At 61.6% G+C, this 57261-nt stretch carries 50 protein-coding genes and 2 tRNA genes (1 of these 52 only partly in view); 36 read left to right on the forward strand and 16 right to left on the reverse strand.

Translation table 11 applies throughout. The features are described from left to right. Both AC1DS5_RS09505 and AC1DS5_RS09510 read right to left on the reverse strand, forming a co-directional pair. Positions 1-579, reverse strand: a 579-nt coding sequence (locus tag AC1DS5_RS09505) for a transporter substrate-binding domain-containing protein (RefSeq protein ID WP_477718009.1), incomplete at its 3' end; no start/stop codon positions are given. Positions 580-759: 180 nt separating this feature from the next. Next, a complete protein-coding gene (locus AC1DS5_RS09510) occupies positions 760-1659 on the reverse strand; it encodes a dienelactone hydrolase family protein (protein ID WP_477718010.1) in 900 nt (299 codons plus the stop codon). Positions 1660-1984: 325 nt separating this feature from the next. On the opposite strand from AC1DS5_RS09510, the gene AC1DS5_RS09515 reads away from it, so the two are divergent. Then, the gene (locus AC1DS5_RS09515; protein ID WP_477718011.1) at positions 1985-2797 is read left to right on the forward strand and encodes a PDDEXK family nuclease; all 813 of its coding nucleotides are present in this window, start codon (positions 1985-1987) and stop codon (positions 2795-2797) included. 74 nt (positions 2798-2871) lie between these two features. After that, positions 2872-3147: an HNH endonuclease gene (locus AC1DS5_RS09520; protein ID WP_477718012.1), complete on the forward strand. Its 276-nt coding sequence runs from the start codon at positions 2872-2874 to the stop codon at positions 3145-3147. 180 nt (positions 3148-3327) lie between these two features. Here the strand turns inward: AC1DS5_RS09520 and AC1DS5_RS09525 are convergent, their stop codons facing one another. From AC1DS5_RS09525 to mfd, 3 genes are read right to left on the reverse strand one after another with little or no spacing between them, the layout of a single operon-like run. Next, a complete protein-coding gene (locus AC1DS5_RS09525; protein WP_477718013.1) occupies positions 3328-5175 on the reverse strand; it encodes an ABC transporter ATP-binding protein in 1848 nt (615 codons plus the stop codon). A 15-nt stretch (positions 5176-5190) separates the two neighbouring features. Next, a complete protein-coding gene (serB, locus tag AC1DS5_RS09530; protein WP_477718014.1) occupies positions 5191-5901 on the reverse strand; it encodes a phosphoserine phosphatase SerB in 711 nt (236 codons plus the stop codon). Next, positions 5898-9386, reverse strand: a complete 3489-nt coding sequence (mfd, locus tag AC1DS5_RS09535; protein WP_477718015.1) for a transcription-repair coupling factor — start codon at positions 9384-9386, stop codon at positions 5898-5900. The genes serB and mfd overlap by 4 nt, the downstream gene beginning before the upstream one ends. 182 nt (positions 9387-9568) lie before the next feature. On the opposite strand from mfd, the gene ispD reads away from it, so the two are divergent. Both ispD and ispF read left to right on the forward strand, forming a co-directional pair. After that, positions 9569-10312 (forward strand): 2-C-methyl-D-erythritol 4-phosphate cytidylyltransferase, encoded by a 744-nt coding sequence (gene ispD / locus AC1DS5_RS09540; protein WP_477718016.1) that lies wholly within the window; start codon positions 9569-9571, stop codon positions 10310-10312. 162 nt (positions 10313-10474) lie between these two features. Further along, the gene (gene ispF, locus AC1DS5_RS09545) at positions 10475-10984 is read left to right on the forward strand and encodes a 2-C-methyl-D-erythritol 2,4-cyclodiphosphate synthase (protein WP_477718017.1); all 510 of its coding nucleotides are present in this window, start codon (positions 10475-10477) and stop codon (positions 10982-10984) included. 90 nt (positions 10985-11074) lie between these two features. Here ispF and AC1DS5_RS09550 read toward each other — a convergent pair whose 3' ends face one another. Both AC1DS5_RS09550 and ompR read right to left on the reverse strand, forming a co-directional pair. Continuing rightward, positions 11075-12454, reverse strand: a complete 1380-nt coding sequence (locus AC1DS5_RS09550) for a sensor histidine kinase (RefSeq protein WP_477718018.1) — start codon at positions 12452-12454, stop codon at positions 11075-11077. Positions 12455-12576: 122 nt separating this feature from the next. Further along, positions 12577-13314, reverse strand: coding sequence for an osmolarity response regulator transcription factor OmpR (ompR, locus tag AC1DS5_RS09555; RefSeq protein WP_011483627.1), 738 nt, complete (start codon positions 13312-13314; stop codon positions 12577-12579). A 374-nt stretch (positions 13315-13688) separates the two neighbouring features. Here ompR and AC1DS5_RS09560 point away from each other — a divergent pair, with 374 nt between their 5' ends. After that, entirely contained in the window at positions 13689-14396 is a 708-nt protein-coding gene (locus AC1DS5_RS09560; protein ID WP_477718019.1) for an SIMPL domain-containing protein, read from the forward strand. A 46-nt stretch (positions 14397-14442) separates the two neighbouring features. Here AC1DS5_RS09560 and AC1DS5_RS09565 read toward each other — a convergent pair whose 3' ends face one another. Then, the gene (locus AC1DS5_RS09565) at positions 14443-14886 is read right to left on the reverse strand and encodes a multidrug/biocide efflux PACE transporter (RefSeq protein WP_477718020.1); all 444 of its coding nucleotides are present in this window, start codon (positions 14884-14886) and stop codon (positions 14443-14445) included. 181 nt (positions 14887-15067) lie between these two features. Between AC1DS5_RS09565 and AC1DS5_RS09570 the strand changes: the two genes are divergently transcribed. Beyond that, positions 15068-15967: a LysR family transcriptional regulator gene (locus AC1DS5_RS09570; protein ID WP_477718021.1), complete on the forward strand. Its 900-nt coding sequence runs from the start codon at positions 15068-15070 to the stop codon at positions 15965-15967. A 104-nt stretch (positions 15968-16071) separates the two neighbouring features. Here AC1DS5_RS09570 and AC1DS5_RS09575 read toward each other — a convergent pair whose 3' ends face one another. Beyond that, positions 16072-16674 carry an outer membrane beta-barrel protein gene (locus AC1DS5_RS09575; RefSeq protein ID WP_477718022.1) on the reverse strand — a complete coding sequence of 201 codons (603 nt, stop codon included), beginning with the start codon at positions 16672-16674 and terminating at the stop codon, positions 16072-16074. Between the two features lie 263 nt (positions 16675-16937). Between AC1DS5_RS09575 and AC1DS5_RS09580 the strand changes: the two genes are divergently transcribed. The 3 genes from AC1DS5_RS09580 to AC1DS5_RS09590 all read left to right on the forward strand — a co-directional run bounded on the left by AC1DS5_RS09580 (position 16938) and on the right by AC1DS5_RS09590 (position 20012). Further along, positions 16938-17783, forward strand: a complete 846-nt coding sequence (locus AC1DS5_RS09580) for an N-formylglutamate amidohydrolase (protein ID WP_477718023.1) — start codon at positions 16938-16940, stop codon at positions 17781-17783. Between the two features lie 87 nt (positions 17784-17870). Further along, positions 17871-18917, forward strand: a complete 1047-nt coding sequence (locus AC1DS5_RS09585) for a histone deacetylase family protein (RefSeq protein WP_477718211.1) — start codon at positions 17871-17873, stop codon at positions 18915-18917. Next, a complete protein-coding gene (locus AC1DS5_RS09590) occupies positions 18918-20012 on the forward strand; it encodes an NAD(P)/FAD-dependent oxidoreductase (RefSeq protein ID WP_477718024.1) in 1095 nt (364 codons plus the stop codon). A 58-nt stretch (positions 20013-20070) separates the two neighbouring features. Here the strand turns inward: AC1DS5_RS09590 and AC1DS5_RS09595 are convergent, their stop codons facing one another. Next, positions 20071-20853: a 3-hydroxybutyrate dehydrogenase gene (locus AC1DS5_RS09595; RefSeq protein WP_477718025.1), complete on the reverse strand. Its 783-nt coding sequence runs from the start codon at positions 20851-20853 to the stop codon at positions 20071-20073. A gap of 152 nt (positions 20854-21005) precedes the next feature. Between AC1DS5_RS09595 and AC1DS5_RS09600 the strand changes: the two genes are divergently transcribed. From AC1DS5_RS09600 to rimO, 5 genes are all read left to right on the forward strand, one after another. Beyond that, positions 21006-21935, forward strand: coding sequence for an alpha/beta fold hydrolase (locus AC1DS5_RS09600; RefSeq protein WP_477718026.1), 930 nt, complete (start codon positions 21006-21008; stop codon positions 21933-21935). Between the two features lie 50 nt (positions 21936-21985). Continuing rightward, positions 21986-24256: a RelA/SpoT family protein gene (locus AC1DS5_RS09605; RefSeq protein WP_477718027.1), complete on the forward strand. Its 2271-nt coding sequence runs from the start codon at positions 21986-21988 to the stop codon at positions 24254-24256. 268 nt (positions 24257-24524) lie between these two features. Next, positions 24525-24601 (forward strand) — tRNA-Val (locus tag AC1DS5_RS09610). 213 nt (positions 24602-24814) lie between these two features. Further along, positions 24815-25372: a polyhydroxyalkanoate synthesis repressor PhaR gene (phaR, locus tag AC1DS5_RS09615; RefSeq protein WP_477718212.1), complete on the forward strand. Its 558-nt coding sequence runs from the start codon at positions 24815-24817 to the stop codon at positions 25370-25372. A gap of 86 nt (positions 25373-25458) precedes the next feature. Then, positions 25459-26868, forward strand: coding sequence for a 30S ribosomal protein S12 methylthiotransferase RimO (rimO, locus tag AC1DS5_RS09620; RefSeq protein WP_477718028.1), 1410 nt, complete (start codon positions 25459-25461; stop codon positions 26866-26868). Positions 26869-27088: 220 nt separating this feature from the next. Here the strand turns inward: rimO and AC1DS5_RS09625 are convergent. After that, positions 27089-27173, reverse strand: a tRNA-Leu gene (locus AC1DS5_RS09625). 368 nt (positions 27174-27541) lie between these two features. On the opposite strand from AC1DS5_RS09625, the gene rnr reads away from it, so the two are divergent. Then, complete coding sequence (gene rnr, locus AC1DS5_RS09630; protein WP_477718213.1) at positions 27542-29902, forward strand: ribonuclease R; 2361 nt, start codon at positions 27542-27544, stop codon at positions 29900-29902. Positions 29903-29953: 51 nt separating this feature from the next. Continuing rightward, the gene (locus AC1DS5_RS09635; RefSeq protein WP_477718029.1) at positions 29954-30523 is read left to right on the forward strand and encodes a YggT family protein; all 570 of its coding nucleotides are present in this window, start codon (positions 29954-29956) and stop codon (positions 30521-30523) included. Here the strand turns inward: AC1DS5_RS09635 and AC1DS5_RS09640 are convergent. From AC1DS5_RS09640 to AC1DS5_RS09650, 3 genes are all read right to left on the reverse strand, one after another. Next, positions 30520-32064 carry an NAD(P)H-hydrate dehydratase gene (locus AC1DS5_RS09640; RefSeq protein ID WP_477718030.1) on the reverse strand — a complete coding sequence of 515 codons (1545 nt, stop codon included), beginning with the start codon at positions 32062-32064 and terminating at the stop codon, positions 30520-30522. The genes AC1DS5_RS09635 and AC1DS5_RS09640 overlap by 4 nt on opposite strands. Positions 32065-32164: 100 nt before the next feature. After that, complete coding sequence (locus AC1DS5_RS09645) at positions 32165-33424, reverse strand: D-amino acid dehydrogenase (RefSeq protein ID WP_477718031.1); 1260 nt, start codon at positions 33422-33424, stop codon at positions 32165-32167. 127 nt (positions 33425-33551) lie between these two features. Then, positions 33552-34925, reverse strand: coding sequence for an amidase (locus tag AC1DS5_RS09650; protein WP_477718032.1), 1374 nt, complete (start codon positions 34923-34925; stop codon positions 33552-33554). Between the two features lie 185 nt (positions 34926-35110). Here AC1DS5_RS09650 and rpsB point away from each other — a divergent pair, with 185 nt between their 5' ends. The 20 genes from rpsB (at position 35111) to AC1DS5_RS09750 (ending at position 56069) form a co-directional block, all read left to right on the forward strand. Then, complete coding sequence (gene rpsB, locus AC1DS5_RS09655) at positions 35111-35863, forward strand: 30S ribosomal protein S2 (RefSeq protein ID WP_011483609.1); 753 nt, start codon at positions 35111-35113, stop codon at positions 35861-35863. Positions 35864-35987: 124 nt separating this feature from the next. Beyond that, positions 35988-36902, forward strand: a complete 915-nt coding sequence (gene tsf / locus AC1DS5_RS09660; RefSeq protein WP_477718033.1) for a translation elongation factor Ts — start codon at positions 35988-35990, stop codon at positions 36900-36902. Positions 36903-36964: 62 nt separating this feature from the next. Further along, a complete protein-coding gene (gene pyrH, locus AC1DS5_RS09665; protein ID WP_477718034.1) occupies positions 36965-37675 on the forward strand; it encodes a UMP kinase in 711 nt (236 codons plus the stop codon). A 76-nt stretch (positions 37676-37751) separates the two neighbouring features. Beyond that, complete coding sequence (gene frr, locus AC1DS5_RS09670; RefSeq protein ID WP_011483606.1) at positions 37752-38312, forward strand: ribosome recycling factor; 561 nt, start codon at positions 37752-37754, stop codon at positions 38310-38312. 27 nt (positions 38313-38339) lie between these two features. Then, complete coding sequence (uppS, locus tag AC1DS5_RS09675; protein WP_477718035.1) at positions 38340-39080, forward strand: polyprenyl diphosphate synthase; 741 nt, start codon at positions 38340-38342, stop codon at positions 39078-39080. Then, positions 39080-39928 carry a phosphatidate cytidylyltransferase gene (locus tag AC1DS5_RS09680; RefSeq protein WP_477718036.1) on the forward strand — a complete coding sequence of 283 codons (849 nt, stop codon included), beginning with the start codon at positions 39080-39082 and terminating at the stop codon, positions 39926-39928. The genes uppS and AC1DS5_RS09680 overlap by 1 nt, the downstream gene beginning before the upstream one ends. A gap of 9 nt (positions 39929-39937) precedes the next feature. Then, a complete protein-coding gene (ispC, locus tag AC1DS5_RS09685; RefSeq protein ID WP_477718037.1) occupies positions 39938-41125 on the forward strand; it encodes a 1-deoxy-D-xylulose-5-phosphate reductoisomerase in 1188 nt (395 codons plus the stop codon). A 1-nt stretch (position 41126) separates the two neighbouring features. After that, a complete protein-coding gene (gene rseP / locus AC1DS5_RS09690; RefSeq protein ID WP_477718038.1) occupies positions 41127-42503 on the forward strand; it encodes an RIP metalloprotease RseP in 1377 nt (458 codons plus the stop codon). Between the two features lie 31 nt (positions 42504-42534). After that, on the forward strand, positions 42535-44832 hold the full coding sequence (bamA, locus tag AC1DS5_RS09695; RefSeq protein WP_477718039.1) for an outer membrane protein assembly factor BamA: 2298 nt from the start codon (positions 42535-42537) through the stop codon (positions 44830-44832). Next, a complete protein-coding gene (locus tag AC1DS5_RS09700) occupies positions 44832-45338 on the forward strand; it encodes an OmpH/Skp family outer membrane protein (protein ID WP_477718040.1) in 507 nt (168 codons plus the stop codon). Before bamA ends, AC1DS5_RS09700 begins: the two co-directional genes overlap by 1 nt. A 50-nt stretch (positions 45339-45388) precedes the next feature. Continuing rightward, positions 45389-46444 carry a UDP-3-O-(3-hydroxymyristoyl)glucosamine N-acyltransferase gene (gene lpxD, locus AC1DS5_RS09705; protein WP_477718041.1) on the forward strand — a complete coding sequence of 352 codons (1056 nt, stop codon included), beginning with the start codon at positions 45389-45391 and terminating at the stop codon, positions 46442-46444. After that, positions 46441-46881 carry a 3-hydroxyacyl-ACP dehydratase FabZ gene (gene fabZ / locus AC1DS5_RS09710; RefSeq protein WP_477718042.1) on the forward strand — a complete coding sequence of 147 codons (441 nt, stop codon included), beginning with the start codon at positions 46441-46443 and terminating at the stop codon, positions 46879-46881. The genes lpxD and fabZ overlap by 4 nt, the downstream gene beginning before the upstream one ends. 16 nt (positions 46882-46897) lie before the next feature. Then, the gene (gene lpxA, locus AC1DS5_RS09715) at positions 46898-47710 is read left to right on the forward strand and encodes an acyl-ACP--UDP-N-acetylglucosamine O-acyltransferase (protein ID WP_477718043.1); all 813 of its coding nucleotides are present in this window, start codon (positions 46898-46900) and stop codon (positions 47708-47710) included. A gap of 10 nt (positions 47711-47720) precedes the next feature. Further along, positions 47721-48875 carry a lipid-A-disaccharide synthase gene (gene lpxB / locus AC1DS5_RS09720; RefSeq protein ID WP_477718044.1) on the forward strand — a complete coding sequence of 385 codons (1155 nt, stop codon included), beginning with the start codon at positions 47721-47723 and terminating at the stop codon, positions 48873-48875. After that, the gene (rnhB, locus tag AC1DS5_RS09725; RefSeq protein WP_477718045.1) at positions 48847-49464 is read left to right on the forward strand and encodes a ribonuclease HII; all 618 of its coding nucleotides are present in this window, start codon (positions 48847-48849) and stop codon (positions 49462-49464) included. Before lpxB ends, rnhB begins: the two co-directional genes overlap by 29 nt. Beyond that, positions 49461-50243 (forward strand): TrmH family RNA methyltransferase, encoded by a 783-nt coding sequence (locus AC1DS5_RS09730; RefSeq protein ID WP_477718046.1) that lies wholly within the window; start codon positions 49461-49463, stop codon positions 50241-50243. Before rnhB ends, AC1DS5_RS09730 begins: the two co-directional genes overlap by 4 nt. A 229-nt stretch (positions 50244-50472) precedes the next feature. Then, entirely contained in the window at positions 50473-51678 is a 1206-nt protein-coding gene (carA, locus tag AC1DS5_RS09735; RefSeq protein WP_477718047.1) for a glutamine-hydrolyzing carbamoyl-phosphate synthase small subunit, read from the forward strand. After that, positions 51671-54916, forward strand: coding sequence for a carbamoyl-phosphate synthase large subunit (gene carB, locus AC1DS5_RS09740; protein ID WP_477718048.1), 3246 nt, complete (start codon positions 51671-51673; stop codon positions 54914-54916). The genes carA and carB overlap by 8 nt, the downstream gene beginning before the upstream one ends. Positions 54917-55017: 101 nt before the next feature. Beyond that, on the forward strand, positions 55018-55494 hold the full coding sequence (greA, locus tag AC1DS5_RS09745; RefSeq protein ID WP_477718049.1) for a transcription elongation factor GreA: 477 nt from the start codon (positions 55018-55020) through the stop codon (positions 55492-55494). Positions 55495-55613: 119 nt separating this feature from the next. After that, positions 55614-56069 (forward strand): DUF4149 domain-containing protein, encoded by a 456-nt coding sequence (locus AC1DS5_RS09750; RefSeq protein ID WP_477718050.1) that lies wholly within the window; start codon positions 55614-55616, stop codon positions 56067-56069. Positions 56070-56303: 234 nt separating this feature from the next. Here AC1DS5_RS09750 and folD read toward each other — a convergent pair whose 3' ends face one another. Together folD and AC1DS5_RS09760 are read right to left on the reverse strand one after the other, a co-directional pair. Continuing rightward, positions 56304-57149, reverse strand: a complete 846-nt coding sequence (gene folD / locus AC1DS5_RS09755) for a bifunctional methylenetetrahydrofolate dehydrogenase/methenyltetrahydrofolate cyclohydrolase FolD (RefSeq protein ID WP_477718051.1) — start codon at positions 57147-57149, stop codon at positions 56304-56306. 99 nt (positions 57150-57248) lie between these two features. After that, positions 57249-57261 carry the end of a response regulator transcription factor gene (locus tag AC1DS5_RS09760; protein ID WP_477718052.1) on the reverse strand. 614 nt of this gene lie beyond the right edge of the window, so only the last 13 of its 627 coding nucleotides appear in the window; its start codon lies off the right edge, out of view; it ends in the stop codon at positions 57249-57251.

Here is a 57261-nt window from a genome sequence, read left to right on the forward strand (position 1 = left end):
GTGCTCCTGGGCGCGAAAGGCGATGACGCCGTTGTCGCCGATGGCCGCATCCAGGCCGTTGTTGGCCAGCTCGGAGATCACCACGGGGGTGCTCTCGAAGCGGCGGATGTCGGGGTTGGTCTTGCCGAACTCGCGCGAGGCCATGTCGTCGCCGGTGCTGCCGTTGACCACGCCGATCTTCTTGCCGGCCAGGTCTTTCAGGCTTTTGGCGGGGCTGTTGCTGTGCACGGCAATCAGCTGGCGCGCCTCGAAGTAGGGGCTGGTGAAGTCGTACGACTGCTTGCGCTTGTCGTTGATGGTGACGCCGGAGATCACGAGGTCGAGGTCGCCGTTGTTCAGGGCCGCGAAGATGCCGCTCCAGGGGGTGTTGACGATCTTGATTTTGAGGCCCGCCTTCTGGGCGATGGCCTTGATCATGTCCACGTCGTAGCCGACGATGTCCTTGCTCGGGCTTTCGTAGGCAAACGGCCGGTAGGTGGCGCTGGAGCCGACTACCAGTTCGGTGTTCTGGGCATGGGCGGCGCCCAGCGCGAGAGTGAACAGTCCGGCCGTAGCCACTATTTTTTGCAAGAGGTTCATGGGTAATTCCAAACAGGTGGGGTAGAAAACGCTTCAAGCGGCCCGCTGAGGGCCGCGAATCGAAAAGATACCAATGGTAACGCGTGCAAAGCCGGGGACACGCTCGTTGACGGTAATGGATGGGGCAGACGCACACCTGCCTGCATCCGGCACCGGCTGCAGGATCAGGATCAGGACCTGTCAGGCCCCGGGTGTTCTCAGGTATCTGTTGAAAAATTCCATCGTGCGCCCCCAGGCCAGCCGGGCCGCGGCGGCGTCGTAGCGCGGTGTCGTGTCATTGTTAAAACCGTGCTGGGTGCCGGCGTACTGATGGGCCGTGTAGGTCACGCCGGCAGCTTTCAGAGCAGTTTCATAGGCCGGCCAGGATGCGTTGGTCCGTTCGTCGATGCCGGCAAAGTGGATCAGCAGCGGCGCCTTGACCCTGGCGGCGGCTTCTGCCGGGGGATGGTTGCCATAAAAAGACACGGCAGCGTTGAGTTCAGGCAGGCGGGTCGCGAGCGTGTGGGCGAAGCCACCGCCAATGCAGAAGCCGACGACGCCCACTTTGCCCGAGCACTCTTCCCGGCCGCGCAGAAAAGTCGCGGCTGCGACAAAATCCTCCGTGACCTTTTGTTGGTCCAGCCGGCCAAAAAGCTCCCTGGCCTTGTCTTCGTCACCCGGGTAGCCGCCCAGCGGTGAGAGCGCGTCGGGTGCAAAGGCTACGAAATTGTCGAGTGCCAGGCGGCGGGCAATATCTTCGATGTGCGGGTTGAGTCCGCGGTTCTCATGAATCACGAGGACACCCGGCAGCTTGCCGGAGGCATTGGCCGGCTTGGCCAAATAACCCTTGCAGGTGCCCGACCCGGCCGTCGAGGGGTAGTCCAGCATGGCGGTCTTGAGCCGCCGGTCGTCTTTGGCTACCTGTTGCCCCGCGGCAAAGTTGGGACTCAAGGCCGCGAGCAGCGCGCCGGCTGTGATGCCAGCCGTGGCGAATTTTTGGGCACCTTCCAGAAAGCCGCGCCGGTCTATCGTGCCGTGCACATAGGCATCAAACAGAATCAGCAGTTCCTGGTCAAAATCCTGGGCAGTTTTACGTTCCATCGGAGTCTCCTGAAGAACTTCCAGCATATTGGTTTGCTGGAGGGTTGGCAAAAAGTGCCGGTCAAGCCCACAGCACGGATGGGCAAAGCAAGAATTGCCATTTGCTATTAAAAGTGTAGCTAATTAGCCGCGTATCCATTGAGGATGAGTCCTTTTCCTGGCCCAAATTGCTGGCAAAGCGGAAAATCCTGTTTAAATAGCGCCTTGGGACGGCCGCTGCAGAATTTGAACATCGCGCGTGGGCTGTGACTGACTGCTACTGACCGCTGTCGCCGCAGTTGTAGCACGCCCGTTCCGCTTGCGCAAAAAATGGGAGGACAACATCGTGAACCTGACGACATTTCTGATGACGTTGCTGGGCATTGCCGTGGGCATGCTGGCGGGCGCCTTGCTTTACGCCTGGCGGTTGCGGCGGGAAGCCAGCGAAAGGTTGCGCTTGCCTTCCACCTGGCCGCTCAAGGCGCGCGGGGTGGTGACGACCCAGGAGCAGAACGTCTGGACGTGGTTGCGCAGCACGTTTCCTGACCATATGGTGATGGTGAAGGTTCCGGTGCTGCGTTTTACCATTCCGCTCGAGAGGCGTGAGCGGGAAGGCGGCAAGGACCCGGGCGAGCGATGGCTGGAACTCCTCAACGGCGTTTATACGACCTTCACCGTCTGCACGACGGACGGCAAGGTGGTGGGGTGTGTGGATGTGCCGGGCAAGCGCGGCTTCAACCAGGCTGGCCGTGATATGAAGGATTCGCTGCTGTCGGATTGCGGCATACCTTTCATCATCGTTTACGCAACCCATCTGCCCAAGGGTGATGCATTGCGTGCCGCCTTCCTGGGGGAAATCCCGGGGCACGTGGGTCAGGAGGACCAGGACCACCAGGAGACTCGCGTCGGTGATACCCGCTTCCATGATGAACTGGATGCCTTTACCCAGCAGCGGGTCAAAACCGCCAAAGAGGCTGCTCTGCAAGAAATCAACAAGGACAGCCATCAGGGCGCACAGTCCGGCAAAAACAGCAACATCGGGTTTAGCGCCGATGGCGCAGGCACCATCCGGTCGCCCGACAATGCAGACCGGTTTGCCACGCAGTGGGATGACTCTTTCATCCAGCCGCTGGACACGCGGCCTGCCAAGCTTGAGTAAGGAAACACGTTAATGCTGGCGGCTCAGGCGCGGGTGGCCGGTTTCCCCGGTCATCCTCGCATGGAGGTCACGCTGTGAGCAGGCTGGGGCTGACCCGCGACAAGATCTACAAAACCGTGGCGCGGCAACTCCATGGCACGGTGCCTTGCTGGGTTTGCGGTGAGCACGTGACGCCCCAGGCGGCGACCCTGGAGCACATTCAACCCCTGAGTGCAGGTGGCAACAGCCATGTGGAGAATCTGGCCATCAGCCATGAGGTCTGCAATGGCCAGCGACATGCGGCGGGCACGGTTCCGGCCTCGGCCGGGTCTCCCGGGCGGGTACTCAGGCGGGCCGCCACGGAGCCTTGAGGAAGCCGTGAAGAGCGGCGAATACCGGTGAGCACCGGTGAATGCCCGGTAAGGCGAGGCAAAGCGGGGCAGGCCACCAATACCGCCGCCGTTCACATCGCTGTTCATGTCGCTGTTCACGCCGGTGCTGCTGTCCGTTTTGCTTGTTGCGACCAGTCCACCTAGCAAGCTGCCATGGCGCTACGCCGCAAGTTCAACTTCATCCGTCAAAAAGCCGCCGCTCTGGTGGGCCCACAGCCGCGCATACAGGCCGCCGCTCGCCAGCAGGGTGCGGTGGCTGCCTTCTTCCACAATGCGGCCCTGGTCCAGCACGATCAGCCGGTCCATGGCGGCAATCGTTGAGAGGCGGTGCGCAATCGCAATCACCGTTTTGCCCTGCATCAGGGTGTTCAGGCTGCTCTGGATGGCGATTTCCACCTCGGAGTCGAGCGCGCTGGTGGCCTCATCGAGCAGCAGGATAGGGGCGTCCTTGAGCATGACGCGTGCAATTGCAATGCGCTGGCGCTGCCCGCCCGAGAGCTTGACGCCGCGCTCACCCACGTGGGCGTCGTAGCCCTTGCGGCCATGCGGGTCTGTCAGGCTGGCAACAAAGCCGTCGGCTTCCGCGCGCCGGGCGGCTATCCGCATCTCCGCTTCGGTCGCGCCGGGACGGCTGTAGGTGATGTTGTCCCGTACCGAACGGTGCAGCAGCGAGGTGTCCTGCGTGACCATGCCGATGTGGCTGCGCAGGCTGTCCTGCGTTACGCCGGCAATGTCCTGCTCATCGATCAGCACGCGGCCGGCGTTGAGGTCGTGAAAACGCAGCAGCAGGTTGACCAGCGTGGATTTGCCCGCGCCGGAACGGCCAATGAGGCCGATTTTTTCGCCAGGCTTCACGGTCAAGGTGAGACCGTCAATGACGCGCGGCCCCTCGCCATAACGGAAGCCGACCTGCTCGAAGCGGACCTCGCCGCGCGGCACGTCGAGCACGGTGGCGTCTGGCCTGTCGACAATCGCGCGCGGCCGTGACAGGGTGTTGATGCCATCCTGCACCGTGCCCACGCTTTCAAACAGGCTGGTCATCTCCCACATGATCCAGTGCGACATGCCTTGCAGCCGCAGGGCCATGGCCGTGGCCGCCGCGACGGCGCCGGCACCGACCTGGCCCAGGCTCCAGAGCCACAGCGAGGTGCCCGCCATGCCGAGAATCAGGCCCATGCTCAGGGCATGGTTGACGATTTCAAATGCGCTGACCAGCCGCATCTGGCTGTAGCCGGTGTTCATGAACTCCTGCATGGCCGAGCGGGCGAAGGCGGCCTCGCGCTGGGTGTGCGAGAACAGCTTGACGGTGGTGATGTTGGTGTAGGCGTCGGTGATGCGGCCGGTCATCAGCGAGCGCGCATCGGCCTGTTGCTTGCCGATGTGGCCCAGCCGCGGCACAAAGAAGCAGAGCGACGCGATGTAGAGCGTCAGCCAGGCCAGGAAGGGGGCAATCAGCTTGATGTCGAAGGCAGCGGCCAGCACGGTCATGGTCGCCACATAGACCGCCATGGCCACCAGCACGTCGGCCAGCACAAACAGCGTGTCGCGCACAGCCAGCGCGGTCTGCATCACCTTGGTGGTCAGGCGTCCGGCGAACTCATCCTGGTAAAAAGCCATGCTCTGGCCCAGCATCAGCCGGTGAAAATTCCAGCGCAGGCGCATCGGGAAGTTGATGGCCACCGTCTGGTGCTTGACGATGGTCTGCAGCGCCACCAGCACAATGCTGCCCACCACAATCCACGCCAGCACGGTGAGGGTGGCGCCGTGGTCAAGCCACAAGCGTGCCGGTTCGGCCTTGCCCAGCCAGTCCACGATATGGCCCAGCATGGCAAACATCAGCGCTTCAAAGGCCGATATTGCGGCAGCCAGCAGGGCCAGCACCAGGATATAGCCGCGGGCGCCGCGGCTGCACGCCCAGATGAAGGCGATGAAGCCCTTGGGCAGCACGACCGGCTCGGCCTCCGGGTAGGCGTGCAGCAGCCTTTCGAATTTCCTGAACAGGGGCATGGCGGCGGTGCCGGCCTATTTCACGAGTTCCAGCAGCCGGTCCAGCCCGCCCTGGTTGATGGCAACCATGGCTTGCTCGCGCACCCTCGGCTTGGCGTGATAAGCCACCGACAAACCGGCTTCACCCATCATGGGCAGGTCGTTGGCGCCGTCGCCCATGGCAATGGCCTGCCGCGGGCTGATGCCCAGCTTGCCGCAGGTCTCGAGCAGCATCTTGCGCTTTTCCTCGCCGTCGCAAATATCGCCCCAGGGCTGGTCGACCATGCGGCCGGTCAGCAGGCCGTCCTTGATCTCGAGGACGTTGGAGCGGGTGTAGTCAATGCCCAGCTCGTCCCGGATGCGGTCGGTGAAAAAGGTGAAACCACCGCTCACCAGCAGCACCTTCAGGCCGGCATCCTTGCAGGCTTGCACCAGCCTGGCGGCGCCGGGGTTGAGTTTGAGGCGCGTACGGTAGACCTCGTCCATGCTGGCGGCGCTGACACCCTTGAGCAGGGCCACGCGCTGGCGAAGGCTTTCCTTGTAGTCGGTGATTTCACCGCGCATGGCCGCCTCGGTGATGGCCGCCACTTCTGCCTTGCGGCCGGCCGCGTCGGCAATTTCGTCCACGCATTCGATGTTGATCAACGTGGAGTCCATGTCGAAGGCAACCAGCTTGAAGTCGCCGAGTTTCAGATCGGGTATGGCGACGTTGACGACGAGGCCGGGGGAGATTTCAGCAGGATTCATGCGGTGGCAGTTTCTTTGGTGGGTTGTCCGAGTGAGCGCAGGATATCGCGCACCATTTGCGCGCGGTCTTTGGGGTTTTCCAGCCCGCGCTCTATGCGCAGCTTGTCGTTGCCGGCCAGTTTGATGTGCCGGTTTTTCTGGATGAGCTGCATGATGGCCATCGAGTCGATCGGCGGGTCCTTTTTGAATGTGATGTTGATCACACCCGGTGCCGCATCCACCTTGACCACGCCATACGGCCTGGCGATCACGCGCAGCCGGTGCACGTCGATCAGCGTCTGTGCCTGCGGTGGCAGCTTGCCGAAGCGGTCCACAATCTCTTCCAGCAGCGCGTCGATCTGGTCGGTGTTTTTGGCGGTGGCCAGCTTCTTGTAAAAACTCAGGCGCAGGTGCACATCGCCGCAATAGTCGTTGGGCAACAGTGCCGGAGCATGCAGGTTGATCTCGGTCGTCACGCTCAGGGGCGACAGCAGGTCCGGCTCGCGGCCGGCCTTGAGGGACGCCACGGCTTCGCTGAGCATCTCGTTGTACAGCTGAAAGCCTACCTCCATCATGTTGCCGCTCTGGCTTTCACCGAGTACCTCGCCGGTGCCGCGGATTTCCAGGTCATGCATGGCCAGGTAAAAGCCCGAGCCGAGTTCTTCCATCTGCTGGATCGCTTCAAGCCGCTGGCTGGCCTGCTTGGTCAGGCCTTCGATGTCCGGCACCATCAGGTAGGCATACGCCTGGTGGTGGCTGCGGCCGACGCGCCCGCGCAACTGATGCAACTGCGCCAGGCCGAACTTGTCGGCGCGGCTCATCACGATGGTGTTGGCACTGGGCACGTCAATACCGGTTTCGATGATGGTGGAGCACAGCAGCAGGTTGTAGCGCTGGGCCACGAAGTCCTTCATCACGCGTTCCAGCTCACGCTCGGGCATCTGTCCGTGGGCCACCGCAATGCGCGCTTCCGGCAGGACTTCCTCCAGCTTCTGGCGGCGGTTTTCAATCGTATCCACTTCATTGTGAAGAAAGTACACCTGCCCGCCGCGCTTGAGTTCGCGCAGCACGGCTTCGCGGATCACGCCGTTGTTTTCGCTGCGCACGAAGGTCTTGATCGCAAGCCGGCGCTGCGGCGCGGTGGCGATCACGCTCAGGTCGCGCAGGCCTTCCAGCGCCATGCCCAGCGTGCGCGGAATCGGTGTGGCGGTCAGCGTCAGCACATCGACTTCGGCCCGAATGGCCTTCATCTTTTCCTTGTGGCGCACGCCAAAGCGGTGCTCCTCATCGATGACCAGCAAGCCCAGCCGCTGGAACTTCACGTCCTGGCTGAGCAGCTTGTGGGTACCCACGACAATGTCGACACTGCCGTCGGCGAGACCCTTGATGGCCGCGGTGATTTCCCTGGCGGACCTGAAGCGGCTCATCTCGGCAACCTTCACCGGCCACTTGGCAAACCGGTCCACCAGCGTCTGGTAGTGCTGCTCGGCCAACAGGGTGGTGGGTGCCAGCAGGGCCACCTGCTTGCCGCCGGTGATCGCAATGAAGGCGGCGCGCAGGGCGACCTCGGTCTTGCCGAAGCCCACGTCGCCGCAAACCAGCCGGTCCATCGGGCGCGGGCTGATCATGTCCTGGATCACGGCATGTATGGCGGCGCGCTGGTCAGCGGTTTCTTCAAAGCCGAAGTCGTTGGAAAAGGCTTCATAGTCGCCCGGCGAATAGCGAAATGCATGGCCTTCGCGCGCCGCGCGGCGGGCATAAATGTTCAGCAGCTCGGCGGCGGAGTCGCGTATCTGTTCGGCCGCCTTGCGCTTGGCTTTTTCCCACTGGCCGCTGCCCAGCCGGTGCAGCGGCGCTTCTTCGGCGCTGACGCCGGTGTAGCGGCTGATCAGGTGCAGCTGGCTGACAGGCACGTACAGCGTGGCCTTGTCGGCATATTCCAGGTGCAGGAATTCCTGGAGCGAGGGCGTGCCGTCCGGATTTTTGTCCTGTCCCAGGTCCATGTTGATCAGCCCCCTGTAGCGGCCGATGCCGTGGGCGCTATGGACCACCGGGTCGCCGACATTCAGTTCGGAGAGGTCCTTGATCAGGGCTTCAACGTCGCTGACCTGTTCCTGCTTTTTGTTGCGCCTGCGGGTGGTGACACCGGCGGCAAACAGCTCGGTCTCGGTGACGAAGTCGATGCCTTCCTCGAGCCAGCTGAAGCCGATATTCAGCGCGGCCGTGGCGATGCCGAGTTTTTCGTCGCTGGCCTGGAAATCCTCGAGTGAGTCGAAGGCGGGCGGACTGACATTGCTGGCGCGCAGAAAGTCGAGCAGGCTTTCGCGGCGGCCATCGCTTTCGGCCAGCACGAGCACGCGATGCGCCGTGTTGCGCACGTGCCCCTTGAAGCGGGCCAACGGGTCTTCGGCGCCACGCACGACGGCCATGTCGTCGAGTTTCTGGAAGTGGGCATTGCCCTCCACATCTTCCACCGAGGGGCGCAGGGCGAGTTGTGCGTAGCCATTGGCCCGTGCGTAAAACTGCTCGCTGCCCAGAAACAGCGACTCGGGCGGCAAGGCTGGCCGGTCGGGCGCATCCCGCACCAGCCGGTAGCGGTCTTTGGTGTCCTGCCAGAAGCGCTGGAAAGCCGGCTCCAGGTCTCCATGCAACACGACCGTGGCATCGCTGCCCAGGTAGTCGAACACGGTGGCGGTCTCGTCAAAAAACAGCGGCAGGTAGTACTCGATGCCGGCCGTGGCGACGCCGTTGCCCATGTCCTTGTAGATGCGGCTCTTGGTCGGGTCGCCATCCAGCAGTTCGCGCCAGCGTTTCCGGAATTTGGCGCGTGCATCGTCGTCCATCGGAAACTCGCGGCCCGGCAGGAGGCGGACTTCCGGCACCGGGTAGAGGCTGCGCTGGCTGTCCGGGTCAAAGGTGCGGATGCTGTCAATCTCGTCGTCAAACAGATCGACGCGAAAGGGCACCAGCGAGCCCATCGGAAACAGGTCAATCAGTCCGCCGCGCACTGCGTATTCGCCCGGGCTCACCACCTGGGTGACGTGGCTGTAGCCTGCCAGGGTGAGTTGGGCCTTCAGGCGGGTTTCGTCGAGTTTTTGCTTGACCTTGAATTCGAAGGTGTAGCCCGCCAGAAAGCTCGGTGGCGCCAGGCGGTAAAGCGCGGTGGTCGCTGGCACGATCACCACGTCGGCACCGGTGTCCTTGTCGCGCTGCGAAATGCGCCACAGCGTGGCAAGCCGCTCGCTGATCAGGTCCTGGTGTGGCGAGAAGGTGTCGTAGGGCAGGGTCTCCCAGTCGGGGAACAGGGCGTAGCGTAGATCCGGCGCAAAAAAAGCCATCTCGTCCATCAGGCGCTGCGCGGTGGTGGCATCCGACGTGATGATGGCCGTGAGCTTGCCGGCCGCTTTCTCGCGCTGTCCCAGGCGGGCCAGCAGCAGGGCATCGGCGGAACCGGCGGGCTGTGGCAGGGTGTAGCGTTTGCCGCAAACGAGTGGAGGTAGATGCATTAATCGGTGCGCCGTCGTTAGGTCGGGTGAGGCAATCAAAAATTGTGCGGCGAAAAGTTGCGTTAAAAAATGACGAGAAAAGTGGCGGGAAAAACTGCGGGAAAAAGCAAGGCACCCCAAACCATTCGGAGTAGGGTGCTTCCAGCCTTCAGAATGAGGATTTTAGAATCTATGATGAGGCGATGACGGCAACCAGCGCAAATTCCCTCAATTCGTCCAATTCGTCCAATTCGCCCTCCGTGTCCCGGTTTTTTGCCCTGATTCCCTGTGCCGGGCACGGCAGTCGCGCCGGAACGCCCGGCGCCAAGCAGTACGAGGTGATTGCCGGCCGGGCCATGGTGTTGCATACGCTGGCGGCTTTTTCAGATGTGGAGCGACTTTCCGGCACGCTGGTGGTGGTGGCGCCGGGAGATCTTTTTTTTGATCAGACCCCGGGCAAGCTATTCGATGTGGCCGCCTGTGGGGGTGGCAGCCGCGCCGAGAGTGTGCGCAATGGCCTCCAGGCACTGCTCGACGGTGGTGCCGAAGCGCACGACTGGGTGCTGGTCCACGACGCCGCCCGCTGCCTGATTACTGCTGCGCAAATCAACCAGCTGATGGATGCCTGCGAGCACGACGATGTGGGCGGTTTGCTTGCGCACAAGCTGCCCGACACGCTCAAGGCGGAAGCGGGCGGGCGCGTGGCGGCCACCATTGACCGAGGCGATAAATGGCTGGCCCAGACCCCACAAATGTTTCGCATTGGGGCGTTGAGCCGGGCGCTCGACATGGCCGGCCCTGCCGTGACCGACGAATCCAGTGCCATGGAAGCCATGGGCCTGGCGCCGAAACTGGTGGCGGGCAGCGCGCAAAATTTCAAGGTGACTTACCCCGAAGACTTTGCGCTGGCCGAGGCGATTTTGCTCACGCGCAACGGTAGACCGTGAAGACCTGAATCCATTGACCGGCCCTCATTGACCATCGACTAACGACTAACGACTAACGACTAACGACTAACGACTAACGACTAACGACTAACGACTAACCACTAACGACCATCGATCGCCCAGGAGGCGATTACTTTCTTTTTTCATGTGAAAGCGAATGCCATGAATTCCGTGCCGCCCACCCCAGTCAGTCCGCTTCCCAATTTCCGTATCGGCGAAGGCTGGGATACGCACGCGCTGGTTGCCGGGCGCAAGCTCATCATCGGCGGTGTTGAAATTCCACATCCAGTGGGCTTGCTGGGGCATTCGGATGCCGATGTGCTCTTGCACGCCATTACCGATGCTTTGCTGGGCGCGGCCGGATTGGGTGACATTGGCAGCCATTTCCCGGACACTGATGCGCGTTTCAAGGGCGCCGATTCCATGGTGCTGCTGGCTGAAGCCGGGCGGCTGCTGGCCGAGCGGGGCCACAAGATCGGCAACATAGACAGCACCGTGATTGCGCAGGCCCCCAAACTTGCCCCGCACATTCCTGCGATGCGCGCGCGGATCGCGCAAGCGCTGAGCCTGGAACCAGGGCAGGTGAATGTCAAGGCCAAGACCGCCGAGAAGATGGGGCCGGTCGGACAGGGGCTGAGCATGGAAGCCCGTGCCGTGGTGCTACTGTACTGACGCTATATTTTTAATAGCATTGAGCTGATTATTTATGGGCCTCTGGTCTTTTTTTGATGAGTGTGTGGACCGGTGCACCCCGCAAGGGCCTCAGCTTCTGCGCAGCTTGATATGCGCGGCCAGCCCGCCCGATCCGGTGTTGGTCAGGCCAAACACGCCGCCCATGCGCTGGACCGTTTTCTCGACAATCGCCAGGCCCAGGCCAGCACCAGTCGCAGCCGTGCGCGCTGCATCGCCGCGGAAAAACGGGCGTGTGAGTTTGGGCAGGGTATCCGGGGCCACACCCATGCCGTGGTCGCGCACCCTGAGCAGCACCCATTGGTCCCGGACTTTGGCAGCAATGTCGACCACGGCCACGCCGGTTTCGGCTGTTTTGCCATAGCGCCGGGCATTTTCAAGCAGGTTGGAAATGACGCGCAAGAGTTCGACCTCGTCGGCCAGGACGGCCAGGTCGTCGGGAACGGTCACGGTGACCCGCATGTCGTCATAGTCGGCGACGGCGTATACCGCCGCCTCGATCACGGCGTTGAGCGATACCGCCTCAAGGCGCGCCGGCTCGGGCCGGGCGTAGTCGAGAAATTTGTCAATGATGGCGTCGAGCTGGGTGATGTCGGCCGCCATATGGTCGCGCGCATCCTTGTCGGCCACGCTCATTTCGGTCTCCAGCCGAAGGCGTGCCAGCGGAGTACGCAAGTCATGGGAGATACCTGCCAGCATGATGACCCGGTCCTGCTCGATTTTGGACAGCTGCTCGGCCATGCGGTTAAAGCCGATATTGACCTCGCGGATTTCGCTGGTGGCTACTTTTTCGTCGAGCAGGCTCGCGTCAAAATCTCCATCCCGCATGCGGCTGGCCGCGAATGACAGCTGCTTGAGCGGGCGGTTGATCAGGCGCGCGATGAAGGCGGCCCCGGCCAGTGACAGGATCGCCGCGGTGATGAGCCAGATCACCCAGGTGCTGCCTCGGGAAGGCCCCACCTTGGAAGGATCGGTGAGCAGCCAGTAGGCGTCTCCGTCGATCGTGAAGCCGACCCACAGGCCTTTCTGGCCGTTGACAGTGCCGGCGACGACTGTGTTGGCGCCCAGGCGCGCCTGAAGCTCCTGGGTGATGCGTTCGCCGAGTTCATCGTCGCTTTCAAAGAGTTGGAACTTGTCCTTGGGTTCACGCGGCGTGATGCGTACGCGCTCCTCGTCGGCCAGCGTTTTGATCAGCGACACACGGGCAATCGAATCGGAATAGCGCAAGGCAGCACGGCTCAGGTTCACCAGCGATGCCAGTTGTTGGGCGCTTTGAATGGCGCGCGGCTCCGACTCCAGCGCGCGGAAGGTTTGAAGCCAGGCCACGATGGAACCGAGCAGCAGCAGCGACAGAAAGAAAAAGGTCCGCCAGAACAGGCTGAAACCCCGCCGTGGGCGCATTTCCAGCGGAGCGGGCGCAGTTTCAAGCGGTATCGGGTTGGTGGCGTCCATAAAGGTGGTTAGGCATGCCGCAAGGGCGCAAGGATGGACGTGAGTCTCGCCGGGTGCCGGTCAGGTCAGCGTGGACAGCCGGCACCTCCCTGCAAGACGTGGGGTGGGTGAGACCTGGCGTATCAGTTGGTTCCATCCGGTACAAAAACGTAGCCGATACCCCAGACCGTCTGTATGTAGCGGGGAACGGCTGCGTCCACCTCGATCAGCTTGCGCAGGCGCGAGACCTGCACGTCCAGGCTGCGGTCGAAAGGTTCGAACTCGCGGCCGCGCGCCAGTTGCGCCAGCTTTTCCCGGGAAAGCGGTTGGCGTGGATGGCGCACCAGGGTTTTCAGCATGGCGAATTCGCCAGTGGTCAGCGGTAGTTCTTCGCCGTTTTTATGCAGGGTCCGCAGGCCCATATCGAACGAAAACGGTCCAAAGGTAATCACTTCCTGGTCGCTGGACGGCGCACCCGGCACTTCGGCCGTGGGCCGGCGGCGCAGCACCGCGTGGATGCGGGCCAGCAGCTCTCGTGGGTTGAAGGGTTTGGCCAGGTAGTCGTCGGCGCCAACTTCCAGGCCGACGATGCGGTCCACATCTTCACCTTTGGCGGTCAGCATGATGATGGGCGTGCGGTCGTTGGCGGCGCGCAGGCGGCGGCAAATGGAGAGACCGTCTTCACCGGGCATCATCAAGTCCAGCACAATCAGGTCGACAGCGTCGCGCAGCATGATGCGGTTCAGGGCCTTGCTGTCTTCGGCAAGAATGACTTCAAAGCCCTCTTGGGCCAGGTAGCGGCGCAACAGGTCGCGAATGCGGGCGTCGTCGTCAAGGATGAGAATCTTGTCGGCACGGGCAGTGGGTTGAGCTTGGGTCATAGTCATCCGGTATTTGTAACAGAGCCATTTTGAAGGCTGAAAACGTCCGATGTCTCTTTTTTCACTTCCTTTGACACACTGTTACAAAAGTTGCGGCGAAATGCAAGGGGCACATAGAGCGGATGGGTATGTCGTTCAATCTCACGGATGTGATCAAAGGTGACCAAAAGCGAACTTCAACGCTGCCACGCCGTAACTGCGATATGGCCGGACCGGTGTTCGCTCCGGTTTCGCTTCAGGCTTGCCAATGACCGGTGCGTGTGAGCCCGGGCACCTTCACGGTGGGTGGTCGCCTGGGCCTGGAATTGCGCAGTTTCTGTAGACCTGATTTCCACTATTCACTGTTTCTTCACTGCCCGAAAGGTAATCACTTGATGCGTACTCAAAAATGGATAGCTGCTTGCCTGCTCATGGCAGGCGCTGCAGGCGTTTTGGCCCAAACCACGCCGCGGGAGCCCCTGCAAAATGTGGCTCAGTTGTCGGCCAGCGGGTCGGTAGAGGTACAGCAGGATCTGCTGTCAATTTCAATGAGCACCACGGTAGGCGGAACCGATGCAGGCGCGGTGCAAACCCAGCTCAAGCAGGCGCTTGATACCGCGCTGGCCCAGGCCCGGCAGGCCGCTGCCCCCGGCCAGATGGATGTGCGGACCGGCAATTTCAGCCTGTACCCGCGCTACGGCAAGGACGGCAAGATCAATGGCTGGCAGGGTTCCACTGAATTGGTGCTTGAAGGGCGGGATTTTTCACGCATTACCAGCACGGCTGGCAAGATACAGACCCTGACGCTGGCGAACGTCAGCTTCGCCTTGAGTCGTGAGCAGCGTGCCAGAGTCGAAGGTGAAGCCCAGGCGCTGGCGATCGAGCGCTTCAAGGCCAAAGCCGGCGAGGTATCGAAAAGCTTCGGCTTTAACAGCTACACGCTGCGCGAGGTGGCCATCACTGCCAACGACCAGGGCTATCCCCCCCGTCCGCGCATGATGGCCATGCAGGCCAAGGGCGATATGGCGGAAGCGGCCGTTCCTGTGGAGGCCGGCAAGAGCACGGTACTGGTGAGCGTGAGTGGATCAGTCCAGATGAAGTAGCGGGTTCCCCGCATACCATGCACCATGCCCCTTTCGGGGAAATTCCTCAGGCCGCTGACAGGCGGTTTTTACGTGCAATCACCACTGCACGCAGGTGATCGTAAATCCAGTTGAAGGCAAAGGTGTAGGGCAGGAAAAACAGCACGATGCCAATGTCCAGCACAAATGCTGCCCACAGGCCGATGTCCAGCCACCAGGCGGCCAGCGGCACGACCGCCAGGATCAGGCCGATTTCAAACAGCACGGAATGAACGGCGCGGGCCAACAGGGTGCGCCGAAAGCCCAGGCGGCGCTGTGCCCGATCAAATAGCGCATTGAACGCCATGTTCCAGGCCATTGCAATCAGCGAGATCATCAGCGTCAGCAAACCCATGTGGGCCAGCGAATAGCCGAGCAGCCAGGTGCCCAATGGCGCGCAGATGGCGATCGCCACCACTTCGAACCCGAGGGCGTGGAAAAAACGTTCCTTGACTGATTTTTGGTGATTCATGGTGCGTTTCGATGGCTACTTTTTTGCTTTTGTTTTTTTGTCTTAAAGATGATTTGCAGAAGGATTTTCATCGATATTTTGGATATATTTAAATCAATAACCATCTAGAAAATAGATGGATTAATAGGTGGATTAATAAATGGAATTGATCATTGATGTGATGGAGTGAGGAGACAGGCTGATGCGTCATTCCCCCGAAGCCCTGACGGCTTTTGCCGAGGCGGCCACCTTGGGCTCGTTTTCTGCGGCGGCCCGCAAGCTTGGCAAGAGCCAGTCGACAGTCAGCAGCGCCATTGCGAACCTGGAAATCGACCTGGGCCTCGCACTCTTTGACCGAAGCAGCCGCAAGCCCACCTTGACAGAAGGGGGGCGCGTGGTACTGGGCAAGGTCCGGGAGATTCTTGCCGCCAGCGACCGGCTGGACCGTGCCGCGAGCGAGTTGGGGGGAGGGCTCGAAGCCAGGCTCAGCGTGGTGTGGTCAGACACCTACCAGTCTGACCGTTTTGAGGACATGCTCATGGCTTTCGAGCGGCGCTTTCCCGATCTGGAGTTCGAGTGCCTGATTGCCGAGCACGGTGACCTGGTCTCGCTGGTGCAAACCGGGCGGGCACAGATTGGCGTGGTCGCCGCGCAAAACGTTTACCCGCCGGATATTGGCGCGGCCACGCTCGCCGAGCAGTCGGAGATCACGCTGTTTGTGGCCACAAACCACCCTTTGGCCAGCCTGAAGGACATCACGCCGGAGGTGCTGGCCAATTACCGGCAGCTGAGGCTGGACACCTACCTGGAGCAGGCTACCCAGACGATGTCCTCGGCACGTCGGGCCTGGTCGGCGCCCAGCTATCTCATGCTGCTGGAGATGGCCGTGCTGGGTTTCGGCTGGGCGGCCATTCCGCGCTGGATGGTGACCCGTTTTGCCTTGGGTAGCCTGGTCGAACTGGACGCACGGGGTTGGCCGCAGCGGGTGCCGGTTGATGCCGTCTGGTCGCGGCAACGACCGTTGGCGCGCGCCGGGACCTGGCTGCTGCAGGAGATGCTGGCGCCGCTGGCACCGCCTGTAAAGGCCTTGTCCAGGAAATAACCGGAACAGAAGTGACAGGAACAGGCGGCCGCTCATGAAAAAGCCTGCAAACCTTGTGTGGCCTGCAGGCTTGGAGTGAAAGGGCGGGAGAACCCGCCGGTAGCTTAGAAGCGGTAGCGCAAACCGACGGTGGTGGCGCTGATGCGGTCGCGGTCCCCACCGGCGAACTTCAGCTTGTGCTCGTCATATTGCAGTACCGCCGACCAGTTGGGGTTGAAGGCATATTCCGCTCCAATGCCGTATGACACGCCAAAGCCTTTCTCGCTGCCCGAGGCAATGCCCGAAGCGGGTGCGGCGGAAACGCTGGTGCGGCCATACGTTGTCCCGAGCTTGCCCAGCAGGTTGAAGGCGTTGCTCAGCGGGAACTTGCCCACCAGGCTCAGGTTGACGCCTTTGGCCTTGGTATTGCCGCCGGCACGGCTGACGTTACCGAAGTCGGTGTAACCCAATTCCAGACCAAAATTGCTGCTGAAGTAGCTTCCGGCGTAAATGTTGTAGGCGGTGTCGTGCTTGTCTGAGGGAAAAATGCCTGCGCCATTGCTCAGCGAGAAGTCAGATCGCCCGGCGTTGAATCCGACGTAACCGGCACCGGGTGAGTAAAAGGAGTAATTGCTGCTCGAACTGCTTTGTGCCTGAGCACCTGTGGCGGCTGCCAATGCGGCAACAGCCAGTACGGTGCCTGAAAACATTCGGGTCAATGATTGCATGGTGCTTCCTTTTTCCTTGAGTGGATGGATTGATGACAACCTCCGGGCGGGAGGCTGTTTGTTATGAAATACCAGCTAAAAATTTAGGCAAACATTTGTGTCGCGCCTGTGGGCATAAAAAGCGAATTTTTGTAGGACAAACGGCAATTTTGGAAGGGCATTGCGTCTGGCGGGGCCGGGCGGTGCTTTATCCAGCCCGGCCATGTGATTTGCTGAAAAGGGTTGATGCGCCATGCCGCAAAGGCTGCTGCTAAAGTTGGGCAATGCAGTTCATCACTCACTTGCCGGGAAGCAGCGCCCTGATACTCGATTCTCCCCACAGCGGCACTGCTTATCCGCCGGATTTCCTGCCTGCATGCGAGATGCAGACACTGCGGCAGGCCGAAGACACGCATGTCGAAAAGCTGTATGACTTTGCGCCCGCCCTGGGCGTGCACTGGATCGAGGCCCACTTTCCGCGCAGCTACCTTGACGTCAACCGCAATACCACCGAAGTGGATGTGACGCTGTTTGATGCGCCCTGGCCGGGTCCGGTGGAAACCGATCCGAAAATACTGTCCAAGGTCCGCCTGGGCAAAGGGCTGATCTGGCGCACCACGGATGACGGTGTGCCTATTTATGGACGAAAGCTCGCAGTGGCTGAAGTGCAGGCGCGCATCGAGCAGTGCTGGACACCCTACCACACGGCGGTCGCGCAAGCCATTGATGCGGCTCACCAGCAGCACGGCTACAGCATCCACATCAATTGCCATTCCATGCCCGCCATTGCTTCGAGCCAATCCACCGACTTTCCGGGCGAGAAGCACGCGGACTTTGTGGTCGGCGACCGCGACGGCAGCACGGCCCATGAGGCCTTGTCCGGGCTGATTTGCCAGCACCTGCGTGAACTCGGCTACACGGTGGCTTACAACCACCCGTACAAAGGTGTGGAACTGGTGCGCCGCTACAGCAACCCCGCGCAACACCGGCACAGCATCCAGCTGGAAATCAACCGCAAGCTCTACATGGACGAGGCGACGCTTGAGATCACGCAGGGGTTCGAGGCGCTGAAAGCGCATCTGCGCTCGCTGGTCAATCTTCTGCTGCAAACCGATCCGCGCCTGCTTTGATGGTCCCCCTGCAAACAAATGCTGGTGCAGTACCGGGTACCGTGTATCTGATACCGCGTGGCGAATGCATTCAACTGCCCGGCCGACATGATTACCTTCTTTAACGAGCACCACCAGGCTCACGCCCCTGAATTCGAATTTTTCCGGGGAGAACGTGTGCCGTGCTTTGAGACCCCGGCACGCGCCGAGTATGTCAAAGCCAGCCTCGCATCCCGCGGCCATACATTGCGCACTGCGCAGATGGACAGCCGCACGGTGTTGGCCAGGGTGCATGCGCCGCGCTACCTGGCGTTTCTGGAATATGCATGGCGGGACTGGGCCGCGCAGGAAGCCGGCAATGACCAGCGCCAGCCCTTTCCTTCCGTCTGGCCAGTGCGAACCCTGCGCAGCGATGTGGAGCCCGTGAATTTCATCGCCCGGCTGGGCCTGTATTCGATGGACAACGGCTCGCCGCTCGCCGCAGGCACCTGGATCGCCGCCAAGGCCGGCGCGGATGCCGCCGCCAGCGGGGCCGCTTTGCTGGCGGGTGGAAATAGCGGTGAACGGGCCGTGTTTTGCTGCAGCCGCCCACCCGGCCACCACGCCGGGCCGGATTTCATGGGTGGCTATTGTTTTTTGAACAACGCGGCGGTGGCTGCCCAGGCGCTGCGCGATGGCGGCGCGGCGCGGGTGGCCGTGCTCGACGTGGACTACCACCACGGCAACGGCACGCAAAGCATTTTTTACGACCGTGCCGATGTGCTGTTTATCAGTTTGCACGGTGATCCGTTGACCGAATACCCGTTCTACCTGGGCCACGCCGATGAGACCGGCGTTGGCGAGGGCGCCGGGTTCAACCTGAACCTGCCACTGCCTGCGGGATGCACGGCGGCGCGCTGGTTTGACGCGCTGGAGCACGCCTGCCTTCGCATCGCGGCTTTTGGGGCGGACGCGCTGGTGGTTTCGCTGGGGCTGGACACTTTCTGCGAAGACCCGATCTCCAAATTCGCCCTTCAGGCCGGTGACTTCAGCCGCCTGGGCGAGCGCCTGGGCAGGCTTGGCCTGCCGACGGTGTTTGTGCTGGAGGGCGGTTATGCTGCCGCCGCGCTGGGCACCAATGCGGTGAACGTGATTGAAGGCTTTGAGGGCACCTGAATGGACCAGATCGATTGCGTGGTGATAGGTGCGGGCGTGGTGGGCCTGGCGGTGGCGCGCGCGCTGGCGTTGCAAGGAAGGGAAGTGATGGTGCTGGAGGCGGCGGATGCGATTGGCACCGGCACCAGCTCGCGCAACAGCGAAGTGATTCATGCCGGCATCTACTACCCGCAAGGCTCGCTCAAGGCCCGGCTGTGCGTGGAGGGCAAGGAACTGCTTTACGCCTATTGCGCCGAACGGGGCATTGGCCACAGCCGCTGCGGCAAACTGATTGTGGCGACCAGCGATGCACAGGTGGCGCAACTGCAAGGCATCATCGCCAAGGCGGCGGCCAATGGCGTGCACGACCTGGCACTGCTCACACGCGAAGAGGCGAGGGCGCTGGAGCCGCAACTGGTGTGCGTGGCGGCGGTGCATTCGCCCAGCACCGGCATTGTGGACAGCCACGGGCTGATGCTGGCGCTGCAGGGCGATCTGGAGAACGCCGGCGGCCTTGTGGTCCTGAACTCGCCCCTGGCTCGGGCGGAATGTGCGCAGGGGGCTATTATTTTGATAGCGGAAGACGGCACGGAACTGCAGGCTAAAACCGTGGTCAATGCGGCGGGCCTGCATGCGCAATCTCTCGCCCGGAAGTTTGCCGGGTTGGCCGGCAAACATGTGCCGCCCAGCCATTACGCCAAAGGCAATTACTTCACGCTGTCGGGGCGCTCACCGTTCAGCCGGTTGATCTATCCGGTACCGGAAGCTGCGGGCCTGGGTGTGCACCTGACGATCGACCTGGGCGGGCAGGCCAAATTCGGGCCGGATGTGCAATGGGTCAACGCGCCCGATGACCTGGTGGTGGACCCGGCACGCGGGGAGGCGTTTTATGCGGAGGTGCGCAAGTACTGGCCGGCGCTCCAGGAGGGCGCCCTGATACCGGGCTACGCCGGCATTCGCCCCAAAATCCAGGCACCGGACGAACCGGCCAGGGACTTTCTGATTCAGGGCCCCGACGTGCATGGCGTACCCGGGCTGGTGAACCTGTTCGGCATTGAGTCACCGGGCCTCACCAGCTCACTGGCGATTGGCAACTACGTCAGCAGATTGCTATAGAGCTTGCTGCACCGGCGGTGTGTTGTGTGTTGTATAGCAGGGCGCTGCGATTTTCAGATCACTGCGCCGCCCAGCCGCCGTCCATGTTCCAGGCAACGCCACGCACATTGTTGCCCGCCGGAGAACAGAAGAACACCGCCAGCGCGCCCAGCTCTTCAGGCGTGGTGAATTGCAGGGAAGGCTCTTTTTCACCCAGCAGTTGCTGGGTGGCCGCCTCGATGGAGAGGCTTCCTGCTGCGGCCCTGGCGTCCACCTGTTTTTGTACCAGGGGCGTCAGCACCCAACCGGGGCAGATGGCGTTGCAGGTCACGCCGCTGGTGGCGTTTTCAAGCGCGGTGACTTTGGTCAGCCCGACAATGCCGTGCTTGGCCGCCACGTAGGCCGATTTTTCCGCGGAGCCGACGAGGCCATGCACCGAAGCGACATTGATGATGCGGCCCCAGCCCTTGCCATTGTCGGCGGCCTGCATGGCGGGCAGTGCCAGGCGTGTGGCATGAAAGGCGCTGCTCAGGTTGATCGCGATGACCGCGTCCCATCTTTCAACCGGGAAATTCTCTACCCGGGCCACATGCTGGATGCCCGCGTTGTTGACGAGAATGTCGACCTGGCCGAACTGGGAGGCGGCAAACTTCATCATGTCTTCAATGTCGGCGGGCTTGCTCATGTCGGCACCGTGGTAGGCCACCTTGACGCCCAGCGCCTCGATCTCCGCCTTGGGGCCGTCCACATCGCCAAACCCATTGAGGACGATGTTGGCGCCCTGTACGGCCAGGGATTTTGCAATGCCCAGGCCAATGCCGCTGGTAGAGCCGGTGACGAGAGCTGTTTTACCTTTGAGCATGGTGTTTCTCCGGATGATTTACGATGGTTGGCATGAGATTTAAACGGCGCCTGCAGGCAGCGTGTCCCAAAAATTCTCAAGCAATTATCGAGCCTTTCAAATCCAGCCCCTGTATCCAACTACCAACAACACTGAAGCGGACCGCCTGCACCATGACTGAACCCAGCCTGAACCATGTAACTTGTCCGGATGCCTCTGGAGGCCATCGCATGGCCTATTGGCAGTGGGGCCGGCCTGATAGCGGGCATGTGGTGGTGTGTGTGCACGGCCTCTCGCGTCAGGGGCGTGACTTTGACGTGCTGGCGCAGGCGCTTTGCCGGCAAGCCGAGCAGGCTGCGCCAGGATCCGGCGGCCTTCGTGTGGTCTGCCCCGATGTGGTCGGACGCGGTGAAAGCGACTGGCTGAAAGATCCCATGGGCTACCAGTTGCCGGCTTATGCGGCTGACATGCTGGTGCTACTGGCCCATTTGCACGCCCGTGCGCCCATCACGACGCTGGATTGGGTAGGCTCCAGCATGGGCGGGCTGATCGGCATCGGGGTGTGCGGCCAGCCGGGTCTGCCCTTGCCTGTTCCGGTGCGGTGCCTGGTACTCAATGATGTCGGTCCCGCCATTGAGTGGAATGCGATTGTGCGGATTGGCACCTACCTGGGCCAGGCGGGGCATTTCGGCTCGGTACAGGAGGCGGCCGACGCGATGCGGGCCGTTTCCTCCAGCTTTGGCCCGCATACCCCCGAGCAGTGGCTGGCGTTATCGCGCCACATGGTCAAACCGGTGTCGCAGTCTGCTGACAGCAAGTGGCGGCTGCATTACGACCCGGCGATTGCGGTGCCGTTCAAACTGGCTACCGAGGCTTCCACGCTCCAGGGTGAAACCATGCTCTGGAAGCTTTACGACAATATTTCTGCCCGGACGCTGCTGATACGCGGTGCGCTGTCCGATCTTCTGAGCTCAGAAACGGCGCATGCCATGACGCAGCGCGGTCCCCGTGCCCGTTTGGTGGAGTTTGAAGGTATCGGACATGTCCCCACGTTGGTCGCGGACGATCAGGTCGCGGTGGTAACGGATTTTCTGCTTGGCTGATACCGCGATCATGCGGGATGAGTCCCGGGCAACCATTTGATAGAGTTTTCATGAAAAGCAATGTGCTGGGGCCGGATGGCCCCACGGCCCCCCAAGGGCCCAACGCCTCCATCGTCACGGCCACGGCCGACAGCCTGCCCGACCAGCCGAATGCGCTGGCGCGCGCGCGTGCATTTGCCGAGCCGCTGATTGCCAGCGAGACGCTGGACACCGGCGAGAACATCCTGGCGCACGCTGATGCGGTGGCGGCCATCCTGAAGGGCATTGGCGGCTCGGAAGCCATGCAGGCGGCCACCTACCTCGTGCATGCCTGCCAGCATCTGACCAAGCCGCAGGAAGTGATTGCCAAGGCATTCGGTGCCAACTATGCCGCACTGGCGATAGAAACGACCAAGCTGGTTCATGTGCAGCGGCAGGCCCGCACGGCGGATGCCAAGGCGCAGCTCCTGGACGACCCGGCGGCTCAAACGGAGAATGTGCGCAAGATGCTGCTGGCGTTTTCGCGTGATCTGCGGGTGGTCATGCTGCGGCTGGCTTCGCGCCTGCAGACCTTGCGCCATTACGCGGCAACCCGGCAGGCGGCCCCGCCCGCGCTGGCCCATGAGTCGCTGCACGTGTTTGCGCCGCTGGCCAACCGCCTGGGCATCTGGCAGATCAAATGGGAAATGGAAGACCTGGCTTTCCGCTTCCTGGAGCCTGAGACCTACAAACACACGGCGCGGCTGCTCGATGAAAAACGCGTTGAACGCGAAGGGTTCATGGAGACCTTGCGCGCGCAGCTTGAGCGCGAGCTGAACCAGAACGGCATTGCGGCGCTGGTGCAAGGGCGGCCCAAGCACATCTACAGCATTGTCAAGAAGATGCGTGGCAAGTCGCTCGGTTTTGATCAGGTGTTTGACATCCGTGCCTTGCGGGTGATTGCGGCGGATATCAACGGCTGCTATGCGGCGCTGGGTTTTGTGCATTCGCGCTTCACGCCCATTGGGGGTGAATTTGACGATTACATCGCCAAGCCCAAATCCAACGGCTACCAGTCCCTGCACACCGTGGTGCGAGACGACGCCGGCCGGGCGGTCGAAATCCAGATACGCACCCAGGCCATGCACGACCATGCCGAGCATGGCGTGGCTGCGCACTGGGCCTACAAGGAGGCCGGCACCAAGGGCTACAGCGGCGTATCGGCCAGCAGCGAGTACGACGCCAAGATTGCCGTATTGCGCCAGCTGCTGGCTTGGGAGCGCGACCTGTCGGGACCGGCGGCCCAGCGGGCGCGGGAGGCCAAGCAAGGCCTCTTCGAAGACCGCATTTACGTGCTCACCCCCGACGCCGCCATTGTGGAGTTGCCTCAGGGCGCGACAGCGGTGGACTTTGCCTACAGCGTGCACACCAGCCTGGGGCACCGCTGCCGCGGCGCGCGCATTGATGGTGCCATGGTGCCGCTCAACACACCGCTGCAAAACGGCCAGACGGTGGAGGTGGTCACCGCCAAGGAAGGCGGCCCCTCGCGCGACTGGCTGAATCCCGAACTGGGCTTTCTGGCCAGTCACCGGGCCAAGTCGAAAGTGCGTGCGTGGTTCAACGCGCTGGCCATGGAGCAAACCGTGGCCAAAGGCCGGGAGGCGGTTGAAAAACTGCTCCAGCGAGAGGGCAAGACCGCCATGAAGCTGGACGACCTCGCCTTGCAGCTGGGGTTCAAGACGGCGGACGATTTGTTTGAGGTGGTGGGCAAGGACGAGTTGTCGCTGCGCACCATAGAGAACATGCTCAGGCCACCAGAGCCGGTGCTTTCGCAGGATGACTACCTGCTGGCCAAAAAAGCACGCCAGCCCGACAAGTCCAGCCAGTCAGGCAAGGGCGGCAAGGGGAGTGTGCTGGTGGTCGGTATTGATTCGCTGCTGACCCAATTGGCCAAGTGCTGCAAGCCCGCACCGCCGGACGAAATCCTGGGCTTCGTCACCAAGGGCAAGGGCGTGAGCATTCATCGCAGTGACTGCAGCAATTTTCGCAACATGGCCAGCGGAAGTCCTGACCGCGTGATCGAAGTGCAGTGGAGTTCACCCAAAACACCGGATGGTTCGGTCTACCCGGTAGATGTGGCCGTGGAGGCTGCAGACCGGCAAGGGCTGTTGCGTGATATTTCCGAGGTGTTTGCCAAGGAAAAAATGAATGTGATCGGCGTGCAGACACAGTCGGTCAAAGACAACCGCGGCGGCACGGCCTGGATGACATTCACCGTGGAGGTGGCACAGTCGGGCCGCCTCAATCAGGTGCTTGGCCTTGTGGCAGAAGTGGCGGGCGTGCGCTCTGCCCGCAGGCGCTGAGTTAGCGTCGAAGCTAACGCGGCAAGCGAACATGGGGGCTCTTCATCCCAGCAGGGGCCGCGGGACTGGCTTTGCCAGACCGCAGGCGCAGCGGCCCCCCTCGGGGGGGCAGCGCAGTACACGCAGTGACAAGCGTGGGGGCCAACAATTTCCCGCCGGGCCGCCCCAAGGAAAAAGCGCCCCCTCGGGGGGCAGAGAGCTACACGTGAGTGAGCGAACGTGGGGGCCACATTTCTCTCTGCTACAATACGAGCTTCGAACAGTCCTTAGGCGCGTAGCTCAGCTGGTTAGAGCACCACCTTGACATGGTGGGGGTCGTTGGTTCGAGTCCAATCGCGCCTACCAATCCTTCGTAAAGGTTGACCCGGAAATACTGCATCACTCTGTTGGTGCGGCCATTTACACAGGGTAAACCAAGGGGATTGTGTATATCCGGACTTCCTAGAATGTACCGAACCCTGTCGCTTTGACGCAGGCCGTCATTCAGAGGAGTATTCAGTGCAAAAAAGAAAATCCACCAGCCCGAAACCGGGTGTGCTGCCTTCGCAGGGCCCGTCCCTGGAAGAGGGCGCTCCTGACGCCAAAAGCGGCAAGGCCGCCCCTGTCGAGGCTGCAGCACCGCGGGTGATCAAGAAGTACCCGAACCGGCGGCTGTACGACACCGAAACCTCGACCTACATCACGCTGACCGAAGTGCGGCAACTGGTGATGGACAGCGCGCCGTTTGTGGTGCGTGATGCCAAGAACAATGAAGACCTGACGCGCAGCATTTTGCTGCAGATCATTCTGGAAGAAGAGACCGGTGGCGCGCCGATGTTCACCGAGGCCGTGCTGGCCAACATCATCCGTTTTTACGGCAATGCAATGCAGGGCTTCATGGGCGCCTACCTGGAGAAAAACGTCCAGAGCTTCATGGACCTGCAGGTGAAGATGGCCGAGCAGTCCAAGGGGCTGAGCCCTGAAAAGTGGGCGCAGTTCCTGAATGCGCAGTCACCCATGATGCAGGGCATGCTGGGCACCTATGTCGAGCAGTCCAAAAATGTTTTCACGCAGATGCAGGAGCAAATGCAAAAGCAAAGTGAACAGATGCTGTCGGCTTTTGGCCTGAAGCGCTGAACACTCAATTTTCTGCCTGATGTGCATGCAGGGCCATCGCGGCCCTGTCCGCTCCCGGCTCTGCCTGCTCTGAGACAATAGAGGCCATGAGCGAAGTACTTTCCCCGATGACAGCAATCTCCACCAAACCGGCCCCCCGTGTCGGGTTTGTCAGCCTGGGCTGCCCCAAGGCGCTGACCGATTCCGAATTGATACTCACACAATTGAGTGCCGAGGGCTATCAGACGTCCAAGACCTTTGAGGGCGCCGACCTGGTGATCGTCAACACCTGCGGCTTCATTGACGATGCCGTCAAGGAGAGCCTGGACACCATCGGCGAGGCGCTGGCAGAAAACGGCAAGGTCATCGTGACGGGTTGCCTGGGTGCCAAGGGCGGCGAGGGGGCTGGCAACCTGGTGCGCCAGATGCATCCCAGCGTGCTGGCTGTGACCGGCCCGCACGCCACGCAAGAGGTCATGGATGCGGTGCACCTGAACCTGCCCAAGCCGCATGACCCGTTTGTGGATCTGGTGCCCAATGCGTTTGGCGTTGCGGGCATCAAGCTCACGCCGAAGCACTATGCCTACCTGAAGATCAGTGAAGGCTGCAATCACCGCTGTACCTTCTGCATCATTCCCTCCATGCGCGGCGACCTGGTGTCGCGACCCATCGGTGATGTGCTGAACGAGGCACGCGCCTTGTTTGAAGGGGGCGTGAAAGAATTGCTGGTGATCAGCCAGGACACCTCCGCCTATGGCGTGGATGTGAAATACCGCACCGGTTTCTGGGATGGCAAGCCGGTCAAGACCCGCATGCTGGAACTGGTCCAGGCGCTGGGCGATATTGCCGAGCCCTATGGTGCCTGGGTTCGCCTGCATTATGTCTACCCTTACCCCAGCGTAGACGAAGTACTCCCGCTGATGGCCACCGGCAAGGTCCTGCCTTACCTGGATGTGCCTTTGCAGCACAGCCACCCCGATGTTTTGAAGCGCATGAAACGCCCAGCCAGCGGCGAAAAAAACCTTGAACGCATTGCGCGCTGGCGCGAGATATGCCCCGAAATTGTGATCCGAAGCACCTTTATTGCCGGCTTTCCGGGTGAAACCGAAGCCGAATTCGAGCACCTGCTGGAATTCATGCGCGAGGCCCGCATCGACCGAGCAGGCTGTTTTGCCTACAGTGCCGTGGAGGGTGCTACCGCCAATGACATTCCCGGCATGCTGCCGCTGGAGGTGCGTGAAGAGCGGCGGGCGCGCTTCATGGCCGTGGCTGAGGAGGTTTCAAGCCTGAAGCTGCAGCAGCGCGTCGGCGCCACGATGCAGGTGCTGGTCGATTCAGCGCCGGCCTTGGGACGCAAGGGTGGCACGGGCCGCTCGTATGCGGACGCGCCCGAGATTGATGGCGTGGTTAAACTGCTGCCGCCCGAGAAAATCAGCAAGACACTCAAGGTCGGTGAGTTCACCCGGGCCCGTATTGTCGGAACCCAGGGCCACGACCTGGTGGCCATACCGGTCTGATTCATTTCCCGCTTCAGCGGGGCGGTTTTTCAGCCGCCCCATGCGCACCAGCTTGCGCGCCCATATGGCGGACGAAAGTAGCGTATGAATTCGGATTCGGGCGCTTTTTATTGGCCCGATCACGAAGACAATCGCGATTGCGGGCAGCGGCCCAAAAGCAAAAAAGGCCACTGGTGACAGTGGCCTTGATTTGGCTGTACTTGCGTACGTTGAGTAATTTTGGTGCCCGGGAGAGAACTCGAATCTCCACATCTTGCGATACACGGACCTGAACCGTGCGCGTCTACCAATTCCGCCACCCGGGCACAGCAAGCAGTGTACCATTACATCGGCGTCCTATCGGGTTGACCCCCGAAAATATTTCAATTTCAGCTGGAAATCCGGTGTTTTCTCGGCGCTTCCAAATTGCAAGGGCCGCAGACTGCCAGCCAGCTCGATGAAATCCTGCGGATGATGCCGGTGTCGCAAAGCTCCCACTGCAACAGCGATATATCCCGATTTAAGGGCACCGCTTTTTATTAACCGTGGCCAGTATCTGATACAAACATAAACATGGATTCAGACGTGGCCAACCCAGCTTCAAGTCCGCGGGTTTCCATAACCCGGTTTCACGGCCTGCCGCCTGTTAGGCTGTAGGCTGTTGCCAGTGACGCTTCACGAAAAGAGATTTCTTATCAAAACAACGCATCAAAATTCCGGCGCATCGTCCGGGCTCCTCGCTGAATTCGAGGGTACGGTTTCCGGCCACCGCGACGGCCATGGTTTCGTTCTGCGCGACGACGGCGAACCGGACATTTACCTGCCGCCCAACGAAATGCGCGCGGTGCTGCACAAGGACCGCGTCAAGGCACGCATCGTGCGGCACGACCGGAAAAACCGGCCCGAAGGACGCGTCACCGAAATCATCGAGCGCTCGCCCAACCCCATCATTGGCCGTTTGCTGCAGGAAAGCGGTGTCTGGCTGGTAGCGCCCGAAGACAAGCGCTACGGCCAGGATATCCTGATTCCCAAGGGGGCGACGGGCACGGCCAAGAGCGGCCAGGTCGTGGTGGTGCAGCTGACCGAGCCGCCTGCGCTGTTTGGCCAACCGGTGGGGCGAGTCGTGGAAGTGCTGGGTGAAATTGACGATCCAGGCATGGAAATCGAGATCGCCGTGCGCAAATACGGCGTCCCGCATGAATTCAACGACGAAGCGTTGGCCCTGGCGCGCACCCTGCCCGACGCGGTGCGTCCGGCGGATAAAAAACACCGGGTAGATCTCACCGACATTCCCCTGGTCACCATTGACGGGGAGGATGCCCGCGACTTTGACGATGCCGTCTACTGCGAGCCCGCCAAAGTGGGGCGTGGCAAGGGCTGGCGACTGCTGGTGGCGATTGCAGACGTGAGCCATTACGTGGAGACCGGCAGCGCCATTGACATTGATGCGTATGACCGGGCCACCAGCGTGTATTTTCCGCGCCGCGTGATTCCCATGCTGCCGGAAAAACTGTCGAATGGCCTGTGTTCGCTCAACCCCACCGTCGAACGCCTGTGCATGGTGTGCGACATGCTGATCAACACCAAGGGAGAGGTTCACGCCTACCAGTTTTACCCGGCCGTGATGTTTAGCCATGGTCGCCTTACCTATACCGAGGTGGCAGCGATCCTGGCCAACACGCGCGGTTCCGAAGCCGCGCAGCGTAAGGCACTGGTTCCGCACTTGCTGAATCTGCACGACGTGTACCAGGCCCTTCTGAAGGAGCGCGGTGCACGCGGCGCCGTCGATTTCGAGACCACCGAGACGCAGATCGTGTGCGACGAGGCAGGGCGCATCGAGAAGATCGTGCCGCGCACCCGCAACGTGGCGCACCGCCTGATTGAAGAGGCCATGCTGGCGGCCAATGTGTGTTCGGCCGACTTCATCGAGCAAAGCAAGCATGTGGGCCTTTACCGCGTGCATGAAGGTCCGACCCCTGAAAAGAAGGAGATGCTGCGCAACTACCTCAAGGCGCTGGGCGTGGGCATGACCATTGGCGAGGAGCCGACCCCCGGCGAGTTCCAGCAGATTGCCGTCGCCACCAAGGACCGGCCCGATGCGCAGCAGATCCACTCCATGCTGCTGCGCTCCATGCAGCAGGCCATTTACACGCCGATCAATAGCGGGCACTTCGGCCTGGCCTATGAGGCCTATACCCACTTCACCAGCCCCATCCGTCGTTATCCCGACTTGCTGGTGCACCGCGTGATCAAGGCAGCGCTGACCAAGTCCAAATACCAGTTGCCGGTATTGCCCACGCCGGGCGAGGCCGAGGCCAAGCTGTCCAAGCGGCTGGCCTCCCGTGTCAAGGATCCGTCGGAAAAGCCCAAAAAAATCAGTGCCGACCAGCTGGCCTGGCAGGCGGCCGGCCTGCACTGCAGCGCCAATGAGCGGCGTGCCGACGAGGCCAGCCGCGACGTCGAAGCCTGGCTCAAGTGCAAGTACATGCGCGAGCACCTGGGCGAAGAGTTTGGTGGTGTGGTGACGGCGGCAACGGGTTTCGGCATCTTTGTCACGCTGGACGCCATGTATGTCGAAGGCTTGGTGCACATCACCGAGCTGGGCGGCGAATACTTTCGCTTTGACGAGGCACGGCAGGAGCTGCGCGGCGAGCGCACCGGCATCCGCTACGCGATTGGCACGCGGGTACGCGTGCAGGTCAGCCGTGTCGACCTAGATGGCCGCAAGATCGACTTCCGCCTGGTGCATGAGGGCGAGGCGTTGCTGGGCCGGGCCATGAAGGACAAGACCGGCGGCCATGCCGGGGAGTTGCCGGCGCAGGAGCGGGGGACTTCTTCGCGCAAGGCGGGGGGCGTGCGTGCAGGCAAGGGAGCAGGAAAACGCTCCGAGGCGCGCTCCGGCGGCCGCGGTACGGGTAGCGGGACTGCAAGGCGAGACGCCACGGACCGAGGCGCCGACAGGACACCCGAATCGCCGATACAGGCGCTCAAGGCTGCGGTGAAAAAATCGGCCGGCAGTGCCAGCCGGAAGCAGGGCAAAAAGCCCCGCCGCTGACGTTTTCTCCCCGTCCTGCTTTCTTAATCCTTTTGGCTCGCCCCAAAATTTATGCTGATCCGCATTCTGGCCTTCCTGCTTGAGACATTTTTCTTCCTGCTGATCGCCGCCGCGCTCTTGCGCGCCTGGATGAACTGGGTGAGGGTCAACATGAGCGCGCAGCCGGGCCGCTTTGTCATGGCGGTGACGGACTGGCTGGTCAAGCCGATGCGGCGTGCGCTGCCCAAGGTGCTGACCCGGTCCCGGGTGGACTGGGCGAGTGTGCTGGCCGCCGCCTTGCTGGCGCTGGGCTACGCCCTGCTGTGGGGGCTGCTGTTTGGTGTGGTGCTTGGCGCGACCTCCTGGGCCTCTGCGTTGGGGCCCGCAGCCTTCCTGGGCCTGCTGGCGTTTGCGCTGAAGATGCTGATCCGGGTGGCGTTGCAGACGCTGTTTATTCTGGTACTGGGCTATGCCATCATGTCCTGGATCCAGCCTGGCTCACCGGCGTATGGCTTGCTGGCCCGCCTTGCCGAGCCGCTGTTAACGCCGCTGCGGCGTGTGATTCCTACCGTCGGTGGGCTGGACTTGTCAGCGCTGGTGCTGTTGCTAGTACTGCAAATCGGCTTGATGGTGCTGGTCTAGCGGGCGTTGCCCGCCAGCGCCGACGCAGTCAGCGTCACGCCCGGCCGGCGGGTGACCCATTCATCGGCCAGGTTTCCATGGGCAAACACCGCACAGCAGGCCGCCTCAAAAGGGCTTTGTCCACCTGCCATGGCGGCTCCGATCATGCCTGCCAGCACATCGCCGGTGCCCGCGGTGGCCAGCAAGGCGTTGCCGCTCGCGTTGATACAGGGTGGCTGGCCCGGCGCGGCGATGACACTGCCCGAGCCCTTGAGTACCACGGCACACTGAAACCGGCTGGCCAGTTGCCGGGTTGCCGCAAGGCGGTCTGCCTGCACCCCGGAAGTGGTCGTGCCTAGCAAACGCGCGGCCTCCAGCGGATGAGGCGTCAGCACCGTACTGTGCCCGCGGTAATGGCGTGCAGTCAGCAGGGTTTGCAGTTGTGGGTCCCCGGCAATCGCATTGAGCGCGTCGGCGTCCAGCACGACCCGCGGGGCGGCTGACAAAACCTTGGCCAGGACGGGTTTGACCGCTTCGCCCCCGCCGCACCCGCACACCACGACCTGCTGCTTCAGGTTCAGCGCTTCGGGGCTGCGGAACATGAGTTCTGGCTGCGCCGGATCGACATTCAGGGAGGTCTCACCGACGCCGGTGAGCAGAGCCACATACACCCGGCCGGCGCCCGCATGCAGTGCCGCTCGGGCGGCCAGCAGGGCAGCGCCCGTCATATGCCTGCCGGAGGCGGATTCACCACCCACGACGGCGACATCGCCAAAGCTGCCCTTGTGGCTGGCATGGGCCGCACCCGCTCGCGTTGATCGCGCTGCCCGATCCGCGCCCAGAAGCCAGGCGTCAGGCACTGCCGCCAGTGAGGGGTTGGCTGCAGCCCCCAGATCATCGAACCAGACCTGGCCGGCCAGGTCACGCCCGCTGGCGGTGAACAGGCCTGGCTTGAGTGTCAAAAGGCTCAAGGTGAAAAGATCATTTGCCGTGGCGAAATGCGAGCCTTGCGCTATTGGTTTTGTAGCGTTTGTGGTGCCCGTATCAGCATCCAGCCCGGTCGGTACATCCACGGCCAACCGCGGTGCGCCGCTGGCTTGCATCGCATCCAGCCATTGCTGCATCAAGCCCGTGCCCGCGCGAGCCGGCTCCAGCCGGGCGCCAATACCCAGCAGGGCATCGATGCAGAAATCAAAATCCTCCGGGGGCTGAGTCGACATCGGAACGCCCGCCGCAAGGGCCCGCTGGCGGGAGGCATCGGCATCCGGCGGCAGGCTGGTTTTTCCGGGTGGCAGACCGGTCCAGGTGACGACCACCGTCTTGCCCCACTGGTGCAGGTGCAGGGCGGCTTCGAAGCCGTCGCCACCGTTGTTGCCGGGTCCGCAGGCGATCCAGATGCGCCGCGCATGCGGAGCCAGCGCCAGTGCAAGGCGGGCCACCGCGAGGCCTGCCCGCTGCATCAGCGTGTGCGGGGGCAGGCCGGCCGCTGCGTGCAACTCAAGCTCGCGGGTGGCTGCCACGCTGTAAAGCGGCTGGCTGACGGCGCTGGTGATTTTCTGCATCGGATGGTGCATCGGATGATTGTGCGGTCTTATGGCGTTCGTGGTTGATACTTTCAGACAAAAGGAGTCGGCAAGGACGGGCGCTGGCCGTCCTGCGCTTTCAGCCCAGACGGCTGATGTCCAGCCCCTGCATGTCGATGTCTGCGGGCCTGCCTGCCATCAGGTCGGCCAGCGCCCGCGCACTGCCGCAGCTCAGTGCCCAGCCGCTGGAGCCATGGCCCAGGTTGAGCCAGAGGCCGGGAATGCCGCTGTCGCCGATGATGGGCGGGCCATCGGGCAGCATCGGCCTGGCGCCTTTCCATTCCTGCACGCTGGCCCCCTTGTTGGAGAGCTGGGCCGCACCGGGAAACCAGTCTTGCAGCACCTTGTACAAGGTCTGGATAGAGGAGGCTCGCTTGTGCTCGAGCGAGCCGCCGATTTCGGCACTGCCTGCCACGCGCACGCGGTTGCCCAGGCGGGAAATCGCCACCTTGTAGCGCTCGTCCATCAGCGCGCTGCGCGGCGCATTGAGCGGCTCGCGGATAGGCGCGCTGATGGAGTAGCCATAGACGGCAGTCATCGGAATGTTCAGGCCAAGCGGCCGAAGCAGCTCAGCGGAGGCCAGGCCGGCGCACATGACGACGGAGTCAAAGCGGTACGGTGTGTTGTCTCCTGCTATGAAAATCGTAGCTGGTTGGGTAGTATCCAGTCGGGCTACCGCAGTGTTGAATACGAAATCCACACCGATGCGCTGGGCTTCGTTCTTCAGCAGCAGGGCAAACTGCCGGCAATTGGCAACTTCATCGTCGGGCAGATGCACCGCGCCCAGAAAAGCGGTGTCAGGGTTGAGCGCGGGTTCGATCTGGCGCACCTCGTGAGCACCGATTTCCCTGAACGCCACGCCAGCCTCGCGCAGCATCTGCAGACCAGGCTGCACCAGCTTGCTGTCTTTTTCAGAGCGAAGCAGCACCATGTACCCGGGGCTGCCGTCGTATTCGAGCTTCAGTTCCTCCGTGAGCTGATGCAGCCTTTCGCGGCTGTAAAACGCCAGGCGCTGCAGCCGAGCGCGGTTGACCAGGTAGCTTTCCAGTTTGCAGGCGCGAGACCACTTCCACATCCAGGCGATGTCGCGGCGCGAAAGCGGCAGGCCGAGCTTGACGGGAGCGTGGCGGCTGAACAGGTAGCGGATGACCTTGCCCGGCATGCCGGGTGCGGCCCAGGGTGTGACATACCCCGGCGCTACGACACCGGCGTTGGCGAAGCTGGTTTCCTCCGCTGCGGCGCTCCGACGTTCAATAACGGTCACCTCGTGGCCGTCTGCCGCCAGTTCATAGGCGGTGGTGATGCCGATGATGCCGGCACCGATGACAGCCACCCTCATGCGGACATGCCGTGGGCAACACAGTTAATGGTGAGGGTGATGGGATGGCGGGAAATCTTGGTGTGCATTGTTTTATCGGTAAAGCGGGCTGCAAGCCCAATATAGCGGGGCCAGCCAGCGACTGTTTTTACTGTGAGCCAGCCAGGGCCGCTTCGACCTGCAGCGCCAGGTCCAGCAACGGGTCGTCGTGCAGCGCTGCGTGCCAGAGCATCAGGCCAACCGGCAATTGGCCGGGGGTGTGGCAGGGCAGCGAAATCGCGCAACCGTCGAGCATGTTGACCACGGCCGTATTGCGGAGCAAAAGCCCATTGACCCGGAAGAATTCCTCGTCATCGTGCAGCACGCTGGCGATCGCCGGCGCCACGAGGGGCACGGTGGGGGAGAGTACCGCGTCAAAGCCGCCCAGCCGGGCTTCCATGCGGACGATCCATTGCCGGCGGGCGGCGACAAGGTCAATGTAGTCGGCCGCGCTCATCTGGGCGCCGCGCAGGATGCGTAGCGCTACCCGGGGGTCGTACTCGGCCTGGTGCGCGGCGATCAGGGTCCGGTGCCAGGCATAGCTCTCGGCAGCAGAGAGGCCCCCGGTCGCATTGATGGCAGGCAGTTCGCTGATTTCTTCGAGTGCGATTTCCTCGATGCGCGCACCGGCCTGGCGCAGCACGCGCAGGCTCCGCTCGAACGCATTGGCGACGGTGCTGTCCAGGCCATCCTGCATTTGGGTGCGGGCCACCGCGAGCCGGCAGGCGGACAGGGGCTTGCCGGCCAGCCTCACGGCGCGCGCCGCCAGTACCTCATGCACGGTGACCGCGTCGCGTACCGAACGTGTCAAGGCGCATACCGTGTCCAGGCTGGTGGACAGCGGCAGGGCGCCGCTGGTTGGGACCAGACGCGCCGTGCTTTTAAAACCCACAATGCCGCACAGCGCCGCCGGGATGCGGATCGAACCGCCCGTATCCGACCCAAGCCCCACCATGGCCGCCCCGGTGGCAACCGACACGGCGGCGCCTGACGAGGAGCCGCCCGGGATCCGCTCTGTGGCGGCGTCTGCCGGATTGACAGGGGTGCCGTAATGCGGGTTGATGCCCACGCCCGAGAAGGCAAATTCCACCATATTGGTGCGGCCGGCAATCACGCCACCTGCCGCTCGCAGCCGCGCAACGGCGGGGCAGTCTTCAGCGGCGGGTGGGGTGTTGGCGAGCACGGTCGAGCCGGCGGCGGTGGTCTGGCCGGCCACGTCAAACAGGTCCTTGATCGACACGGGAATGCCGGCCAAGGGCAGAGCCGGCTCATTGAAGGCCGCTCCGACAGGCGAGGCCTGGGGTGTTTTGGCCGTCAAAAACGGGCTGGCTGCAAGGCTGCCCGGCATGAATACATGCCGGCAGACCTCGCTTTGGGCGATGCTGGCGGCGCGCTCGAGGATCTCCGGTGGGCTGGTCTGGCCCGTTCTCAGGGCGTGGCGCGTGACGTGAATGTCGGCGGGAAGAGCGCTGGAGGTGTGCATCTGGGTGAGTGGGTAAGAGGGCGGGGCAGGAGAGTGTTATACTCGACAGGCTTTGCAAATGACGATTTTGTTGTTCGCAAAGTCAATCGCAAATCAGCCACTCAAGGTGTTGCCCGGAAGATCTCGGAAAAAGAGGTATTACGGGCGATAAGCGCTGATTTTAGACACAACCTTTGGAGTTTTATATGTCGACAAGCATGCGTGAAATGCTGGAAGCTGGCGTCCACTTTGGTCACCAAACCCGCTTCTGGAATCCCAAGATGGCCCCCTACATTTTTGGCCATCGCAACCGTATTCACATCATCAACCTGGAAAAATCGCTGCCGATGTTCCAGGATGCGATGAAATTCGCCAAGCAGCTGTCCGCGAACCGCGGCACCATCCTGATGGTTGGCACCAAACGCCAGGCCCGCGAAATCGTCGCTACCGAGGCCAAGCGCGCCGGTGTTCCCTATGTTGACCAGCGTTGGCTGGGCGGCATGCTGACCAACTTCAAGACGGTCAAGACCTCGATCAAGCGCCTGAAAGAAATGAAGGCCCAGCAGGAAGCCGGCCTTGATTCCATCAGCAAAAAAGAGCAGCTCACCTTCAAGCGCGAAATTGAAAAGCTGGAAAAAGACATCGGCGGCATTCAGGACATGAACGCACTGCCGGACGCCATTTTCGTGATTGACGTGGGCTTCCACAAAATCGCGATCCTGGAAGCCAAGAAGCTGGGCATTCCCCTGATCGGCGTGGTTGACTCCAACCATTCCCCGATTGGCATCGACTACGTGATCCCCGGCAACGACGACTCGTCCAAGGCTGTGGCCCTGTATGCCCGCGGCATCGCCGATGCAATCCTCGAAGGCCGTGCCAACGCCGTCAACGACGTCGTCAAGGCGGTCTCCGCCGAGAGCTCTGATGAGTTTGTGGAAGTGGAAAACGCAGCGAACTGATAGTTTCGGCGCTGCGCCAGACGCGAAAAAGGGGCTCGCGTAGCCCCTTTTTCACAACTTAAGCATCAAAAAGGGCGTGGCTTTGTCGCCGCGCCCCTGTCAACACGACAAACGGAGAATCAAAATGGCAATTACTGCAAGCATGGTCGCTGAACTGCGCGCCAAAACCGACGCTCCCATGATGGAGTGCAAAAAAGCACTGACCGAAGCCGAAGGCAACTTCGAAAAAGCCGAAGAAATCCTGCGCGTCAAGCTGGGCAACAAGGCCGGCAAGGCCGCTTCCCGCGTGACTGCTGAAGGCGTGATCGCCTATCACAGCGAAGGAGGCATTGGTGCGCTGGTCGAGATCAATTGCGAAACCGACTTCGTGACCAAGAACGACAGCTTCCTGGCTTTTACCCAGGCCGTGGCTGAGGGCATCGTCAAGAACAATCCGGCTGATGTGGACGCCATTGGCGCCATGGCCCTGTCGCTCGACGGTTTTGGCCCGACGGTGGAAGACGTGCGCAAGGGCCTGATCGGCAAGATCGGCGAGAACATGAGCGTGCGCCGTTTCAAGCGTTTTGCCGGCAGCAAGCTGGCCTCTTACCTGCACGGCACGCGCATTGGCGTGGTGGTCGAGTTTGACGGTGACGAAACTGCCGCCAAGGACGTTGCCATGCATGTGGCCGCGATGAAGCCGGTGTCCCTGTCCAGCGCGGATGTTCCCGCTGACCTGGTCGCCAAGGAGCGTTCGGTGGCTGCTGCCAAGGCTGCTGAAGACGCGGCCAAGGCCCAGGCCGAAGGCAAGCCGGTTCAGTCCGCTGAAATTGTTGCCAAGCGTATCGATGGCGGCGTGCAGAAGTACCTGAAAGAAGTCAGCCTGTATAACCAGAGCTTCGTCAAGAACGACAAGCAGACGGTTGAGCAGATGCTCAAGGAGCGCGCCACCACGGTCAAGTCCTTCACGCTGTACGTGGTGGGCGAGGGCATCGAGAAAAAGGCGGACGACTTTGCTGCCGAAGTTGCGGCCCAGATAGCTGCAGCCAAAGCTGCCTAAGCAACTCAGCCCTGCCGGAAGGCCGCTAAACTTCAGATCAACCCAATTACGGAGAGCCTCACATGCCAGCCTACAAGCGGATCTTGTTAAAACTGTCAGGTGAGGCCTTGATGGGGGATGATGCCTTTGGCATCAACCGCGCCACCATCGTGCGCATGGTGGAAGAAATTGCCGAGGTTACCCGCATGGGTGTCCAGGTGGCGGTGGTGATCGGCGGCGGCAACATCTTCCGTGGCGTTGCGGGTGGCTCGGTCGGCATGGATCGGGCGACGGCAGACTACATGGGCATGCTGGCGACCGTGATGAACGCGCTGGCTCTGGGCGACACCATGGACAAGGCGGGCCTGATTGCCCGCGTCATGTCGGCCATTGGCATCGAGCGCGTGGTCGAGCCCTATGTGCGCCCCAAAGCGCTGCAGTACCTGGAAGAAGGCAAGGTCGTCATTTTCGCAGCCGGCACGGGCAACCCTTTCTTTACGACCGACACGGCCGCTGCGCTGCGCGGCGCCGAAATTGGGGCTGAAATCGTCCTGAAGGCGACCAAGGTCGATGGCGTGTATACGGCAGATCCGAAGAAGGATCCACGGGCCACGCGCTACACCAACATCACTTTCGATGAGGCGATGGGCAAGAACCTCGAAGTCATGGACGCTACAGCGTTTGCCCTGTGCCGCGACCAGAAGCTGCCGATCAAGGTTTTCAGTATTTTCAAGCACGGAGCGCTCAAACGCGTGGTGCAGGGTGAGGACGAAGGAACCCTGGTTCACGTTTGATCCCGGCTCCCCCGGCCATCGGCCGTGTTTTCATACTTCTTGGACTTTTTGCAGATAACAATCCGGAGATTCGACCATGAGCATTGTTGAAGTGAAGCAGAATGCAGAGCAAAAAATGCAGCAGTCGGTGGATTCGTTCAAAAACAGCCTGACGAAAATCCGCACCGGCCGCGCCAACCCTGGCTTGCTGGACACCGTTCATGTGGACTACTACGGCTCCATGGTGCCCATCAGCCAGGTGGCCAATGTGTCCCTGCTGGATGCCCGCACCATCAGCGTTTCGCCATGGGAAAAAGGCATGGGTGCCAAAATCGAAAAGGCCATCCGCGACTCAGACCTCGGACTCAACCCTGCGGCGCAGGGCGACCTGATTCGCGTACCCATGCCGGCCATGACCGAAGAGCGACGCAAGGAGCTCACCAAAGTCGTGAGGGCAGAGGGCGAGCACGCCAAGGTGGCCGTTCGCAACTTGCGCAGGGATGCCAATGAGGGCGTCAAGAAACTGCTCAAGGAAAAACTGGTGTCGGAAGATGACGAGCGCCGCGCGCAGGATGAAATCCAGAAGTTCACCGACCGTTTCATTGCCGAGGTTGACAAACTGGTCGCCGGCAAGGAACAAGACATCATGGCGGTTTGACACCATCGTGTCTGGCCTGAATTGACCATGGCCATCCCCCCTCCCACTGTTCCGCACCACGTGGCCATCGTCATGGATGGCAATGGCCGCTGGGCGACCAAACGGTTTTTGCCGCGTATCGCCGGGCACAAGCAGGGTGTAGATTCGCTGAGCCGTTGTGTCCGCGCCTGCCTGGAGCGCGGCATTGCCGTGCTGACGGTTTTTGCGTTTTCATCGGAAAACTGGAACCGGCCGTTCGAGGAAGTGTCCAGCCTGATGGAACTGCTGGTCCTGTCCTTGTCCCGTGAGGTTCCCAATCTGAACGCCAACGGGGTGCGGCTGCATTTCGTGGGAGACCGCCAGCGGCTCTCGGAAAAAGTTCAGGCCGGGCTGGCCCAGGCCGAACACCTGACTTCGGGCAACCATCGCCTGATTTTCAACGTGTGCTTCAACTATGGCGGGCGCTGGGACATCGCGCAGGCGGCGCAAAAGCTGGCCAGCAGGGGAGAGCCGATCACCGAGCTCGCACTGGACCGCGCCATGGCGCTGGCTCATGTGCCTGATCCCGACCTGCTGATTCGCACGGGCGGCGAGTTGCGTATCAGCAATTTTCTGCTGTGGCAGGCTGCGTACTCCGAACTGCATTTTTCGGACAAGCTCTGGCCTGAGTTTGATGAAGCTGCGCTAGACGAAGCGATTGCTGTTTTTCGCACCCGTGAGCGCCGTTTTGGCCAGACTTCGGCGCAGGTCAGCGGGAGCGGCAAAAAAACCACTCCAAAGGCCGCCTGATGCTCAAGCAGCGTGTGATCACGGCAATTGTCCTGCTGGCCATCTTGTTGCCCGCGCTTTTCTACCAGACACCCGTACCTTTTAGCGTTGTGGCACTGGCGCTGATGGCCGCCGGCGCCTGGGAGTGGGGCCGTCTGAATGCGTTGGGGCAGGGCGGCTCGGTGGGGCTTGCGGCGCTGTGTGTGCTGGCCTGCGGGCTATCCTGGTACGGCGGCCTGCTCGATAAACCTTTGCCCCTGCTGTGGGCCGCCGCGGGTGCGGCCTGGGTGCTGGCCGGTGCCTGGCTGTTGCGCAATGGTGTGGCTGGCTGGCCCCGCATCCCGATGGCCGTGCGCCTGGTGGGTGGCTTGCTGGCGCTCTGGCTGGCCTGGCTGGCAGTGGCCCAGGCCCGTGTGATCGGTGTCAATTTTCTGCTGTCGGTGCTGCTGCTGGTTTGGGTAGCCGATATCTTTGCCTATTTTGCGGGGCGCACTTTTGGCGGCAAGTTCAGCAAGGGCAAGCTGGCGCCTTCCATCAGCCCCGGCAAAAGCTGGGAGGGCGTTTGGGGCGGCATGGCGGGTGTGGTGGCCTTGTCGCTGGCCTGGGTGACCTTGGGTGCCTCAGGTGCTGGCGCTGGTCAGACGCTGTATGCCCGCCTGATGGAACGCCATGGCATCATGGTGATGCTGCTGGCGGTGGTTTTTCTGGCGGCCATGAGCGTGGTGGGCGACCTGGTCGAGTCGCTGATCAAGCGCAGTGCGGGCGTGAAGGACTCCAGCGCCTTGCTGCCTGGCCACGGAGGGGTGCTGGATCGTGTCGATGCCCTGTTGCCGACCCTGCCGCTGGCCATGATGTTGGCCACTCTTTAGGCTTGTTGCATGTCTTTCAAAAAGCAGCGTATCACTGTTCTGGGCTCAACCGGCTCCATTGGCGTCAACACGCTTGACGTGATTGCCAGCCATCCGGAGCGCTTTGAGGTGTTTGCGCTCAGTGCGGCGACCCAGACCGACCTGATGCTGGCGCAGTGCATGCAGTTCAGGCCGCAGTATGCCGTCATGGTGAGCGAGCCACATGCCCACCTGCTGGCTGAAAAGGTCAAGGACAATCAGCTTCCCGTCCAGGTTTTATGGGCGCCGGATGCTCTGGACATGATAGCGTCCCATGAGTTGGTGGACACCGTGATGGCCGCCATTGTGGGTGCGGCCGGCCTGGCGCCCTGTATGGCCGCCGCCAGGGCGGGCAAGCGCCTCTTGCTGGCCAACAAGGAAGCGCTCGTGGTCGGTGGCGAAGTGTTCATGCAGGCGGTTCGCGCGGGCGGCGCGCAGCTGTTGCCCATCGACAGCGAACATTCGGCCATTTTCCAGTCGCTGCCGGAAGATCCGGCCAGCTGGCCGCAACGCGTCGAGAAAATCATCCTGACCGCGTCCGGCGGGCCTTTCCGGACGCGGGAGCCGGGCAGCCTGCGGCACGTGACGCCCGATGAGGCGTGCGCGCACCCGAACTGGGTGATGGGACGCAAGATATCTGTTGATTCCGCGACCATGATGAACAAGGCCCTGGAGGTCATCGAAGCCAAGTACCTGTTCGGCCTGACACCGCAGCAGATCGAGGTGGTGATCCATCCTCAAAGCATTATTCACTCCATGGTGCAGTACCGCGATACGTCGGTCGTGGCGCAACTGGGAACGCCTGACATGCGGGTGCCGATCGCCTATGGCCTTGCCTGGCCGGACCGCATCACGTCGGGTGCCCGGGCGCTGGATTTCACCACCCTGGCGACCATGACTTTTGAGGTGCCCGACCATGAGCGGTTTCCGGGGCTGCCGCTGGCCTGGGAGGTCCTCAATGCACCGGTGGGCAGTACGGCGGTGCTCAATGCGGCCAATGAGGTGGCGGTGGCCGCGTTCTTGGACCGGCGGATCCGCTTTGACCACATCCACCATGTAAATCATGCAACTTTGGATGCCGTGGCGGTCTCAGACGTGAACGATATCGAGGGATTGCTGGCGCTGGACGCGCGGGCGCGCCTTGTTGCCGGTCAAATCATTGAACGTCTGGAGCCATGACATGTTGACGCTGCTTGCCTTTGTAGTCGCTCTTGGCATCCTGATCACCGTGCATGAATACGGTCACTACCGGGTGGCCGTAGCCTGCGGCATCAAGGTGCTGAAGTTTTCCATCGGCTTTGGCAAGCCCATCTACACCTGGCGGCTCAAAAACAAGCCCACGGAATTTGCGATAGGCATGCTGCCGCTGGGCGGCTACGTCAAGATGCTCGATGAGCGCGAGGCCCCGGTTGATCCGGCCGAACGCCATCTCGCCTTCAACACCCAGCCCCTGAAGGCCCGCGCGGCTGTCGTGGCCGCCGGTCCTGCTGCCAATCTGCTGCTGGCCGTGCTGATTTACGCCATCGTCAACTGGAGCGGCTTGCAGGAGCCCAAGGCCGTTCTCGCCAGTCCCGTGGCGGGTTCCCTGGCCGAACGGGCCGGGCTGCGCGGTTTCGAGACCGTCCAGCAGGCCGCTTTTGAGGGCGATGAGTTGCAGACGGTCCGCTCTTTTGAGGACCTTCGCTGGCGGCTTACGCAGGGTGCGCTGGACGGACGCGATCTGCAGCTGGTGCTGGGAAACGAGGCGGGCACCTCGTCACGTACTGTCATGCTGGAGCTCAGCAAGCTCGATGCGGCCGAGGCCGATACCCAGCTATTCCGGAAGATCGGCATTCTGGGACCGTGGACGCGCCCTGTGATCGGCCAGGTCATGGACGGCGGCGCGGCGCAAAAAGCCGGTCTGCGGGCGGGTGACGTGGTCCTGCGCGTGGGAGATACCGCCATTGTGGACGGACAGCAGCTGCGCGAGGCCATACGGGGCTCTGCGTGGTCCTCCAGAGGCAACGCCCCGGCAATTGCACCGCAGGACTGGCAAATCCAGCGCGCCGGCCAGACGCTGGTGCTGCAGGTCACCCCCGAGATCAAGCGGGAGGGTGGGGCAGCGGTTGCGCGAATAGGTGCTTATGTGGGGAGCCCCCCCGAATTTGTGACGGTGCGCTATGGGCCGCTCGACGGTTTGTGGCAGGGCGTTGTTCGCACCTGGGAAGTGTCCCTGCTCACGCTCAAGATGATGTGGAAAATGGTGATCGGCGAAGCCTCGCTCAAAAATCTGAGCGGGCCGTTAACCATTGCGGATTACGCCGGCAAGTCGGCCAGCCTGGGCTGGAGCGCCTACCTGCTGTTTCTGGCGCTGATCAGCGTGAGTTTGGGCGTCCTGAATCTGCTGCCGCTGCCGGTTCTGGATGGTGGGCACCTGATGTATTATCTTTGGGAGGGGATTACGGGTCGAGGCGTGTCTGATGCCTGGATGGACCGGCTGCAACGCGGTGGCGTTGCGATCCTGTTGGGCATGATGTGTATTGCCCTTTTTAACGATGTCACCCGGTTGTTGGGCTAACACCAGGGCCCAGGCCAATTTCATACATTTCATGCAAAAACAATTAAATAAATTCAAAATTCGCGCGGTCTGTGCCATTGCCGCTGGTTTGTTTGCTGTCAATGCCGCCTGGGCCGTTGATCCATTCACGGTTCGTGATATTAGAGTTGAAGGTTTGCAGCGCGTTGAACCTGGAACGATTTTTGCCTCGCTTCCCTTTCGTGTCGGTGAAACCTATAACGACGAAAAAGGCTCCACGGCCATTCGTGCGTTGTTCGGACTCGGCCTGTTCAAGGATGTGCGGCTCGAAGTCAACGGCGACGTGCTGGTCGTTATTGTTGAAGAACGTCCTACGGTGGCCGATGTTGACTTCGTCGGCACCAAGGAGTTCGACAAGGAAGCGCTTAAAAAGGCGCTTCGCGATGTTGGCATTGCCGATGGCCAGCCTTTCGACAAGGCCCTTGCGGACAAGGCCGAGCAGGAACTCAAGCGCCAGTACATCAACAAGAGTCTGTATGGCGCGGAGGTGGTCACCACGGTGACACCGATCGAACGCAACCGCGTGAACCTGACTTTCAGCGTCGTCGAAGGCGACGTGGCAAAAATCAAGGAAATCCACATCACCGGCAACAAGGCGTTCAGCGAGTCCACCCTGCTGGGCCTGTTTGACCTTGATACCGGCGGCTGGCTCAGCTGGTATACCAAATCCGACCGTTATTCCCGGGCCAAGCTCAATGCGGATATTGAAACACTGCGCTCCTACTATCTGTCGCGCGGTTACCTTGAGTTCAAGGTCGATTCAACCCAGGTTGCAATCTCTCCAGACAAGCAAAGCATCGCGGTCACCGTCAACATCACCGAGGGTGAACGCTTCGTGGTCTCCAGCGTGAAACTTGAGGGTGATTACCTGGGCAAGGAAGAAGAATTCAAATCCCTGGTCACCATCAAGCCGGCAGAAGCCTACAACGCCGATGCCGTGGCCGAGACCAAGAAGGCCTTTATCGATTATTTCGGTACGTTCGGATTTGCCTTTGCCAGGGTTGAAGCCGTGCCTGAAATTGACCGGGTCAATAATCGCGTGGCTTTCGTGCTGCAGGCGGAGCCGTCCCGCCGGGCCTATGTGCGGCGCGTGAATGTGTCGGGCAACAACCGCACGCGCGATGAGGTGGTGCGCAGGGAGTTTCGCCAGTTTGAGTCTTCCTGGTATGACGGTGACAAAATCCGCCTGTCGCGTGATCGCGTTGACCGCCTGGGCTTTTTCAATGAGGTGAATATCGATACCCAGGAAGTGACGGGTACGGCCGACCAGGTTGATGTCAATGTTTCCGTGGTTGAAAAACCCACCGGCAACCTGCAGCTTGGCGCGGGCTATTCAAGCGCCGACAGCGTTTCCCTGCTGTTCGGCATCAAGCAGGAAAACGTTTTTGGCTCGGGCAACTACCTGGGTATTGAAGTCAATACCAGCAAGTCAAATCGCCAGATGGTCCTGAGCACCATCGACCCGTATTTCACGGCCGATGGCATCTCCCGCACCATTGACGTGTACGACCGCACGTCCAAGCCGCTGTCCGGCCAGGGCGGTGACTACAGCCTGAAGACGAGGGGCGCAAGCATTCGTTTCGGTGTTCCCTTCACCGAGAACGACACGGTTTATTTCGGCAGTGGTTTCGAGGCCCTGACGATCGTGCCGGGAACCAACCTTCCCGTGAGCTACCAGACCTATGCCAATCAGTTCGGCTTCAAGAGCAACTCCATTCCCCTGACGGTCGGCTGGTCGCGTGACAACCGTGACAGCGCACTGGTGCCCACTTCGGGCCGGTTCCAGCGTTTGTATGGGGATTGGGGTGTTGCGGGCGACATCAAGTTTGCGCGCGCCAATTACCAGGTTCAGCAGTACATTCCGCTGAACAAGCAATTCACGGTCGCGCTGAATGGCGAGTTGGGCTGGGGCAAAGGCCTCAGCGGACAGCCTTACCCGCTTTTCAAGAACTACTACTCGGGTGGCCTGGGATCGGTGCGCGGGTTTGAGCAGAGCTCCCTGGGCCCCCGTGATGCCTCGGATCTGGCGACGGGCGGTCCGAAAAAACTGACGCTCAATGCCGAGCTTATTGCGCCATTCCCGGGCGCCGGAAACGACCGCACGCTGCGTCTTTACGGTTTTGTCGATGCGGGCAACGTATTCGGCGAAAAAGAGAGCTATCGCGTCAATGACCTGAGGGCTTCTGCCGGCATCGGCATCAGCTGGATTTCTCCGGTGGGCCCCCTGCGTATTGCCTATGCCATGCCAATACGCAAGATGGCAGGCGATAGAATAGAACGGTTGCAATTCCAAATTGGTACATCTTTCTAATGAAGCATTTTTCAACCAAAATTTTCCTGGGCTGCATGATCGCATTGGCGGGGTTTTCCGCCAGTGCGCAGGAGTTCAAGGTTGGGGTTGTCAATCTGGACAGGATTTTCCGCGAAGCGAATTCCGCCAAGGCCGCCCAGACCAAACTGGAGCAGGAGTTCAGCAAGCGCGAGAAAGAGCTGAACGACAGCGCCACGCAGCTGAAAACCCTGTCGGACAAGTTTGAACGCGAGGCGCCCACGCTGGCCGAGAGCCAGCGCAACACCCGGCAAAAGCAGCTGGTCGACCAGGACCGGGATTTCCAGCGCAAGCGCCGCGAGTTCCAGGAAGACCTGAACGCCCGCAAGAACGAAGAACTGCAGCAAGTGATCGAGCGTGCCAACAAGGTGGTCAAAACACTGGCTGAAACTGAAAAGTACGACCTGATCCTTCAGGAGTCGGTGTACGTCAATCCAAAGCACGATATCACCGACAAGGTGATCAAGGCGCTGAACGCTTCCCGTTAACTGCGGGGTGTGTTCACCACCAGCATCGTTGTGAAAATGGCAGGCGCAGTGTGACGCTCCGTCTTGCCGATATTGTTCAGTCGCTGGCCGCAACGGCACCTGCCGAGCTGATTGGCAGTCCTGATGTGGAGATCGAGAAGCTCTCCACGCTGGACGCCGCCGGCCCCCGCGACCTGAGTTTTCTCAGCCACCCCAAATATGTCGCCAAACTCGCGCAGTCGGCTGCCGCCTGCGTAGTAGTGGCTCCCGCTGCCCGGGAAGCCGCGATCCGTCGTGGCGCCTGCATCGTGGTGGACGATCCTTACCATTACTTCGCGCTGATCACCCAGCTCTGGAAGCGCCGGCACGGGTCGCAGGCCGCGCCGCACATTCATCCCAGCGCGTTTATCGATCCTGCGGCCACTCTCGCGCCGGGTGTTTCGGTGGGTGCGTTTGCCTGCATCTCCGCCGGCGCCGTGGTCGGGGCGGGCGCGCGCATAGCGGAGCATTGCGTCATTGGGCAGCATGTGCATATTGGCGCTGAAAGTCGGCTGTCGGCCCGCGTGACAGTGGCAGATGGCTGCCACATTGGCGAGCGTTGCATCGTGCATCCCGGTGCGGTGATCGGTGCGGATGGTTTTGGCTTCGCACCGCATGAAGGCCAATGGGTCAAGATCGAGCAGCTTGGTGCCGTGAAGATCGGCAATGATGTCGAGATCGGCGCCAACACCTGTATTGATCGGGGAGCCTTGCAAGATACGGTGCTGGAAGACGGCGTCAAGCTTGATAACCTGGTGCAGATTGGCCATAACGTGCGGATCGGCAAGCATACCGCCATGGCCGGTTGTGCCGGTGTGGCGGGCAGCGCCACCATCGGCGCGCATTGCACGGTAGGCGGAGGCGCCATTGTGCTGGGCCACCTGAGCCTGGCTGATCACGTGCATATTTCGGCAGCGTCTGTCGTGACGCGCTCCATTTTGAAGCCCGGTCATTACACCGGCCTCTTTCCTATCGACGACAATACCGCGTGGGAAAAAAATGCTGCCACGCTCAAGCAGCTTCACGTCTTGCGGGAAAGACTCAAACAGGCAGAAAAATCGCTGTCGAACATTCAAGAAAAATCATGATGGATATTCACCAAATTCTCAAGCAGCTGCCGCACCGTTACCCTATTCTGCTGGTCGACCGTGTGCTCGAAATCGAAAAGGGAAAGAGAATCAAGGCCCTCAAGAACGTCACGATGAACGAGCCGTTTTTCATGGGGCACTTCCCTCACCACCCCGTGATGCCGGGTGTGCTGATGCTTGAAGCCATGGCACAGGCCGCTGCCCTGCTGGCGTTCGAAACCCTGGGTGTGACGCCGGACGACAAGACGGTGTACTACTTTGCCGGCATTGATGGCGCGCGCTTCAAGCGGCCGGTCGAGCCCGGTGACCAGCTCATCATGGATGTGACGCTGGACCGCATGAAGGCCGGCATTTTCAAATTCAAGGGTGTGACGCGCGTGGGTGAGGCCATCGCCTGCGAGGCCGAGTTGATGTGCACCATGCGCACCATTGCCTGAAGGTGGCTTGAAAGACATGACCGCGCCAGTTCCCGCGCCGGGCATTCATGCCACGGCCCTTGTCGATCCCCTGGCCCAGCTGGACAGCTCGGTCAGTGTCGGCCCTTACACGGTCATCGGTCCCCATGTCAGGGTGGGGGCAGGCACCACCATCGGGGCTCACTGCGTGATCGAAGGCCACACGACGATAGGCCGCGACAACCGGATTTTCCAGTTCAACTCACTTGGCGCGATTCCGCAGGACAAAAAGTACGCGGGCGAACCTTGCGAACTGGTCATTGGCGACCGTAACACCATCCGTGAATTCTGTACTTTCAATATCGGCTCGCCGGGTGACAGCGGTGTGACACGCGTCGGCGACGACAACTGGATCATGGCTTATGTGCACCTGGCGCATGACTGTGTGGTGGGTGACCACACCATCTTCGCCAACAACTCCCAGCTGGCCGGTCACGTTCACGTGGGTGACTGGGTCATTCTGGGTGGTTTTACCGTGGCGCATCAATTTGTCCGGCTGGGCGCCCACAGCATGACGGCCATGTGTTCGCTGCTGTTTGCCGACTTGCCGCCATTCGTGATGGCGCAAGGCCAGCCCGCGCAGGCGCGGTCGATGAATTTTGAGGGCCTGCGGCGCCGCGGCTTTTCTGCCGGACGCCTTTCGGCCGTCAAGGCCATGCACAAAGCGCTATACCGGGATGACCTGACGCTGGATCTGGCCCGCGCCCGGATCGGTGAGTTGGCCGACAAGCACCCCGAAGCAGCTTCCGATGTCCAGATGATGCTGTCATTCCTGGCGCAAACTTCGCCGCAGCGCGGCATTGTCCGGTAGGCCGGCCTCCATGAGCGCGGCACCCAGGATTGCCATGGTTGCCGGAGAAACTTCCGGTGATTTGCTGGCGGGCTTGCTGCTGGACGGCCTGCATGCGCGTTGGCCTGGCCTGCAGGCCAGCGGCATTGGCGGGCCGCAAATGGCCGGGCGCGGCTTTCAGGCCTGGTGGCCGCACCACAAGCTGGCCGTGCGCGGCTATGTGGAGGTGCTGCGTCATTACCGTGAGATCGTCGGCATACGCGAGCAGCTGAAACAGCGCCTGCTGGATCAGCGCCCTGATATTTTCATCGGCGTGGACGCCCCCGACTTCAATCTTGACCTGGAGGCCGCGTTGAAGGCCCAAGGCATCAAGACCGTTCATTTTGTCAGCCCCTCCGTCTGGGCCTGGCGTGCGGACCGTGTCGAGAAGATCCGGCGCAGCGTGGACCACGTGCTGTGCATTTTTCCGTTTGAACCGGCCTTGCTGGCTTCCCATGGCATCGCGGCAACGTATGTCGGCCATCCGCTGGCCAGCGTGGTTCCCCTGCAGCCGGACCGGGCCGCCGCGAGGCGCAAGCTGGGCCTGCAGGACGACGACGTGGTCATCGCCATCTTGCCGGGCAGCCGCAAGTCCGAGATCCAGTATCTGGCCGAAAGATTTTTCAGGGCTGCAGCCTTGGTGAAGCGAGCGCAACCAGCCATCAAATTCATAGTGCCCGCCGTCCCCCTGCTGAAATCCGTGATCGAGCGACTGGCCGATGCGGCCGGCATGCGGGCCAACCTGCAAATCATCGAAGGCCAGTCGCACACCGTGCTCGCCGCTTGCGATGTGACCTTGATTGCCAGCGGTACCGCGACATTGGAAGCGGCCTTGTTCAAGCGCCCCATGGTGATCGCCTACAACATGAACTGGCTGTCGTGGCAGATCATGTGGCGTAAAAAGCTGCAGCCCTGGGTCGGCCTGCCTAATATCCTGTGCCAGGATTTCGTGGTGCCCGAACTGCTGCAGGAGGCGGCAACGCCCGAGGCGCTGGCCGCCGAGTTGCTGCAATGGGTGGATGCAAAACTAACGGCTCCTGACAAAATAGCGGCTGTCGAACAACGATTCATGGCACTGCATGCCGAGCTGCAGCGCGATACTTCCCAATTAGCGACCGATGCGATCCAGCAAATTCTTGAAAGCTGAACAAACACCCCTGTCTTGGGACACCCCCGGCCTCGTGGCCGGCGTGGACGAGGCCGGACGGGGCCCGCTGATGGGCCCGGTGGTGGCTGCGGCTGTCATTCTCGACGAACTCAATCCCATCAAGGGTCTGGCCGACTCCAAAAAACTCACACCGCAACGGCGTGAAGAGCTGTACGACCAAATCCGGGCCAAAGCGCTGTGCTGCTCCATTGCGCTGGCCACCGCTGAGGAAATAGACCGCCTGAACATCCTGCAGGCCACCATGCTGGCGATGAAACGTGCGGTGGAGAGCCTGCGACTCAAGCCCAACAAGGTGCTGGTCGACGGCAATCGCCTGCCCACGCTGGTCATCCTGTCGGAGGCCGTGATCGGAGGCGACGCCATTGTGCCGGCCATCTCGGCCGCGTCCATTCTGGCCAAGGTCTACCGTGACCGCTGGTGCGCCGAGTTTCACCTCGAATACCCGCAGTATGGTTTTGCCGCCCACAAAGGGTATTGCACGGCTGAGCATCTGGCGGCGCTGCGCGAGCATGGCGCCTGTCCCCAGCACCGCCGGTCTTTTGCGCCGGTAGCCGAGGTGTTGCGGTGAGCGCCGGTCCCGGCGCTGTCACGCACATCACGTCACGCGACAACACGCTCATCAAGGAATTGCGCAAGCTGTCGCAGGACAGCACGGCTTACCGCAAGCAGGGCCGCGTCTGGCTGGAGGGCGACCATTTGTGCCGTGCCGCGCTCATACGCGGGCAGAAGCCATCGATTGCGATTTTTTCGGAGTCTTTTTGGTCATCAGTTCCTGCCGAATGGTCGCAGGCAGCTATCAAAAACATAGTAATTCCGGATGCGTTGCTGCACGAAATCAGCGGGCTGGAATCGCCCGCACCCATGGGTTTCGTGCTGGACCTGCCGGTGGCCGGCGGCCTGGAGCCGGGCGCAGCCTCCGTGATCCTGGACCGGGTGCAGGATGCCGGCAATGTCGGCTCCATCCTGCGCAGCGCGGCGGCTTTCGGTTTTGGCCAGATCATCGCCTTGAAGGGCACGGCAGCCCTGTGGTCACCCAAAGTGCTGCGGGCCGGCATGGGCGCTCACTTTACCCTCCACCTGGTGGAGGGTGTGGAGCCTGATGTCCTGGCGGCGCTGAGCGTTCCCATTGTGGTTACCAGTTCCCACCAGGGCAGCTTCCTGCACCAGCAGAAACTGCCTCAGCCTTGCGCCTGGGCCATGGGGCACGAAGGGCAGGGCGTGAGCGATGACCTGATGGCCCGATCGGTCCTCAAGGTACGCATAGACCAGCCCGGCGGCGAAGAATCGCTGAATGTGGCCGCCGCCGCCGCCATTTGCCTGTACGCGAGCGCCACGGCCCGCCGTTGAGCGGGGGCACCCCGGGGACATTAGCCCTTCCCGGGGGGCCAAAGAGCTGCTGTCAGTCGCTAAACCGGGCGGCCACCTCACCTCCTCAGGCTATAATCAGTGGCTTTTCAAATCACAGCTTCGCCCGAGCGCATACCAAGCCAACACCCTCACAAAAGCAGCCCGCAAGAGTCTTAAGAGACGTTTCTTGTGCATGCTTGGGCGAACCGTAACCAACCCGGAGAACCCAGTGCTTTTGTCTCTACAGGGAATATCAGGAAAACCCCCTCACGCCATCCTGGCGCTCGCAGACGGCACGGTCTTTATCGGCAATTCGATCGGAGCGCCAGGCTCCACGATCGGCGAGGTGGTGTTCAACACCGCTATGACCGGCTACCAGGAAATCCTCACGGATCCGAGCTACTGCCAGCAGATCGTTACCCTTACCTATCCGCATATCGGCAACTATGGCATCAATGCCGAAGACATCGAGGCGGAAAAAGTCCATGCCGCCGGCCTGATCATCAAGGACCTGCCGCTGCTGGCCTCCAACTTTCGCATGTCCATGACCTTGTCCCAGTACCTGGTCAAGGAGGGCACGGTGGCCATCGCCGGCATCGACACCCGCCAGCTCACGCGCCTGCTGCGCACCAAGGGCGCACAAAACGGGTGCATTCTGGCACTGCCTGAAGGTGAGGAGGTCAGCCAGCCCGCCATCGAAAAGGCCGTGGCAGCCGCGCGGGGCGCGCCCAGCATGGCGGGGCTGGACCTCGCCAAGGTCGTATCGGTCAAGCAGACCTACGAGTGGACGCAAACCGAGTGGAAACTGGTGAACCTGGAAGGCAAGCCGGGATACGGTGTGCAGATCACGCCCAAATTTCACGTGGTGGCTTTTGACTTTGGCGTCAAGAAAAACATTCTGCGCATGATGGCCGAGCGCGGTGCGCGCATCACGGTGGTACCGGCACAAACACCGGCCGCCGACGTGCTCAAGCTCAAGCCCGACGGCATTTTCCTGGCCAACGGCCCGGGTGATCCGGAACCTTGCGACTACGCCATTGCCGCCGTGCGTGAATTGATCGAGACCGGCATTCCGACCTTCGGTATTTGCCTGGGCCACCAGATCATGGCGCTGGCCAGCGGCGCCAAAACCTTCAAGATGAAATTTGGCCACCACGGCGCCAACCATCCGGTCAAGGACCTGGACAACGGCCGTGTGAGCATCACCAGCCAGAACCACGGTTTTGCAGTGGACGAGAAGAGCCTGCCCGCCAACCTGCGGCCCACGCACATCAGCCTGTTTGATGGCACGCTGCAGGGCCTGGCCCGCACCGACAAGCCGGCGTTCTGCTTCCAGGGCCACCCTGAAGCGTCACCCGGCCCGCATGACATTTCGTATTTGTTTGACCGTTTCACCGCGCTGATGGAACAGGCAGGGGAGAAGAAAAATGCCTAAGCGCACAGACCTCAAATCGATCCTCATCATCGGCGCCGGCCCCATCATCATCGGCCAGGCCTGCGAGTTTGACTACTCCGGCGTGCAGGCCTGCAAGGCCTTGCGCGAAGAAGGCTACAAGGTCATCCTGATCAACAGCAATCCGGCCACGATCATGACCGACCCGGCCACGGCCGACGTGACCTACATTGAGCCCATCACCTGGCAGACGGTTGAAAAGATCATCGCGAAAGAGCGTCCCGACGCGATCCTGCCAACGATGGGTGGCCAGACTGCACTTAATTGCGCACTGGACTTGTGGCACCACGGGGTGCTTGAAAAGTACAAGGTTGAGCTTATTGGTGCCAAGCCCGAAGCCATCGACAAGGCCGAAGATCGCCTGAAGTTCAAGGAAGCGATGACCAAGATCGGTCTCGGTTCAGCCCGCTCCGGCATTGCGCACAGCATGGATGAAGCCTGGGCGGTGCAAAAGACTGTGGGCTTCCCGACGGTGATCCGCCCCAGCTTCACGCTGGGCGGCACCGGCGGCGGCATTGCCTACAACCCGGAAGAGTTTGAAGTCATCTGCAAGCGTGGCCTGGAGGCCTCGCCGACCAACGAGCTGCTGATTGAAGAGTCGCTGCTGGGCTGGAAAGAGTACGAGATGGAAGTGGTGCGCGACACCGCGGACAACTGCATCATCGTCTGCTCGATTGAAAACCTGGACCCCATGGGCGTGCACACCGGCGACTCCATCACGGTCGCGCCAGCCCAGACGCTGACCGACAAGGAATACCAGATCCTGCGCAATGCCTCGCTGGCTGTGCTGCGCGAGATCGGGGTGGACACCGGCGGCTCCAACGTGCAGTTCTCGATCAACCCGGTCGATGGCCGCATGGTGGTGATCGAGATGAACCCGCGCGTTTCACGCTCCTCGGCCCTGGCTTCCAAAGCCACGGGTTTCCCGATTGCCAAGGTTGCGGCCAAGCTGGCCGTGGGCTACACGCTGGACGAACTGCGCAACGAAATCACGGGCGGCGCCACCCCCGCGAGCTTTGAGCCCAGCATCGACTACGTGGTCACCAAGATCCCGCGATTTGCCTTTGAGAAATTTCCGACTGCCGATTCGCGCCTGACCACGCAGATGAAATCCGTCGGCGAGGTCATGGCCATGGGTCGGACCTTCCAGGAGTCCTTCCAGAAGGCCCTGCGCGGACTGGAAGTCGGCGTGGACGGCATGAACGAGAAGACCCAGGACCGCGAAGTGCTTGAGAAAGAGCTCGGTGCGCCGGGACCTGACCGCATCTGGTATGTGGGCGATGCCTTTGCGCAGGGCATGAGCGTGGACGAAGTGTTTGCACTGACCAAGATTGATCCGTGGTTCCTGGTGCAGATCGAGCAGATCGTCAAGATCGAGTTGGAGCTTGAAACCACCTCGCTTGACAAAATTGACGCTGTCACGCTGCGGGCGCTCAAGCAAAAGGGCTTTTCCGACCGGCGCCTTGCCAAGCAGCTCAAGACCACCGACACCGCCATCCGCGAAAAACGCCGCGAGCTCGGCGTGCGGCCGGTCTACAAGCGCGTGGATACCTGCGCCGCCGAGTTCTCCACCAACACGGCCTATATGTACTCGACCTACGAGGCCGAGGGCAGCGAGTGCGAAGCCGCGCCAACCGATAAAAAGAAAATCATGGTGCTGGGCGGCGGGCCCAACCGTATCGGGCAGGGTATCGAGTTTGACTACTGCTGTGTGCACGCGGCCCTGGCCATGCGCGAGGACGGCTACGAGACCATCATGGTCAACTGCAACCCCGAGACGGTGTCCACCGATTACGACACATCCGACCGCCTCTACTTCGAGCCCCTGACGCTGGAAGACGTGCTGGAAATTGTCGACAAGGAAAAACCGCTGGGCGTGATCGTCCAGTACGGTGGCCAGACGCCCCTGAAGCTGGCGCTCGACCTTGAAGCCAACGGCGTACCGATCATCGGTACCTCGCCCGACATGATTGACGCGGCGGAAGACCGTGAGCGCTTCCAGAAGCTGCTGCATGAACTCAAGCTGCGCCAGCCGCCGAATGCCACCGCACGTACCGAACCCGAGGCACTGGAAAAGGCCGCCGCCCTGGGTTACCCGCTCGTGGTGCGTCCCAGCTATGTGCTGGGTGGCCGCGCCATGGAGATCGTGCACGAGCAGCGCGACCTGGAGCGCTACATGCGCGAAGCCGTCAAGGTCAGCCATGACTCGCCGGTGCTGCTGGACCGATTCCTCAACGATGCCATTGAATGCGATGTGGACTGCCTGCGCGACAGCGGGGAAAACGGTTCGCCAGGCCGCACCTTCATTGGCGGCGTGATGGAGCACATCGAACAGGCCGGCGTGCACAGCGGTGACTCGGCTTGCTCCTTGCCGCCTTATTCATTGCGAGCCGAGACGGTGGCTGAGATCAAGCGCCAGACCGCCGCCATGGCCCAGGCCCTGAACGTCGTCGGCCTGATGAACGTGCAGTTCGCCATCCAGAACATCGACGGCAAGGATGTGATCTACGTGCTGGAGGTCAACCCCCGCGCGTCGCGCACCGTGCCGTTTGTCAGCAAGGCCACCGGCATCCAGCTGGCCAAGGTGGCTGCGCGCTGCATGGTCGGCCAGTCGCTGGCCTCGCAGGGCATCAGCAACGAGGTCACGCCGCCTTATTTCAGCGTGAAAGAGGCAGTCTTTCCCTTTGTCAAATTCCCCGGCGTGGACACCATTCTTGGCCCCGAGATGAAGTCCACCGGTGAGGTGATGGGTGTCGGCAAGACCTTTGGCGAGGCCTTTGTGAAGTCGCAGCTTGGCGCGGGCACCAAGCTGCCAACGTCCGGCAAGGTCTTCCTCACGGTCAAGAACAACGACAAACCGCGTGCGGTGGAGGTGGCGCGAGCTCTCGCGGCACTGAAGTTCGAGCTGGTGGCCACCAAGGGAACGGCCGCCGCCATCCAGGCGGCAGGTATTGCGTGCACGGTGGTCAACAAGGTTGCCGAAGGCCGGCCGCACGTGGTGGACATGATCAAGAACGACGAGATCGCGCTGGTCATCAACACCGTGGAGGAGCGGCGCAATGCGATTGCCGACTCGCGGCAGATCCGCACCTCGGCGCTGCTGGCCCGTGTGACTACCTACACCACCATTGCCGGCGCGGAAGCGGCTGTGGAAGGCATGAAATACCTGGACAACCTGAACGTATATTCAGTGCAGGAACTCCACGCGCAACTAGGCTAATTACCGGCTGGCTTGCGCAGGTTTTGCATTAAACTTGGATTTGAATAAACACTCCGCCGCCAGGTGACTGGTGGCGGTTTCGCTTTTGCTGGAGCAAAAACATGGCAACCATACCAATCACCAAGCGTGGTGCAGAAAGCCTCAAAGCCGAGCTGCACAGGCTCAAAACCGTTGACCGCCCCTGGGTCATCAATTCGATTTCCGAGGCGCGTGCCCAGGGAGACCTGAGTGAGAACGCCGAGTACGACGCGGCAAAAGACCGCCAGGGTTTTATTGAAGGGCGCATCCAGGAAATCGAAGGCAAGCTGTCGGCGGCCCAGATCATTGACCCTGCGGAACTTGACGCGGGCGGCAGGGTGGTGTTCGGCTCCACGATTGAGCTGCAGGACGAGGATTCGGGCGACACCGTGACCTACCAGATCGTGGGCGAAGACGAGGCCGATATCAAGCATGGCCGCGTCAACATCAGCTCACCGATTGCACGTGCCTTGATTGGCAAGGACGAGGGTGACACGGCTGAAGTGCAGGCGCCGGGGGGTGTGAGGCGCTATGAAATCGTGGCGGTCATGTACATCTAGGACATGAGGTCCCCACGCGCATCACTTGGCCCGGGCGGTATCCCGAGAGGGCTGCTCTCCCCCGGGGCGGTGGTCAAAAAGCGTTTCCGGTTGTTGGCACCGGCAGTTCGGCGCTATCCGTGAAACAACGGTTTGGCATCCTGCTGGCCGCTCTCTGGTGGGGCAGTCTCTCCGGCCTGGGCTTTGTGGTGGTGCCCCTGCTGTTCACGCACCTTGGCAGCCCGGCTGCTGCGGGTGCCATGGCTGCCAAGCTCTTCACGGCCCAAACCTGGCTCAGCACCGCCTGCGCCATGCTGATGCTGCTGGTTTTCAATAAAAAAGACGATCCGGCCACGGCCCTTTATGCTGCGGCGGCCACAAAATTTGTAGTGGCAGGGCTATTGCTGGCCTTGCTGGTGGAGTTTGGCGTGGCGCCGCGTATCGTCAGTGCCCGGGTCGAAGGTGCCAACCTCAAGCTCTGGCATGGCCTGGGAAGCGCCATGTACCTGGGCCAGTGGTTGTGCGCGGGCTTGAGCCTTTGGCGCTTGAGCCAGCCGGCCGCAGGCGCCGCGTCGGCAGCAGCCAGCCCCGATTAAACCTAGAAACGGCAGTTGGATGCGTCCGAGTGCGTCGTGATCGGCGTGCCAGGCAAGGCGTGACAACGCAGTGGGCTTGTGCCCACAAGGCGGAGCAACGCCGCATGGCGCGTCGAGCACGGTGCAATCGGACGCATAGCGCTGTTACCCAGAAGGTGAACGCAATCGAAGAGTGGAAAGTCAATGTGCATGCGGCTTTCCTAAGTTTGCGAGCGGTCAACTGCTGTTTCTAGGTTAAAGGCGCTCGGCAGATTCCAGCGTGTTGACCAGCAGCATGGTGATGGTCATGGGGCCGACGCCACCGGGTACCGGCGTGATGTAGCTGGCCACCTCCTTGACGCCTTCAAAGTCCACGTCGCCGCAGAGTTTTCCTTCATCGTTGCGGTTCATGCCCACGTCGATGACGACCGCACCTGGTTTGACCATGTCGGCGGTCAGCATATTGCGTTTGCCGACAGCTGCCACGATCACGTCGGCTAGCAGTGTCATGGCCTTCAGGTCCTTGGTGGCGCTGTGGCAGATCGTCACCGTGGCATTTTTCTGCAGCAGCATCATCGCCATGGGTTTGCCCACGATGTTGCTTCGGCCGATGACCACGGCGTGTTTGCCCCGCAGATCGCAGCCGATGCTCTCCAGCATCTTCATGCAGCCATAGGGCGTGCAGGGCCAGAAACCCGGCTGTCCGACCATCAGGGCACCCGCGCTGGCCACATGAAAGCCGTCGACATCCTTGCCGGGGGTAATCGCTTCAATGACCTTGTGCGCATCGATATGCGCAGGCAGCGGGAGCTGAACCAGTATGCCGTGGATGGCAGGGTCCCGGTTCAGCGCGTCGACCCGCGCCAGCAGATCCGCCTCGCTGAGCGTGGCGGGGTATTTTTCGAGGACGGAATGCACGCCGTTGTCCTCGCAGGCCTTGACCTTGTTGCGTACATAGACCTGGCTGGCCGGGTTTTCTCCCACCAGCACAACGGCCAGGCCCGGCGTGATGCCGCGTGCGCGCAGGGCGACCGCGCGCCGGGCGACCTCCGCACGCAGTTGTTTGGAGAGGGCATTGCCGTCAATGAGTTGTGCGGTCATTGTTTCAATTTTCTAAGTAAAAACGCCCGCTAGTCCAGGAACTACGGGCGCAAGCGGCTATAAAAAGCGTAGCGGCTGGGAATTTGGCTCCGGTGGCTCTCAGGCCTTGGGC

The organism is Polaromonas sp. P4_H1 (assembly GCF_056400945.1).

Bases quoted from the DNA above. Each gene is read 5' to 3' on its own strand.
- AC1DS5_RS09510 (WP_477718010.1), bottom strand. From the start codon at position 1,659: ATGGAACGTAAAACTGCCCAGGATTTTGACCAGGAACTGCTGATTCTG.
- AC1DS5_RS09525 (WP_477718013.1), bottom strand. From the start codon at position 5,175: ATGCCCCTGTTCAGGAAATTCGAAAGGCTGCTGCACGCCTACCCGGAG.
- serB (WP_477718014.1), bottom strand. From the start codon at position 5,901: ATGAATCCTGCTGAAATCTCCCCCGGCCTCGTCGTCAACGTCGCCATA.
- mfd (WP_477718015.1), bottom strand. From the start codon at position 9,386: ATGCATCTACCTCCACTCGTTTGCGGCAAACGCTACACCCTGCCACAG.
- ispD (WP_477718016.1), top strand. From the start codon at position 9,569: ATGACGGCAACCAGCGCAAATTCCCTCAATTCGTCCAATTCGTCCAAT.
- ispF (WP_477718017.1), top strand. From the start codon at position 10,475: ATGAATTCCGTGCCGCCCACCCCAGTCAGTCCGCTTCCCAATTTCCGT.
- AC1DS5_RS09550 (WP_477718018.1), bottom strand. From the start codon at position 12,454: ATGGACGCCACCAACCCGATACCGCTTGAAACTGCGCCCGCTCCGCTG.
- ompR (WP_011483627.1), bottom strand. From the start codon at position 13,314: ATGACCCAAGCTCAACCCACTGCCCGTGCCGACAAGATTCTCATCCTT.
- AC1DS5_RS09560 (WP_477718019.1), top strand. From the start codon at position 13,689: ATGCGTACTCAAAAATGGATAGCTGCTTGCCTGCTCATGGCAGGCGCT.
- AC1DS5_RS09565 (WP_477718020.1), bottom strand. From the start codon at position 14,886: ATGAATCACCAAAAATCAGTCAAGGAACGTTTTTTCCACGCCCTCGGG.
- AC1DS5_RS09570 (WP_477718021.1), top strand. From the start codon at position 15,068: ATGCGTCATTCCCCCGAAGCCCTGACGGCTTTTGCCGAGGCGGCCACC.
- AC1DS5_RS09575 (WP_477718022.1), bottom strand. From the start codon at position 16,674: ATGCAATCATTGACCCGAATGTTTTCAGGCACCGTACTGGCTGTTGCC.
- AC1DS5_RS09580 (WP_477718023.1), top strand. From the start codon at position 16,938: ATGCAGTTCATCACTCACTTGCCGGGAAGCAGCGCCCTGATACTCGAT.
- AC1DS5_RS09585 (WP_477718211.1), top strand. From the start codon at position 17,871: ATGATTACCTTCTTTAACGAGCACCACCAGGCTCACGCCCCTGAATTC.
- AC1DS5_RS09590 (WP_477718024.1), top strand. From the start codon at position 18,918: ATGGACCAGATCGATTGCGTGGTGATAGGTGCGGGCGTGGTGGGCCTG.
- AC1DS5_RS09595 (WP_477718025.1), bottom strand. From the start codon at position 20,853: ATGCTCAAAGGTAAAACAGCTCTCGTCACCGGCTCTACCAGCGGCATT.
- AC1DS5_RS09600 (WP_477718026.1), top strand. From the start codon at position 21,006: ATGACTGAACCCAGCCTGAACCATGTAACTTGTCCGGATGCCTCTGGA.
- AC1DS5_RS09605 (WP_477718027.1), top strand. From the start codon at position 21,986: ATGAAAAGCAATGTGCTGGGGCCGGATGGCCCCACGGCCCCCCAAGGG.
- rimO (WP_477718028.1), top strand. From the start codon at position 25,459: ATGAGCGAAGTACTTTCCCCGATGACAGCAATCTCCACCAAACCGGCC.
- AC1DS5_RS09635 (WP_477718029.1), top strand. From the start codon at position 29,954: ATGCTGATCCGCATTCTGGCCTTCCTGCTTGAGACATTTTTCTTCCTG.
- AC1DS5_RS09640 (WP_477718030.1), bottom strand. From the start codon at position 32,064: ATGCAGAAAATCACCAGCGCCGTCAGCCAGCCGCTTTACAGCGTGGCA.
- AC1DS5_RS09645 (WP_477718031.1), bottom strand. From the start codon at position 33,424: ATGAGGGTGGCTGTCATCGGTGCCGGCATCATCGGCATCACCACCGCC.
- AC1DS5_RS09650 (WP_477718032.1), bottom strand. From the start codon at position 34,925: ATGCACACCTCCAGCGCTCTTCCCGCCGACATTCACGTCACGCGCCAC.
- rpsB (WP_011483609.1), top strand. From the start codon at position 35,111: ATGTCGACAAGCATGCGTGAAATGCTGGAAGCTGGCGTCCACTTTGGT.
- tsf (WP_477718033.1), top strand. From the start codon at position 35,988: ATGGCAATTACTGCAAGCATGGTCGCTGAACTGCGCGCCAAAACCGAC.
- pyrH (WP_477718034.1), top strand. From the start codon at position 36,965: ATGCCAGCCTACAAGCGGATCTTGTTAAAACTGTCAGGTGAGGCCTTG.
- frr (WP_011483606.1), top strand. From the start codon at position 37,752: ATGAGCATTGTTGAAGTGAAGCAGAATGCAGAGCAAAAAATGCAGCAG.
- uppS (WP_477718035.1), top strand. From the start codon at position 38,340: ATGGCCATCCCCCCTCCCACTGTTCCGCACCACGTGGCCATCGTCATG.
- AC1DS5_RS09680 (WP_477718036.1), top strand. From the start codon at position 39,080: ATGCTCAAGCAGCGTGTGATCACGGCAATTGTCCTGCTGGCCATCTTG.
- ispC (WP_477718037.1), top strand. From the start codon at position 39,938: ATGTCTTTCAAAAAGCAGCGTATCACTGTTCTGGGCTCAACCGGCTCC.
- rseP (WP_477718038.1), top strand. From the start codon at position 41,127: ATGTTGACGCTGCTTGCCTTTGTAGTCGCTCTTGGCATCCTGATCACC.
- bamA (WP_477718039.1), top strand. From the start codon at position 42,535: ATGCAAAAACAATTAAATAAATTCAAAATTCGCGCGGTCTGTGCCATT.
- AC1DS5_RS09700 (WP_477718040.1), top strand. From the start codon at position 44,832: ATGAAGCATTTTTCAACCAAAATTTTCCTGGGCTGCATGATCGCATTG.
- fabZ (WP_477718042.1), top strand. From the start codon at position 46,441: ATGATGGATATTCACCAAATTCTCAAGCAGCTGCCGCACCGTTACCCT.
- lpxA (WP_477718043.1), top strand. From the start codon at position 46,898: ATGACCGCGCCAGTTCCCGCGCCGGGCATTCATGCCACGGCCCTTGTC.
- lpxB (WP_477718044.1), top strand. From the start codon at position 47,721: ATGAGCGCGGCACCCAGGATTGCCATGGTTGCCGGAGAAACTTCCGGT.
- rnhB (WP_477718045.1), top strand. From the start codon at position 48,847: ATGCGATCCAGCAAATTCTTGAAAGCTGAACAAACACCCCTGTCTTGG.
- carB (WP_477718048.1), top strand. From the start codon at position 51,671: ATGCCTAAGCGCACAGACCTCAAATCGATCCTCATCATCGGCGCCGGC.
- greA (WP_477718049.1), top strand. From the start codon at position 55,018: ATGGCAACCATACCAATCACCAAGCGTGGTGCAGAAAGCCTCAAAGCC.
- folD (WP_477718051.1), bottom strand. From the start codon at position 57,149: ATGACCGCACAACTCATTGACGGCAATGCCCTCTCCAAACAACTGCGT.